Genomic DNA, 57,671 nt, shown 5'->3' with positions numbered 1-57,671 from the left:
AATATGTTTTAAATACATCTAAAGCAAAGTAAAAGTCTGGATCACCATAACTAACAAAAATTGTTTTTAAATTTTTACCTGAATCTAGAATATCCGCAGCAATACGCAATGCTTCAGATTTTGAAAATTGTGCATTGACTAAAATAGCATCTTTATCCCCTTCAATGAGCGTTGAAGTCACACCAAAGTGTTCGGGAGCAGCAATATAATTTTTGATTTTTAGATCTTGTGCCATTGCCATTTGAATACCAAATGCAAGCGTTGTTAAGGCTATTGCTGTTGTTTTTAAAGATTTCATTTTTTGTCGATCTCTATATTTAATAAACATACTTTAAATTACAGATCATGTTCAATAAATACGCTTTTTTAAGATAGACTATTGCATAAATTGCAACAATAAGAATCATTATGGACACATTAAAAGCAATACAAGTTTTTGTATGTATTGAAAAAAATGGCAGTTTAACCAAAGCAGCAGATCAATTGGGTTATTCACGCGCAATGGTTTCTCGATATTTAGAACATTTAGAAAACCACTTTTCAACACGTTTATTTCATCGAAGTACTCGAAATATTTCCTTAACCAGCGCAGGTGAAAAGGCACTTCTATATTGTCAAAATATTTTGCAACAGCAACAACTTCTTAAAGAGCTTTCATTAGAAGAACAATATACAGGTACAATTCGTTTAACCTGTGGCTTATTTATTTTAGAAAATGGTTTATCCGAAGCAATTCAAAAATTCCAGCAATGCTACTCAAATATACAATTTGATATTTTAATTACAGAAGAAACCTTAGATTTAGTAGAATCTCAAATTGATGTTGCTTTTCGAATTACAGCAAAAGTTTCAGATAGTTTAATTGCACGACCTTTACTGCAAATTCATTCTGTCTTGTGTGCTCATCCTGAATATTTACAAGCTTTACCGCAAATTACACACCCAGATCAGCTTATTCAATATCAGTGTATTAGCCATCACAACATGCAAAACACATGGACACTTTCCACACAGCAAAAAGAACCTCAAAACTATCCTATTAATATTGTTGCTCAAAGTAATGACGCGCATGCATTGTATCTAATGTGTCGAAACAAAATGGGCATTGCCATGCTACCGTACGCAATAGTGAAAGAAGATTTAGAAAATAAAACATTAACTTCCCTACTAACGGATTATGAAGCCCCACAAATGATGCTTTCTGCTGTGTATTCCTCTCGTCGACATCTGCCTAAAAAGACACAAGAATTTATTACCTTTGTGATTAATCATCTCAAAAATAGTTAAAATTTAGAAAATTAAAAAATTTAATTATTCATATCGCTTGAATTTTTCTAGCTCGCCCCGATTTCTGTATTAATCATGACATTTAACAAACGCATGGCCGTTCAGTAGGAACAGAGTTCAATCTGACGCCTAAAAAGGACTGTACATGTTTAAGAACCCATTTAAACGGAGTAAATCAATGGCGACTGATCAAAATCAAGAAGCTCAAGAACTTCAACAAGAGCAAGCAGAACAGCAAACTCAAGCTGAAAATGAGCAAGCTGAAGTTTCAGTTGAAGATTTACAAGCTCAAATCACCAACTTAGAAGAAAGCTTAAAACTTGAAAAAGCACGTACTGCAAATGCAGTTTACGAAGCGCAAAAAAGTGTTGAACGTATTCAACGTGAATCTGAAAAGCATAAAGATACTGTGCTTGAGAAATTCGCTAAAGAATTATTAGATTCTGTAGATAACCTAGAACGCGCCATTGCTGCGGCAGGCGAAGAAAAATCTGGTTTATCTGAAGGTGTAGAGCTTACGCTTAAATCACTCCTTACAACTTTAGAAAAGTTTGGTGTTGTGATTGTAGATACAGCTAATGGCTTTAATGCAGACTTCCATCAAGCAGTCGGCATTTCACCTGAAGCAAAAGCAAATGAAATTGGTACTGTACTGCAAAAAGGCTACACCTTAAAAGGTCGTTTATTACGCCCAGCAATGGTATTAGTTGGCGCATAAGACCTAAAAATTCGGGAGTTTTTTTAATTTTTTTTGAAAAAAATACTTGAAAAAAATTGAACGGCTCTCATATCGGATAACAAGCGAAAACATTGTAAAAGAAATTCAGAGGAAACATCCAAATGGCTAAAATCATTGGTATTGACTTAGGTACTACAAACTCTTGCGTAGCAGTACTTGAAGGCGACACAGTTAAAGTAATTGAAAACGCTGAAGGTGCACGCACAACTCCATCTATTATTGCGTATAAAGATGGCGAAATTCTTGTTGGTCAATCTGCTAAACGTCAAGCAGTAACTAACCCTAAAAACACATTATTCGCAATCAAGCGTTTAATTGGTCGTAAGTATCAAGATCAAGCAGTTCAAAAAGATATTGGTCTTGTACCTTACAAAATCATCAAAGCAGACAATGGCGATGCTTGGGTTGATGTAAACGATAAGAAACTTGCTCCACAACAAATCTCTGCTGAAATCTTGAAAAAGATGAAGAAAACAGCTGAAGATTACTTAGGTGAAGCAGTAACTGAAGCAGTTATTACTGTTCCTGCTTACTTCAACGATGCACAACGTCAAGCAACTAAAGATGCGGGTAAAATTGCAGGTTTAGAAGTTAAACGTATCATCAACGAACCAACTGCTGCTGCACTTGCGTTTGGTATGGACAAGAAAGAAGGCGACCGTAAAATCGCTGTATACGATCTTGGTGGTGGTACATTCGACGTATCAATCATTGAAATTGCTGACCTTGATGGCGACCAACAAATTGAAGTGTTATCTACAAACGGTGACACATTCCTTGGTGGTGAAGACTTCGATAACGCATTAATTGAATTCCTTGTAGAAGAATTCAAGAAAGAGCAAAGCGTAAACTTGAAACAAGATCCTCTTGCACTTCAACGTTTAAAAGAAGCGGCTGAAAAAGCGAAAATCGAGCTTTCTTCTTCTAACGCAACTGAAATCAACCTTCCGTACATCACTGCCGATGCGACTGGTCCTAAACACTTAGTGATCAACGTAACACGTGCAAAATTAGAAGGTTTAGTTGCTGATTTAGTTGCTCGTACAATTGAGCCTTGCCGCATTGCCCTTAAAGATGCTGGTCTTTCGACTTCTGACATCTCTGACGTAATTTTGGTTGGTGGTCAATCACGTATGCCAATGGTTCAACAGAAGGTTCAAGAATTCTTCGGTAAAGAACCACGTAAAGACGTGAACCCTGATGAAGCTGTAGCAATGGGTGCTGCGATTCAAGGTGCTGTACTTTCAGGTGACAAAACTGACGTACTTCTTCTTGACGTAACGCCGCTTACTCTTGGTATCGAAACTATGGGTGGCGTGTTAACTGCAATTATTGAGAAAAACACGACGATTCCTGCGAAGAAATCTCAAGTATTCTCAACTGCTGCTGACAACCAACCTGCTGTAGACATTTCTGTGTTCCAAGGTGAACGTAAAATGGCTCAGCAAAACAAATTGTTAGGTAACTTCCAATTAGGCGATATCCCACCTGCTCCACGTGGTGTGCCACAAATTGAAGTATCTTTCGATATCAACGCTGATGGTATCTTGAAAGTATCTGCAAAAGACAAGAGCACTGGTAAAGAGCAATCGATCCAGATTAAAGCAAACTCAGGTTTGTCTGATGCTGAAATCGAAGCGATGATTAAAGATGCTGAAGCGAATGCTGAAGAAGATCGTAAATTCGAAGAATTAGCGAAAGCACGTAACGAAGCTGATGCGCTTGTATCTTCTGCTCAAAAAGCAGTTAAAGATCTTGGCGAGCAAGTAACTGCAGACGAAAAAACTGCAATCGAAACTGCTGTAGCTGAACTTGAAGCTTCTACAAAAGAAAATGATGTAGAAGACATTAAAGCGAAAACTGAAGCGCTTCAAAACATTATCATGCCTATTAGCCAACGTGCTTATGAAGCAGCACAAGGTCAAGGCGGTGCTGAAGGTTTTGATCCAAATGCATTCGGTGGCGAAGCTCAAAAAGCTGATGATGGCGTTGTAGATGCTGAGTTCAAAGAAGTTAAAGACGACAAAAAATAATTTGTCACTTTAATAAAAGACCGCGCGAAAGCGCGGTTTTTTTATTCTCAAATTCATCTAATTAAGCTACATTATTCTTCAAATAACTCTTTGATTTTTAAAATGCGTATTTATGTTCTGATTTTTTTCAGTCTCATTTTTTTCTATTTTATTATTCAAAATAAAAAATACCCTCACGTGATATTAAATAGCCCAATTGATAGAGTTTTACACCCTACAGACTCTCGACTCAGGTATAAGATTTCAGAAATTGATCCTAGATTTAATATTAGTCATGAAAAAGCCATTCAGCTTAGCCAAGAAGCAACTGAAATTTGGAAAAATGGCACAGGAAAAGATTTTTTTGTTTATGATCCTCAGGCAAAACTAACGATAAATTTTCACTACGATGAGCGCCAAGCAGAAAGCACTGCTCGCTCTTCTTCTGAAAAAAATATTGAAGCCAATCAAGCGCAATGGGCAAATAAGAAACAAGAAGTTGAAGCCTTTCGTAAAGATATAGACCGCTACAACACCTTACTCAATGCCAAAAAAATTGAGTACGACAACCAAGTTCAATATTACAACGAACAAATTGCACAGATTAATCAAAATGGTGGTGCTAATGTGGCACAAAGAGAAGCCTTTGCCCAACAAAAACAATATCTTGCACATCAAATGGACATCTTAAAGTTTGAAATTGAAGGGTATAACCAAAAAATTAATGTTCTTAATCAACACGTGAATGAACTCAATCACATGAATCAAAATATCAATCTTTCCATTCAACATTTCAACCAAAGGTTTAAACCCTATTTATTTGATAAAGGAAATTTTGATGGTCGAAATATCAATATTTTTGAGTTTCAATCTGAAGATGATTTACGCTTAACTCTTGCACATGAATTTGGTCATGCCTTGGGTTTAAAACATCATGAAGATCCTAAAGGACTAATGCACCCGATGATGAAAGATCAAGAACAACAAAATTTTAGATTATTACCTGCCGATTTAGCACTTTTTAAATATCGTAATTATGAATAAAAAAAGCCAACACGAATGTTGGCTATAAAGAGGAACTTTAAATTATTTTACTGCTGCTGTAAGCATCACTTCTACCAATACTTGAGGACGTGCTAAATCTGCTTGTAAAGCGGCACGTGCAGGTGCGGCACCTTCAGGCAACCAAGCTTCCCAACACTCATTAAATGCTGTGAAATCTTCAGCAATATTTTTAATCCAAATTTGAGCTGTTAAAATACGGCTTTTATCACTACCCGCTTGTTCCAACAAAGCATCAATTTTCGCTAAAACTTCTAAGGTTTGTTGTTTTGCATCTGCATCTAAAGTTGTTGGAACTTGACCAGAAACATAAACCAAGCCGTTATGAACTACACAACCAGCTAAACGTGCATTTGCACCAATACGTTGAATATCATTACTCATTTTATTTCTCCAAAGATAAACCATCTAAAGCAATTGGCGATTTTGATTGGCTAATTAAACCAGTAATCACCATTGCACTACCCGCTGCTAGCGTGAAACCCAAGCTACCTTGACCAACATTTGACCATAAGTTTGCGTATTTTGTAGCGCCTAAAATTGGTGGACCTTTTGGTGTAGATGGGCGCAAGCCACTCCACTCTTGAGCAATATCTACCCCTGCCAAATCTGGGAATGTTTTTCTCACCGTTTCTTTTAAAGCGTCCATACGCTCTTGACGGATATAAACATCTTGATAGCCAATATCCACCATAGCAGCAATACGCAATTGATCGCCTAATTTTGCATATACAATTTTATTAGCATAATCCGTTACGCTCATATTTGGCACAACGTTGTCATGTTCAGGGAATGGGAGCGTTAAGCTATAACCCTTTAACGGATAAACTGGTACAGAAATTCCAACCATATTAAATAGAGATGTACTGCCATTACCCGCAGCAACCACAAAGTCATCTGCTTCTAAACGACCTTTATTGGTTTCAATTGCCTTAATTTTGTTATTTTCAGCAATAAAATCTACCACCTCATGTTCATATAAACATGAAAAATCTTGGCTTTTCTCTAACTCTTTATATAAAGCCAAACAGAATTTATAGCAGTCGGCTGTTTCATCATCTGGAGTATAAATAGAACCGACTAATTCTGAAGCAATACCTTTTAATGATGGCTCAAGTGCAATGGTTTCATCACGATTTAGTACCTTTTGCACGTCAGGATCTATGCCAGAAGCTGCTTTTTTAAAAGCGTATTCATCACGATGGATCACCATTTTTCCTGATTTTACCCAGCAAAAATCATCAATTTCATCACGCCATTCAGACATGATGTTTTGACTAAAAAGTGATAAACGTAAAATATGATTACCATTGGTAATATTATCTTTTCGATTGCACGCAAGTAAAAATTGAAGTAACCAAGACCACTGAAATGGTGAAGCATTTAATTTAAAATTTAATGGAGAGTGTGCTTTTCCAAGCCATTGAAGCGCTTGAAATGGAACGCCTGCATCAGCCAATGGTGCAACATAGCGGTAACTTAACTGTCCGCCATTTGCAAAACTTGTTTGGCTACCAACCTGATCTTTGGCTTCAATGATTGTAACTTTATGACCAGCTTTAATAAGTGCATAGGCTGTACTTAATCCAACTACACCACCACCAATTACGGCTACATGCTTTTTCATGGTTCCATGCTATATATTCCAAAACGTATCCATTAAAGAAGATCAACTATGCTTTAACAAATGAGTTTTTAGGTAGTGGTCATAACTTTTAGTTAACTGCTGGTGTAATTAATCCAATTTCAGATTTAATCAATTCAATAAAGTCTTCTGTTGCTTTCGTGGTACTTACATTGGCATTTCTAAGAATATAAATAGTGGTATACATACGAGGTTTCATTTCATGAATCATCTCTTTAGGTAATGAATAGGCTGCCGTATAAATATCAGTAATACTGCACCCTATACCTTGCCGCACCAATTCACTTGCCATGTAATAGGTTTGGACATTCACAATACTTTTATTAAATGTTCTATATTGTTTTACCACCTGCATTAATGAATCTGCATCTGGCTGAATCCATCTACTTTCATCAATAGAGTGAATATCTTGACTAGACCTAACAGGATAAGAATCAATATAAACGAGCGGTATTTCTAAAATAGGCGTTGCAATAATGCCATGTTGAGTATGCGGCTGAAATGTTACAGCTATATCAATTTCTCGTTGTAATAATTTTTGTTCTAATGCTTGCGTATGATCTGTTCCGATATTTACAAAAACACCTGGATATTTTTTTAAAAATTGCGCAGTCAACTTTGGTATTAGACTCAACCCCAAACTCGGTAAACAACCCAATGTAATTTGACCTTGTGTATTCTTTGCCAAATTGTTGGTGAGCTTATTTAACTCATTAATTTTTTCATAAATTGGCTTAATTTCTTCATACAAAATGTAAGCTTCTTTGGTGGGTTGTAATTTTCCTTTTACGCGCTTAAATAGTGCAAAACCAAGACGTTGCTCTGCATATTTGAGGAGTTTACTTGCCGCAGGCTGTGATATACATAGCGAAGATGCTGCTTCAGTAAGCGATCCAAAAAGCATCACTGCATAGAACATTTCTAAGTGTCTGAGATTCATGATAGTGCACATAACTTATGGTTATAGGTAATCTATTAGAATTCATTACTTAAAGTCAATAAACCCTTGTAAATTGGCGTCATTTTCAGCAACTAATTAAAGAACCTATTCGTTCAGATATGAACAAATTAATAGTGAATTTAAGATTAGCTTGGTAACTCATCAGTAGTATGTAAACCCATAGATATTAATACGAACCTGAAAAATCTAATTTTAGGTGTATCACCATCTATAACATTTAAAGGGACACAAATGATCGTAAGTACAAACCTCACATTGTTGATGGCTTGCGTCGCATTAGCGCTCGGCATGCTTGCAGTGAAGCACTCAAAATTTTTACGCAACAACCACATCCCCGAAGCTGTTGTAGGTGGATTTATCGTTGCAATCGCCTTATTCTTTGTCCAAAAAACAACAAGCTATACCTTTAAATTTGACACATCATTGCAAAGCCTATTGATGATTACTTTTTTCTCTGCAATTGGTTTAAGCTCAGACTTTACAAAACTAGTCAAAGGTGGAAAACCCTTACTAATTCTAATCTTCGTTGTAACCATACTCATTATTACGCAAAATATTGTGGGTATTACAATGGCTATGCTATTGAACCAAGATCCTTTTATGGGCTTAATTGCAGGTTCTATTACGCTCTCTGGCGGGCATGGTAATGCTGGTGCTTGGGGACCAATTCTAGAGCAAAAATATGGTGTCACTGGTGCTTTAGAGCTAGCAATGGCATGTGCAACATTAGGTCTAGTAATTGGTGGTTTAATGGGTGGACCAATTGCTCGTCATCTTATTAAAAAAGTAAAAGTTCCTAAAACAACTGAAGAACAAAAAAATACGATTGAAAATGCTTTCGAAGCACCAAAAGTTACACGAGAAATTAATACAAAAAATGTTATCGAAACTATTTTCATGCTCATTACTTGTATTGTTGTCGGAAGTTATCTTGGCGATTTACTCAAAGATAGCGCATTCTACTTACCTACTTTTGTATGGTGTTTATTTGTAGGTATCTTTTTACGTAACATCCTTAATCATTTATTCAAAAAAGAAGTGGTTGAACCAACAATTGATGTTCTTGGTAGCACATCTCTTTCTATTTATTTAGCAATTGCACTTATGTCTTTAAACTTCAGTCAATTGGCAAATATGGCAGGACCTGTACTTTTAATCATTATTGTACAAACAATTGTTATGGCTTTATTCGCATGCTTTATTACCTTTAAATTAATGGGTAAAGATTATGATGCTGTTGTTATTAGTGCCGGACATTGTGGTTTTGGTATGGGAGCAACACCTACAGCCATTGCAAATATGCAAACCGTAACAAAAACCTTTGGACCATCACATAAAGCTTTCCTTATTGTACCGATGGTTGGTGGATTTATTATTGATATCTCAAACAGTATTTCAATCAAATTCTTCATTAGTATTATTGAAAAAATCACCTGATTTTTTAGTTCAAATTAAGCATTTTTAATACAAAAGAGCCCTATTTTAATAGGGCTCTTTTTATTCAATAACATTCCTAAAACCGTTCTATTAACACTATTCAAGGCTTTAAATTTATTTTAAAAATAAGAGAAACTAACGATCTTCCCTTGATGAATGCGATTCATGCTATTGTATGGATAGTTTGCTTGGAGGAAAAACTGTGAGTTACTATCATATTATTTTAGAAGTGAATGACCATATCAGTACAATTGAAGAAACACGTGATATTGAACTATTTGATATTATTGACCTTCAGCCATATCTTCATTCAATTTTATTGCCTTATTTCAATAAACAACTTCTTGAATTAGATGATGATAACATCGAATTTAAAGATGTCTTACACCTTGAAATTAAACAAACTCTTATACCAATTAATGACTTAATTGAAGAAGAACAACGCTTACTCCCAAGCGATACTGACGTTACAATTACAGCGTATGAAATTTTCAATAATCGTAATTTAAGCATTGATATCACATCGGCTGTTTTCGACTTATTGGAAGCGGTAAAAATTGATCCGTATGCGACAATTTAACATTGTCATACAATAAAAAAGGTCTGCAAATGCAGACCTTTTTTATATTTCTATTTCATCATATTTTTTGCATTTTCATCACGAATTGCACGCAAAATTAATTGCCCTGCTCTACCTGTTGGGCTTAAACCAAAACGTACTTGCTCCTGACGAATTGCCTGACGCGTTTTATCGCCAATTAAACCATCTACCTCGCCAATAGAATAACCACGGCTAAGTAAATATGCCTGAATTTCACGGCGTTCTCTTCTTGATGTACCAGCATCATCTGTTGGCCAATCTTTTACAAAACCATGAGAGCCTTGAAATCTGTCAGATAAATGTGCAATCGCAAGCGCATAACTCTCAGCGGCGTTATAACTATAAATGGCATCAAAATTTTTAAAGACTAAGAATGTTGGTCCATTTACACCAGCTGGTGACATTAAACCTGCTTGTGAAAGTTCTGTTAAATTACCTTGAATTAAAGGCGTACCATCTGCTCGTACAACACCTCTTTCCACCCAAGAAGATAATGGCTTTTTATTACGACGACCCTCACCAGAAATTGACATTCCTTCTGGAATTTGAACTTCAAAGCCCCATGGCTGCCCTGTTTGCCATCCTCTTTTTTTCAAGAAGTTTGCTGTAGAGGCTAAAGCATCTGCTGTACTTGAAACTAAATCACGTCGACCATCACCATCAAAATCTACTGCAAGTTCTTCATAAGTAGATGGCATAAATTGCGTATGACCAAACGCACCTGCCCATGAGCCTTTTAGTTGATCTTGTGTTAAGTCACCACGTTGGAGAATTCTCATGGCTGCAAAAAACTCACCACGGAAAAAGCTTTGTCTACGTCCTTCACAACTCAAAGTACCTAAAGCCTGCAATAGATCATAATTCCCAGAAATATTGCCATAGTTACTTTCAACACCCCAAACAGCAACAACAGTTTCGGCTGGCACACCATAAGTCGCTGAAACTTTCTTTAATACATCTTGATTCTGGCGAAGTTGTATTTTCCCAAGCTCAACACGTTCAACATCAACCAAACCCGATAAATAATCCCAAATAGGCGTAGAGAATTCTGGCTGATAATTCAATTTATCAATAACGGAATAATCTGGCGTTAAATTTTGCGTATAACGATCAAAGGTAAAACTAGAAACGCCAGAATTGATTGCCTGACTTTTTAACTTTGAAATACAGATTTGAAATGGACTTGGCGTATTAGAAGCCAAAGTATTTTGCCCAGCCGTATTCACTGGAACTGTTTGACCATTAATGATCAATTCAGCCTGAACTTGCGTTGTGAGGAATAAAGCAGAACCAAAAAGAAAAGCAATATTACGCATATTATCCCGATGCATTTTTGAATTTAAATTATGACCTAAACATACCACTAACAAGATGAAAGAACATGAGTAAATCGTAAATTTAAATTCATTTTTCTCCACTTTAAATTCATATTTGAACTTTTAAATTTAAAAATCAGCGCTTTCTTTGTTTTTAAATTCAAAAATAACAATCACTCAATGTTTTTTGAATTTAAAAGTGTGATTCTTAGATATTATTTGAATTTAAATTCGCACTTTTAAATTCAATTCCCTTAAATATAAATTCAAAACAAATAAGTTATCCACAATGCAGGCGCAGCAACACTACCCAAAAGACGATTTTAAAATTCAAAACCAATGTTTAAATTCATTTTTCTGCCTTTTAAATTCAAAGTAAATTATTTTTTAAATTCATTTTCCTCATTTTGAATTCAAAATAGGACATTTGAATTCATTTTATAAAATTTAAATTCATAACTTTGAATTCAAACTCAAAACTTAATGTTTATTTTATAAAACAACTTAAATAAGCATCAAATTTCATTTGCTTTCTTTTTATACACATCACTTTAATGTAATGCTTATTTTTAGATCAATAATCTTCCGATAAATGGCATCCATTTCGAAAGAGGCGCAATCATGCCCGAACTGCACGCATAAAAAAAGCGGTCATTTGCATGACCGCTTTTTTAACATTCAAACTTGAGTTTAAATGCTCATATCTTCGCTAAGTGCGAGAGGATTCGGTAAAATTTTCGCCAACTTACGACATAAAGTCGTAAGTTCAGCGCTATCATTTGGCATTAATGTAATATGCCCAATTTTACGGCCTTCACGCTCAGTTTTATTATACAAGTGAAGATGAGCTCCCTCTAAAGCAAGTACATCTTCGGTTTTTGGATGCTGACCAATAATATTCACCAATACCGTTGGACGAATAATTTCAGTCGAGCCTAAAGGCAAACCTGCAACCGCACGAATGTGATTTTCAAATTGAGAGCAAACCGCACCTTCAATTGACCAATGACCAGAGTTATGTACTCGTGGTGCCATTTCATTGGCATACAGACCTTTGTCCGTCACAAACAATTCAAGCGTTAACACACCTACATAGTTCAAATGATTAAGTAAGCGAGTAATGTAGTCTTGCGCCACAGGCTGTAAATCTGTGCTATTTGGAGCAGGAACAATCGAATGCGACAAAATACCATTATGATGATGGTTCTCAGCCAAAGGCCATGTTTTCACATCACCATTTTGACCACGCACCGCAATAATTGATACTTCACGAGAGAAAGTCACAAAACTTTCGGCAATCAATTCACCTGCTGGACCAAGTTCAGCCCATGCTTGATCAATTTGATCTTCACGGCGTAAAACAAACTGACCTTTACCATCGTAACCGCCACGCGAGGTCTTAAGTACAATTGGTAAGCCAAGCTCAATAACCGCAGACTTTAAACTTTCTACAGAATTAACAGCTTTATATGGTGCAACAGGAATAGACAATTCATCGAACAATGCTTTTTCTGATAAACGATGCTGTGCTATTGCTAAGGCTTTACGTGGAGGATGTATGTCTTTGTTTTGCGTTAAAATATCAACATCTGCCAATGGTGTATTTTCAAATTCAAGGCTAAATACATCTGCACTTGCAATGAATTGTTGTAATCCATTTTCAGCTTTAGTCGAAATGACTTGACCTAAAGCTGCCGAAGGGCAATCTGTACTTGCTTCAAAGAAAGTACATTGAATATTTAAAGGCAATGCTGCCTGTGCCATCATTCGACCAAGTTGACCGCCACCAAAAATACCAATGGTTTTATCCATGATAATAATTCCTTAATTAAGCTTGGCTTTAGATTTGACCAGGAATATTTTTACTTGCCACTTTTTCAGTCTGTGCCGCACGGAAATCTGCAACATTTTTTGCAATTTCAGGGCGTGTAAGACCTAAAATTTGTGCTGCCATAATGGCTGCATTTGTCGCACCCGCAGGACCAATTGCCAGTGTACCAACTGCAATACCTGCTGGCATTTGTACAATTGAAAGCAATGAATCTACGCCATTTAAAATAGATGATTTCACAGGTACACCAAGTACAGGTAAATCTGTTTTTGCCGCACACATACCAGGCAAATGCGCTGCGCCACCTGCACCAGCAATAATGACTTGAATACCACGATCACGTGCTTGTTCAGCATATTCAAATAAACGGTCTGGAGTACGGTGTGCAGAGACAACCTCAGCTTCAAAAGGGACACCAAGCTGCTTAAGCATATTGGCAGTGTGTTCTAGAGTTGCCCAATCCGATTGAGAACCCATGATAATTCCAACGAGAGGAGTGTCTTGTGAAGCGGCCGCATTCATTGCAATGTTTCCAGAGATAAAGTGAGAGAGTTAAATCTCGACTATAGCCAAGCTTTAATAAGAGCCCCATATTATAGACTGATTTTTCGGCTCAATAAAATTTAACGGTCAATGCAAAGCATGATTTTTATTATTTTTTTATTAAAATTACAAAAAATTAAATAAAAATAGGGGCGTAGCAAATTGCTATTTTTTGCTACTGACTACGGAATACAAAATAAACACAACCACACAAGCATAAAGCAGCCCAAATATAGTCAAGCTTAAAGGGTTGTTTGAATAAAAAAATCATAAAAGGTACAAACACTAAAAGCGTTACTACCTCTTGAGTAATTTTCATGTGCCCAACAGTTAAGCCTTGTTGTGCTAATAGTTTTGTTGCGGGAATCATTAAACTATATTCAAATAAAGCAATAAACCAACTCAACAAAATAGCCTGCCATAATGGAGCATCGTGCGGTAAAAATTTTAAATGTCCATACCATGCAAGTGTCATAAAACAATTGGCAAGAATAAGAAGTAATAATGGAATAAACATAAGATCAGCAAACCCGCTCTAGATAAATATAATTTAACTAGTATTGGTCTAAAATATCTAATATTATTTTTACGCTAAAAAAAATAAGACCAACAAATTATTATGAATTTTTTAAAAAAACTGTTCTCTTCAAAAAAACGCAATCCATTCAATGAAGATGCAGCTTTACTCTCTCAACAATTAAAGCAAAACCAAAATGATCTACTTTTTTCTGAAGTACTTCGCTCAATTACACTCGACTATGAATTAATGAGTTTAAAAGAGCTAGATTATTATCTACTTAAAGTCCGCCTTTACTTCCAAATAAAAAATCAAGATGCCAAATCTATGACAGAAAAAGGAATATTAATGAGTGAATTAACGCCGACTATTCTTAGTGTAGGCGCTTATTTAGGTGAAACCTTAAGAAAACAAAATAAAAATTTAAATTGGACTGAAAATACTCAACAACTACATTCTGGAACTACAGTACCTTCGTTTGCTGCTCTTGTTTTAACAAACCAAGTTCATACAATATCTCCTATGCAAGAAATCATTAATTTTATTTGTAATGCACAACAGCCCAACTCGCTCTATCAATATGCAGAAGAAATTTTAAGTCGCTAAAAATTACAAATATTTCTTATTCTAAGTAAATTCTCAACTATCTTTTCAGATATAGCCTTGCTATCGTTGCTTACAAATCGAATAAATCTGACAACACCACATAAAACAACGTGATGTGTCTTAAAAAGAAGTGGAGTTAAACGTATGCATCTGCATATCTTAGGTATCTGTGGCACCTTTATGGGTTCTTTGGCTTTATTAGCACGTGATTTAGGTCACACCGTAACGGGCTCAGATCAAAACGTTTATCCACCTATGTCTACGCAGTTAGAAAATGCAGGCATTAAACTCATGCAAGGCTATGACCGTAGCCATTTACAACCTCATCCTGATTTAGTGATTGTCGGTAATGCCATGAAACGTGGTATTGATGCTGTGGAATATATGTTAAATGAAGGTTTACCGTATATTTCAGGTCCTCAATTCCTTGCAGATCATGTATTGCAAGGCAAGCATGTACTTGGTGTTGCAGGTACACATGGTAAAACCACTACAACGACAATGTTGGCTTGGGTGCTCGATCAAGCAGGTTTAGAGCCAGGTTTCTTAATTGGTGGTGTACCTTTAGGTTTTAGTGAAAGTGCACGTTTAGGTGGTGGTAAATATTTCTGTGTAGAAGCAGATGAATACGATTCTGCATTCTTCGACAAGCGTTCTAAGTTCGTGCATTACCATCCTAAAACAGCCATTTTAAATAACTTAGAATTTGACCATGCCGATATCTTTGATGACTTGGCGGCAATTCAAAAACAATTCCATCATTTAGTTCGTACTATTCCAAATAAAGGTCGCATTATTGCGCCTATTACTGAAACCAATATTGATGAAGTATTGGAACAAGGTTGTTGGACACCTGTTGTCCGTACAAGCTTAGATGCGAATGAAAAATCTGAGCTTTATGCAGAACAACTCTCTGCCGATGGTTCTCACTTTAAAGTTTTACAACACGGCGTTGTAAAAGGCGAAGTGAAGTGGACAATGACAGGGCAACATAGTGTTGCAAATGCTTTAGCGACTATTGCTGCTGCAGAACATGTTGGCGTTTCAATTGAAATTTCATGTGAAGCATTGTCTAATTTTGGTGGTGTGAAACGCCGTATGGAGCTTTTAGGCACTGTACGTGGTATTGAAGTTTATGATGACTTTGCGCATCACCCAACGGCAATTGATACAACACTTGAAGGTGCTCGTAAGCGTTTAGGCGAACGTAAACTTTGGGCTATTATTGAGCCTCGTTCTAATACCATGCGCATGGGCAGTCATAAAGATGGTTTAGCGCATTCTGCTCGTTTGGCGGATGAAGTGATTTGGTACCAACCTGAAGGTTTAGATTGGGACTTACAACCTGTAATTGATGCTTCACCGAATAAAGCTGTAATTGCGCGTACTTTGGATGACATTATTCAAACTGTCGTTAGTCAAGCAGGTGAGGGCGATGCGGTTGTGATTATGTCGAATGGCGGTTTTGGTGGTTTACATCAGAAGTTAATTACAGCGTTAAAAGCTTAATTTATTGTTAAAAAAAGCCCGCGAATGCGGGCTTTTTATTGTTCTAAATAGTCATAGTTAATGTGAATTATAAGCACACTTCTAGTGTTTTTTATGCTCTATGATCAAACAACTAATCTAGGATTGATTAGTCAATGAAATTCCTTCAGATGGTTAAATCTAGGGTGAATATATGGACAATATATCTACAACAATTACAACCCAACCTACTAGCATTTTAGTAGAACAAGAAGTTAGTCACGTAACAAAGAAAAAATCGTTAATTGCGAGTACAGTCGGAAACCTCCTTGAATGGTATGACTGGACTATTTATGCAGTTGCGTCAGTCTACATTGCCACAGCATTGTTTGATAAAACTGATCCTACCTCTGCGCTATTAAATACCTTAGCTGTTTTTGCTGTAGGTTTTATTTCAAGGCCATTAGGTGGATTTGTTTTTGGACCATTAGCAAATAAATTTGGTCGTAAGAATATTATGCTTACGACCATGGTACTTATGGCAATAGCTAGCTTTATGATCGCGCTCATACCCAATTTCTCAAATATTGGATATTGGGCATCATTAATGTTGCTCATCGCACGCTTAATTCAAGGGTTTGCTCATGGCGGTGAAATGGCGACATCCTTTGCCTATATTGCAGAAATTGCACCAAACAACCGCCGTGGTTTATGGGCAAGTAGTTCATATGTAGCAAACGGTGCTGGAACATTACTCGCAACCTTATCTTTTGCAGCATTGAATGTCTTCTTTACTTCAGAAGAAGTATTTGAATGGGCATGGCGAATTCCATTTGTAATGGGTGGGCTACTTGCATTTTTTGCAATTTACTTACGACGTAATATGGTTGAAAGCCATGTTGAATCTGATGCTCAATCTGATGATATCAATTGGAGTACTGGTAAATTCCTACGTACAGGCTTTAGGCTTTTCTTATATGAAGCGGGTTCAACTATTACTTTCTATACATGGGTTGTATGTGTATCTATTTATGCAATTACCTATCAAGGAATGGACCCTAAATCGGCCTTTTTCGTCAGTTGCTGTGCACAGGTCATTTATATTGTTTGTTTACCATTCCAAGGCTTACTTTCAGACTATATAGGGCGTAAAAAAACAACATTAATCACTTATGTGGGCTGTGCTTTAGTGATGTTCCCTCTATGGAATATTATTAGCAATGAACCATGGACTTTATTTGTTGCCCAGACTATTGGTTTAATACTTATTGGTTTCTTAATGTCATGTAAAGCAGCAACGATGTCAGAACAAATACCAACTAAATATCGTACTAAAATGTTGGGATTCTTTATGTCTCTTGCTATTGCATTGTTTGGCGGTACAGCATCTTACATCAACACATGGTTATATTCGACAGATCGTGGCTGGATGTTTAGTGCTTATCTCATCATTATTTGTATAGTCGCATTTTTTGTTGTTATCCGATGGAAAGACAATACAGGCATTCCATTAGACCAAATCAAGTAATACTCCATTAAAAAACTCCCCTAAATGGGGAGTTTTTTTATTTAATATTCCAAGGGTTTAATTGAACCTTTTCAGTCCAAAAATTCATAAAAGTTTTAATACGGGGACTAAGAAATTTACGATTTGGATAAATTAAATAAATAGGCTCTAAATCATGAATTCGATAACCTCTTAAAAGTGGAACAAGTTTGCCATTTTGTATATATTTAGACACATTATAATCGGCCAGTCGAACAATGCCTTGTCCATCCAAAGCCAAATCTCGTAAAAAATCCCCTTGTGAAAATGAAGCCAAGGGTTTTATAGGTAAGCTAAAACGCTCACCTTTATTTTCATATTCCCACAAGTTCCAATCATTAAAATAGCTAAAATGAAAACACCGATGATCTAACAAATCTTTTGGTTCTTTCGGTATACCATATTTAGCTAAATATTCAGGTGATGCACAGGTCACCCATTCACTTGCACCTAAACGCGACGTAACCCGAGAAGAATCGGGAAGTTTTCCTCCATAAATTGCAAGATCTATTCCTTTTTCAAACTCATCGACATATCTAGATTCAATTTTAATGTCGATCTGTAAGTTAGGAAATTTTTCAATAAACTCAGGTAGCCACGGTAAAATTTGATGCCGTGCAAAGGTAGGCATCGTTTTTATTCTTAATATACCACTGACTTGTTCTGGAAAGTTTTCTGCTAAAGCATCGGCTTCTGCCATAGCTGATACAACCTTACGTGCACTTTCTAAATATAATTGTCCTTCTTCAGTTAGCGTTAATTGACGAGTTCCTCTCTGAATTAATCTCACTTTTAAACGACTCTCTAAACGACTGATCATTTTGCTCATAGCAGATGGAGTCATGTCGTGTACACGTGCAGCAGCCGATAAACTTCCATGCTCATATGCCCAAATAAATGCGAGCATTTGTCTATAATTATCCATAATACCGACTCCATTTTTAAGATACTTTTACCGTATTATTAAGAACTTATACAAGTTATTTATAGTCTATATCTTTGCCATATATTCATAGATATTGTGAATCCAAATAGGGTAATCAAGTATTTTTTCTTTGCTACTATGAACTCACAAATTGCAGCACAATAAGGATTTTTAGCAATGAATGTTCAAAATAAAGCAATAGAACAATATGCAGAAGATATGCCATATCAACTACCACAAGTCCCTTACATGCCACAAGAAATTGTGACTCAAGAAGTACTCAGTGAAATGCTTAAAGATGATGATCTTTGGGTTCCAAGTTCAGAAAATGGTTGTGTAAGTTTTAAACCATTACTTCTTAGTGTAAGTGGTGGATATTTCATTAATTTATTACGAGTAAAAAAGAGCGGAATTTTATCGCGTCATCGTCATAATGGTCCTGTTCATGCTTTTGTACTCAAAGGTCGCTGGCATTACTTAGAACATGATTGGGTTGCTGAAGAAAACTCTTTTGCTTTTGAACCACCAGGTGAAGCACACACACTTTATGTTCCTGAAGATGTAGAAGAAATGATTACGTTATTTACCGTTTATGGTGGTTATATTTATGTAGACCCATATGGTAAAGCTGAAGGTTATGAAGATGTATTTACCAAGCTAGAACAAGCACGTGCTCATTATAGAAAACTTGGTATTCCAGATTCTGAATTAGAAAAAATTATTCGCTAATTAAAAGCCCGCGAATGCGGGCTTTTTTCTATTTTAGATCGTTCAAAAGTAATGTTTTAAGAATTAAACCTTCACATCAGCCAAACTTTTATCTCGTCTAAACATCACTTCAACATAAGAACAAGTAGGTAAAATTTTAAGGTTTTTTTCACGTGCAAACTCAACCAAAACATCAAGCAATTGACGCGCAACACCTTGTCCACGCAAAGAATCATCTACCCATGTATGATTTGCAATAATTGTATGTGTACTGCTCCAAACATAAGTAATTTCAGCAATTCTTTCCCCAGTATCATCAACCGCAAAAAACTCACCCAATTGACCATTGTCTATATGTTGAAATTGCATGGCAGATCTCTATAAATTTCTAATTAAATAGTAGCTGTGAATATGTTAACCGAATAGAACGTCACGAATAGAAGAATCTTTATTAAAAACAGATTTTGCAAAAGGGCATAAAGGTAAAATTTTCACCCCCTTATTCCGTGCATATTCCACAGCACGACTCACCAAAAGCACACCCACATTTTGTCCACGTAATTCATCTTCCACATGGGTATGATCAATAATAAACTTATCATCACCTGCCCAAGAATACGTCATTTCAGCCAAATGATGACCTTCTTCACCAATATAAAACTCACCCTTAGAACCATTTTCTTGATGTTTAATTTCTAACACTTTTTTATCCTTCAAATTATTCTTAATTTTTAAAATGCCATGTTTATTTTTTATGTACTGTTAATTTTTATTACTTTAAATATCATTAAGTCACATACCAAATCTATCATGAGAAATAAAACACATAACTTAACTTCACACTAAATTAAGCCTACAATTCACACAAATACTCTTTGCAATTTTTTTATGAAAACGTCCCCCGTAGAAGCAGAATCAACAACCAAACAATGGATTTGTGTGATTACACTTGCTTTCGCTGCTTTTATATTTAATACAACAGAATTTGTGCCTATTGCTCTCTTAAGTGATATTGGTAATAGTTTTGGAATGCCCGCGACAGATGTTGGCATAATGATTACGCTCTATGCATGGGTTGTGGCGCCTATTTCCTTACCTATTATGTTGCTCACAAAAAATATCGAAAGACGATTTTTACTAACTGTTTTATTCATTGTTTTTATTGTAAGTCACGTTTTATCTTATTTTGCATGGAGCTTTACGGTTCTACTCATTAGCCGTATTGGTATTGCATTTGCACATGCATTATTTTGGGCAATTACTGCATCTTTAGCTGTTCGCGTAGCACCTAAAGGCAAAGAGTTTCAAGCATTGGGTTTACTTGCAACAGGCACAGCTTTAGCCATGGTTTTAGGTATTCCTTTTGGTCGTATGATTGGTGAAACATACGGATGGAGAAATACTTTTGGGCTTATTGCCATTTATGCCACCATTGTTTGTATTACATTGGCGAAAACCTTGCCTTTACTACCAAGTGTCAATTCAGGCTCAATCAAAAGTTTATCTAGTTTTGTAAAACGTCCAAGCCTGATGATGGTTTTTGCATTAACTATTATTATTATTACAGCGCAATTTACCGCTTATAGTTATATCGAACCTTTTTCACTTAATATTGCTCAATTCAGTTCTGCACAAACCACAACATTGTTGCTTATTTTTGGTGGTGCAGGCTTCTTTGGTTCTTTCTTATTTGGCAAATTTGGTGCTAGCTATCCAAAACTTGCAATTCCATTAAGTACATTTTGTTTAGCCATTTCAATGCTTCTTCTATTGCCATTATCGACAGGCTTTCTAAGTTTAAGCGCTGTTTGTTTATTTTGGGGCATGGGCATTATTGGATTTAGTCTTGCACTTCAGGCAAAGACTCTTAATTTAGCTTCCGATGCAACCGATGTTGCTATGGCAATTTACTCAGGCTTATACAATGTTGGTATTGGTGGTGGTGCATTATTAGGTGGTCTAGTTAGTACTCATTTAGGACTCAGTTATATTGGTATTATTGGCGGTATTCTTGCGGTTTTAGGAACATTAATCACATTAGTTTTAGTACGCCGTGCAGACTTTATACCAAATAAAATTTAACTGTTTTAATACGTGAGTATTTGCAGATTGATTAAAAATCTGTCATGCTTTGCGCATATTTGGATTTAATCCAAAACAAAATTTAGTTGAACAAGGGGAGTAGCCTCCTCCAAGCGTTAAACACTCTTTTTGAATATTTAACGTGTCAGAATATCGTCATTACACTTTGCAAAAAGTCGGTATCTGAGCATCTTTTTTAAATATAAAGATGTAGGCAAGACCTTGATCATGTTGTTACAGATGTTTTATTTCATCTGGCGACTGGTCAAGGTTTTTTTATGGCTGGTTGTTAGATGTGGAGAATTCCCCCATGGAAACAATCGGCACTTTATGGCTGTATTTAGCATTTTTCGGCATTGTGACCGTCATGCTTATCATCGACTTTTTAGGTTTTAAACAAAAACAAGGTCAAGAAGTTAAAGTTAAAACCGCAGCATACTGGAGTATTGCTTGGGTTACAGTCGCGACTTTATTTGGTGGCGGCTTGTGGTTATATCTAGAACAAACCGCAGGTGCTGCAGTCGCTAACACCAAAGTTATGGAATACTTTGCAGGTTACTTACTTGAAAAATCACTCGCAATTGATAACGTCTTCGTTTGGCTCATGATTTTCGCAGCATTTGCTATTCCACCTGCATTACAACGTAAATTACTGTTATACGGCGTATTAGGTGCAATTGTTCTACGTACTATCTTTATTTTTATTGGTGCTTGGTTTGTTCAAGAATTCTCTTGGATTCTCTACATCTTCGGTGCGTTCTTAGTTTATACAGGCTTCAAGTTCTTAAAAGGTCAAGATGATGACCCGAATATTGAAGATATGGCAATTCTAAAATGGCTACGTAAGCACATGCGTATTACGCCAAAACTTGAAGGTGATAAGTTCTTTGTTCGCCAAAATGGTATGCTTTGGGCAACACCACTTTTTTTAGTGTTAATTTTAGTAGAAGCATCTGACGTTATTTTCGCAGTCGACTCTATTCCTGCTATTTTTGCAGTAACAACCGACCCGTTCATTGTATTAACTGCAAACTTAATGGCAATTTTAGGCTTACGTGCAATGTTCTTCTTGTTGTCTGGTGCAGCATCTAAAATGCATTATTTACCGTACGGCTTAGGACTTATTTTAGTGTTCATTGGCTTCAAAATGTTAATGCTAGATGTCTTCCACATGCCAATTTGGATTTCACTTGGTTTTATTATTATTACGCTTGCTATAACCGCAGTATTGTCTATTCGTCATAGTAAAAAGCATAACGAAACCACTTTATAAAACTAAAGATGTTTCATAAAAGCCTTCCTTTTTAGAGGGCTTTTTTAATGCAGCAGATTTTAACTTTGACCATTTTAATACCTACTATAATTTTTAAATGATGATCCTAATATCTAAATTGGTAAAGATTATGTGATGAATCATGGAAGAGTTTATTTTTTAAGTTACAATCAATCGAAAAAAGTACAACCATAGGTTTCCCATGTCTTCAATTTTATCTTCTACAGCCATTCGTGGTCGTTTTCTCGATATTCAAAATACAGTTTCAAAAGCATCCGATATCGACCAAGCTGTTCGATATATTGAAGATGGCTTACTCATTAGCCATGAAGGAAAAATTTCATGGTTTGGTACTTGGGAAGAAGGGCAATCTCAACTTAAATCAGATACAAAGGTTCAGCATTATCCTGATCAATTAATTGTTCCAGGTTTTATCGACACGCACATTCATTTTCCACAAACAGAAATGATTGGAGCTTATGGCGAACAGCTTTTAGAATGGCTAAATACCTATACATTCCCCACAGAAATTCAGTTTGAAGACAAAGCTTATGCAGACAAAATTGCAAAATTCTTTGTAAACGAACTTCTAAAAAATGGCACAACAACGGCACTAGTTTTTTGTACGGTTCATCCTCAATCTGTAGATGCTTTATTTGAAATTGCAGAACAGCACCAAATGCGTTTAATTGCTGGTAAAGTGATGATGGATCGTCATGCTCCTGAAGCACTTTGTGATACTGTAGAAAGTGCGTACACAGACTCTAAAGCACTTATTGAAAAATGGCATGGCAAAGGTCGTAATTTATATGCGATTACTCCACGTTTTGCACCTACATCTACACCAGAGCAACTCACTGCGGCAGGCAAACTTAAAGCAGAATTCCCTGATGTTTATGTCCATACGCATTTAAGCGAAAACAAAAATGAAATTGCATGGGTAAAAGACTTATTCCCCGAGCAAAAAGGCTACTTAGATGTTTATCATCATTATGGTTTAACAGGTTCACGTTCTGTATTTGCACACTGCGTACATTTGGAAGATGAAGAATGGGACTGCATGCATAAAACCGACTCTGCAATTGCATTTTGCCCAACATCAAACTTGTTCTTAGGAAGTGGTTTATTTCCTTTGAAAAAGACATGGGAAAAACAAGTAAAAGTAGGCTTAGGGACAGATGTAGGGGCAGGGACTTCATTTAACCAATTACAAACGCTGAATGAAGCTTACAAAGTTCAACAACTACAAGGCGATAAACTATCTGCATTTGAAGCGCTTTATCATGCAACAATTGGTGGGGCAAAAGCTTTAGATTTAGATGAAAAGTTAGGTAACTTTAACATTGGAAAAGAAGCCGACTTTGTTGTTTTAGATTTAAAACCAACAGCCATTCAAGCTTTACGTCAAGAACGTGCTAAAGGTATTGATGATGCTTTCTTTGCACTGATGACTATGGGGGATGATCGTAACATTCATAGCACTTATATTTTTGGTCAATTGGCTTATCGCAAAAATAACGCTGAATAATGAATATCTTTCATCTTTTGTCTATTGAATGAAATTTACTAATTGTTCTATTTCATTTGATGAATATTTCACAATTTGAAAAACAATGATTACATTCTAAACAGGCAAAAGGGATGCATCTCAATTACAGATGTATTAAAATTAAGATAATATGAGGTGTTGCTGGTCAACACCTTTTTTATTTTTTTATTTTTTATCTTTAGGTATCTACCCATGACCGTTCAAATGAGCGTAATGATTTCCACAGAAGAAATCCAAGCTAAAGTTAAAGAGCTTGGTGCAATTATTGATGCACACTACGCAAACAGTGACAAAGAATTAGTACTTGTAGGTTTATTACGTGGCTCTGTAATTTTCATGTCAGATTTATGCCGCGCAATAACGAAACCACATGAACTAGATTTTATGACGGTATCAAGTTATGGCGGTGGAACTGTATCTTCAAAAGACGTTAAAATTTTGAAAGATTTAGACGGCGAAATTCGTGGTAAAGACGTTCTTGTTGTTGAAGATATTATCGATTCTGGTAATACATTAAGCAAAGTTTTAGAAATTTTAAGCACCCGTCAGCCTAATTCAATTGAGCTTTGTACCTTAGTTAGCAAACCTTCACGCCGTGAAATTGATTTAGAAGTTAAATTTTTAGGCTTTGAAGTAGAAGACAAATTTATTGTCGGTTATGGCTTAGATTACGATCAAAAATATCGCCATCTTCCATTTATTGGTGAAATTGGTCTTTAAGTAATTTTTAAAAAGTGGCGTAAGCCACTTTTTTTTATTTTTAAATTGTAGTGAACAAAAAAACAACAACACTTTTCCTTAACTTTCTTTTTTCTTTAAGATTTTTATTTAATGATATATCTATACGTTTTTATAATACAAAGATAAATAACAAGGAGATTTACGATGTGGTCACTTATTGTTGCAATTGTTGTTGGTTTTTTTGCAGGTTTAATTGCACGTGCTATTCATCCTGGTAAAGATAAAGCAGGTTTTTTTGTTACAGCTGCACTAGGGATTGCTGGTTCATTACTTGCAACTTATGGCGGACGCTTCTTAGGTTTATATGCTGAAGGTTCAAGTGCAGGATTTATAGCATCTGTTATTGGTGCAATTATTATTCTATTTATTTATAATTTTGTTGCTAAAAAATCTTAATTATTCAAATAAAAAAAGCACCTTTTACAGGTGCTTTTTTCAGCTTTAAACTTTTGCTTACAAACCAAATTCTTTAAATATTTGTTCAATTTGTTCTGCAGGGTAGGCACCTGAAACTTTAAATCCATTTTCAAAAACAATAGTTGGTGTGCCATTAACTCCTAAAGTACGTGCCAATGAAAGGTTACGTTCAACAGGGTTTTCACATGTCTTTTGACTTGTTGGTTCATACCCTTTACCAATTAAATCATCCCAAGCTTGTGCAGGATTTTTTTCACAGAAAATTTTCTTAGATGGTGCAACCGATTGTGGTTTAAATGCTAAAACAAAAATATGAATAGTCACATTATTTAACTTTTTAAACTCAGCTTCTAATTGCTTACAATAAGGGCAGTTTGGATCTGTAAATACCGCAATTTGACGTTTACCATTACCTTTTACAATTTTAATAGCATCATTTAACGGAAGCTTTTTCCAGTCCAAAGAGTTTTGTTGAACCAATAAACTTTTAGTTAAATTTTGCTTATCTTTTAAACGCACCATAGAGCCTGCAACAATATGCTGAGCATCATCGTTTAAATATACAACCTGCCCATTTAAAGAACCGCTATAAATTCCTTTCATTTCTGTTGTTTGAATATTCTGAATATTCACATCTAGTGAATTTTTTGCGAGATTCGTTTTTACCGTATTAATATCTGCAAATGTCATGGTCGACAAAAGGGCCGTTGCCAACATCATATATTTTTTCATTTATTTCAGTTCTCTTTTAAAACCTTTACAAGTGTAACGTGTAATCTTTCCGCTTGTGTTGATTTTTATTAACTCAAAAATTAACCAATCCGTTCCACGTGGAACAAATTATTTTTGATTAATTTCGACAGAAATATGAACAATTTCATCATGAATTGAAAGTTCATTTCGAATATAATCTGCATCAAATTGAGCACTACTTTCTAATGCCAAGATACATGCATATTTTCCATTACCTACTTTCCATACGTGTAAATCTGTAATATTTACAACATAAGGAAGCTCTTGAATAACAACTCGAATTTCTTCAACAACTGGCTCATTCATTTCAGCATCAAGCAAAGTTTTTCCTGTTTCAGACATTAAACCCAAAGCCCATTTTGCAATTAAAATTGCCCCAATTATTCCTAGCACTGCATCTAGAAAATCCCATCCCATATATTTACCAGCACACAAGGCTATAATAGCCAATACAGAAGTCACAGCATCTGCCACCACATGTAAAAATGCAGCTTTTTGATTTAAGTCATGATGGTGATGATCATGGTCGTGAGAATGATTGTGAGGATGGTGCGAATGTCCGTGATCATGCGAGTGATGATGTTCTCCATCATGAAGTAACCAAGCACAAATTAGGTTAATAACTAAACCTAAAATCGCAATCGGAATTGCTTCGTTATAGTGAATTTCAACAGGATTCATTAGCCGAATACATGATTGAACTGCCATAAAAATAGCAACAACTAACAATAAAATTGCGCTGCTATATCCGGCTAAAATTTCAATTTTCCATGTACCAAAACAAAAGCGTTTGTCATTTGCATAATGACGTGCAGCACGATATGCAAAATAAGCCAAACCAAGTGCAAGCATATGCGAACTCATATGCCATCCATCGGCTAACAATGCCATGGAATTAAAAAACCAACCTCCAAATACTTCTAAGATCATCATGACTGCCGTTAGAATAGTAGCAATCAAAATGCGTTTTTGAGCAAGCGGATTTCCCTCATCAAACTGATGAGAATGAATTCGAGATGACTTTAAATTTTGCATAATCATTAGAAATTAATATACTCCCCTATAGTATATTCCCATTTGGAGAATTTGTGTGAGCCATGTACATCAAGATAAGAAAATTTTGAATCGCGTTAAGCGCTTACAAGGTCAGTTAAATGCAGTAGAGCAATCAATGATTCAACCTGAATCAAGCTGCATTGAAGTTCTTCAGCAAGTTGCTGCTATTCGTGGTGCTGTCAATGGTTTAATGAATGAGCTTACTGAAATGCATTTACGTCATCATGTATTACATGATGCTGAACATGTGAATGAAGAGGAGCTTGAAGAGTTTTTTAAGTTATTAAAACGGTATGGTTAATTTTTTAAAATTTATTTTGATCTCTTAATATTTTTGTTTTTAAATTAAACATCTCTTCTTTTTTTACCTCATGTTTTATTTAAAGCATTCGGTACACGCGATTTTAAATATGACTCAATCACAATGGCGACCATTTTTAATGGTTAGCCTTGCCCTTTGTATCGGCACAATTGGTACAGCTTTAGCGAGCCCACTTTATCCAATTTATCAAGAGTTATGGCATTTACTTCCTAGTCATATTACTTATATTTTTGTTGCCTATATGTTTGGATGCTTAGCTACATTGTTGTTTTTAGGGCGTGCTAGCAATAGTTTTGGCTTTTTAAGAACCTTACAAGTCGGTCTATTACTCATTATTTTAGGATTAGCATTATCTAGTGTTGCACCGAGTGCATTATGGTTGTCTTTTGGGCGTTTTATTATTGGTATTGCATCTGGGCTAATTAGTACATCTGCCATGCTAGGCTTAATTTACACTATTCCTGAAAGTCATAAACAACAAGCAGCTCAGCTAAGTTCTGTGATTACCGTTATTGGCTTTGGTTTAGGGCCTTTTATTGGTGGAGTGATTGCCCAATTTTCACAGTTTCCATTATTTACACCCTATATTCCTGTCATTATTTTTGCAATTTTGTGTTTAATTGGCTTATTGTTTATTAAAGTCCCTCATTTCAAAAAACAGACTTTTTCTATCGCACCACATTTAGAAATACCAGAAAAAAAATATAAATCCGCTTTTTTTATTGCTGGACTTACTGCTTTTTGCGCTTTTGCATCATTTAGCCTATTTGCATCACTCGCACCATCTTTTGTCAAAGAAGCAATTCCTTGGCATGGCCCATTCGTCAGTGGGACAGCTATTGCGAGTATTCTTTTGGTTTCGGCATGTGTACAATTTTTTGCGAAAGGTTTAAAACCTGAAAAATCATTAAAACTAGGGTTAAGTATTCTTATTTTAAGTTATGTGCTTCTCGCACTTTGTATGACTCAACATCTCAGCTTTTTATTCTTTGTAAGTGATATTTTAGTTGGTGTTGGGCATGGTTTCGGCTTACTTGGTGCTTTTGGTTTAGTACATACCATGACGCATAGTGAAAATCGTGCGGGGGTTATTTCAACTTATCTGTTTATTGGGTATTGGGGCACCATTTTACCAATTATTGGTACAGGTTATTTGTCGGATCTTTTTGGTTTAGTGGTTGGTGTTTTAGGTTTTTGTATCGTAATAGGTTTGTTATGTTTTAGCTTATTAGCTTGGCAAAGAAAAATTAAAACTACTTAATTTATCTAAATAAAATAAGCCCTCAATTGAGGGCTTATTTTATTATTCAATGAAACTATTTCCCAATACAGAATACAATAAAACAAAATAAAAATATTAAATTCAACAGCTTACCAATAATCTAATAGTTTAGTGACTAATTGGTGACTAAATTTACAATGTTTAAGAATCATTTATACACACGTTAGAAATATATTTTCAGCTATGTTTATTACCCCCAAAATACATCTTTTTACTTCTCTAAATGTTTTAACTTTTCTTTTGATTCAATTGCTTTAGGAAATTGGGCTTTTAGCTCATCAGTAGTTTTTTGAACATCCTCTTTCTTAACTGTTTTTGAAATTTCGTCAATACAGGTTATATCTACAACTTTACATTTTTCAAAATCATTAGATACTTTGCTTAAGCCTAACGTTGAAACAGCATAGGTAAAAACGGCTTGTTTATACTGACTATTTTTCCCAGACAAATCTTTATCTTCAAACTTTAAAGCATCATCAAGTATTTGCTTTTCAAATGTTTTTAAGAAAATACAATCTTCTAAAATAGGACTCCCTGCTATTTCACTATTACCAGTACACAAGAATGTAACTTTATCACCCTTATTTAATTCAGCTACTTTTCCTTGGTCAATTTTATTAAATTTTAATAATGGTGAATTAAAGCCATAGTTAACATTAGTCTTTAAATTAACAACTGGTTTATCATCTATGCCAGCCTCAATTCCACCTATAGCACCAGTGATAAAGAATTGTTTATCTTTATATAAATTATTAGCTCTGATTTCATTTTTATCGTAATCGCTTGTGATTTTTTCGGCTGTGTAAAGAGGATAGTATTCAGTAATTTGAACATTCCCACCATCAGATAATGTTTCAAATTCATCTTTTATAGCAAATTCTAAAAACTCTTTACCTTTTTCAGAAAACAACTCTTCTTTTACTTTCGTATTGTTTATATCTTGTTGACTAGTTGAATTATCTTTACTTTCTTGACCACAGCCAATAAGGAGTAATACACCCATTAAAATTGATGTTTTTTTCATAATCGATTAATTTTAAAACAAAAATACATACTAACCAAATATAAACAGATAATCCATAAACAGTTAATATGTTAGTAACGTGTCCGTAAAATCTTATTAATTTAGTACTTTAATTTTTTTTGCAGAAATCTTAATAATATTCTCTCGTACTGCTCAATTAAATCCTAGATAGTTTTTGGACGACTTAAAGGAAATGATTTTTTCAAACACATATTTTATAAGGGTAACGTAGGTAACAGGGGTAACACCCTTAATATAGTATCATTTCAGACTGTTACCTCACTTTTATTAAATAGGTAACAAAGGAAACAAATAAATTGATTTAATCGAAAATTGTTACCTCTGCTACCTTTAGTATTTAAGTATAGGTAACACACTCTAAGCCTTTATATATAAGCCTGTTACCTCTGTTACCTCTGTTACCTTAATTTAAAGCTCCCCAGCTAAAAATAGATTCTTTCACAGCATAAACTTTGATTGAATTAGCTTTAGATGGGAGTCTCACAGTCTTACCTGTCTTACCTGTGTCATGCTCAAGTAAACCATAAGCTTGTAATGCTTTTGCGACTTTTCGGCTATCATAGCCCTTGCATACTTCCTTTTTAAATTGTTCATTCAGCACATAGAATATCTTTGCACCATTGTCTATTTTCCAATAACCAACACGGTTAATAATTTTCTCGTTGTGGTCAGGGTCGGGGGTAACCGCTTCAAATCGGCTTGATTCATTCGCCTCAAAAAATGCCTTAACATGAGTAATCATTTCTCTATGTTCATAATCACCAACTTGCTCAAAACCATTTAACCACTGATTAAAAACTTTCTTTACAGCATTCAATGCTGTGCCTGTTTTCCATCCTGTGATATTGGCTTGAGTTGCAAGCTCTCCAGCAGTTGCTACAAGCGCAAAATAGTTCGCTACTCGTGTGATATGCCCTTGAGTATTGCTCTCTGTTAAAACCTCTCTATAAGCCTCCAGCAAAGCTCTAGCATCATCCATAATTCGACTTTTATCATGGGTTAGATACTCAAGCCATCGAATGCCAGCCACGCCATAACAATCATTAATACGCTTGTTTAATTCAATCGCTTGCTTTGCTCCATCCTCTGCAAAATCGATACAATCAAAAATACCGTATTCAGATTGGTCTATATCAATATCAGCTAAACGTATTTCTTGCCCAAGCTTAGCTTTTTGACCTTGCTCAAGCATGATTTCTTTCAAACTCTTTTCACCACTTGATAAAAATAATACTTTCCATTTATACGTAGCCTTTGCTGTAATTTGTTTAGTCATGCGACCTTTACCCGAACCATTGGCAAGCATATAAATGATATTGCCTAACTCTTTGGGGTTCGCTATTTCGCCAATTTCATCCAAGACTAAAAAGCTATCATTGTGCATATAAGCTGTATGCTCTATCGCATTACCCGTTGCTTTCCATGTGCGATAAAAATTCTTTGGATTACCCCATACAGAACACGCTAAATTTAAGCCTGTGCTTTTTCCTTTAGATGAACCGCCTTTAAAGTGAAAACCCCCACCTTGTTGGTTAAGAGGGTCAAGCAATTGTCCAGCAAACGCTGTGCATAATGAAAATACTAATAAGCTGTGATTCTCTACTAATGTAGATACAACACTTTGCCACTGTTCTAATGTGCCTTTAGATTGATAGAGATTATCTAAGCCGTGATTTGCTTGATAAACAATGATTTCATTATTTGCACTTGTTCCGAATTTCTTATGAGGCAATACAAATACATTTTCATGCCATCCCACTTTATCTACACATAAAGCACGTTGCTCAGTTGGGTAGTTCATTAGATAGCTTTGAAACAGACCTCTTGAGCGATAATCAGACGCTATTTTCACGCCTTGATAAGATAATGTTTTACGTAAATCAGCGCCATCAGTTTGGAATAACTCCATAGATAAAGCCTGTGTATGCTCTATATCATTATCATCTTTCCATTTGAGTAAAACGCCCCAGTTATTACTCGTGCAATCATGGGTTTTTGCTTCAACCATAATTAAGCTAGATACAAAGCGTTTTTGTGATAGTCCATTTTTATCATTATCAATATAAAAAACACCATCCTTTAAAATGTGAAAATATCCATTTTCCCACTTCATTGGTTTAGCTAAATGACCTTTCTGCAAAGTCAGCTTTTTAGGTGATTTCTTTATGGCTTCATCAAGAACTTTTTTAACATCTCTAGCATCATCATACTGGGATAAATCAACGAAACAGTCATCACCATCTATGATTTGATACTGATTAAGTAAACGTACTTGAGTTGTATTTTCGAGTGTTTGATAAGGCTCTGTTTTAATGTGTTCAGCTCTGACAGGCAAATATAGATACTGATAACCAGCATTTGACAACTGATTAATTACACACTCTATTTGCTTAAAGTCTTTAGGCTTTAATTCAGTTAAATGCTTATTACATAGATGTGGCAATACAACCAAAACAACGGCATAACCTGTTTGTGCAAGTTTGAAAAATTCCCCTAGCGCACGCGCGATTATAACAGGCTTATCTTTCTCTAAATCACCATAATAGGCAAAGCCTTTACTGTGTCCATCAGGAATGATTTTCACTGGTTTTTCATCTTGCAATACAGCACATTGAATAGTTTCTAAATGCTCATCATAGAGAGGAAAAATCAAAGGATTTTCGTACCCGATTCCCTCAACTTCCACATTTGTTTCATCAACATAAATCGAGCAATTAGGGCTACCAAAACGCTCAATAATAGGGTGACGCATAAATGCGCCATCCTGTGGATTTAAGGTCTTACAATTTGCTAAAATATCACTAGGCTTTTCTAAGCTCGGGGCTTTTTGATATGCGTTCATTAGCTCCCCCCCTTTATGCTTTAATTAGGCATTCAATGCCGATTAGAAAAAGAATATAAATCACCCCATAAAACAGCCCTAAAGCTAAATCAAATAGATACTGTTTCATGATTACGCCTCTTTAAGTTCATAACGTGCATGGCTGGCATGATTTAAAAGGTTTTTCACTTTATGCGTCACAATGTCATAACCATCATTGCGTAAACTCTTGATAATTGCGCTTAGGCGATAACACATAAACAAATTGATTGCTTCGGCTTGTGAAAGGGTGTGACCTTGTTTTAAATGATTAAGAATTAAAATCTTTTGTGAATGAATCATGGCTTAACCTCCATCATTGCAATAGAGGCATTACGGTTTGCTATGCGTTCCGCTATCCATAAATCAATCTCAGATTCAAGCCACGCTACACGGCGTTCAGAAAGTACAACAGGTTTGGGAAATCGACCTTTAGCCATTTCTGCATAGATTGATGATGCGCCCATACCAATTTTGATTTGGACTTCCTTACGGCGAATTAAACGCACATTTTGAGCTTGTTGCTCTTTTAACAATGTCATAAGACACCTCATTAAAAGGTTGCCTAGACACAAAACAGAAAGGATTAGAAAGAGATAGAAAGGGCATTGCTGAAATTTAAAGCGCAACTATCTACAACATCCATCCACTAATAATATGGAATATGTTGGAATATAACTCATAAAAATAATTCAATAGTCGTTTGCGCTCAAATCATGAACAATTAACTCAATCGTTTTACATTTCTAAAGTTCCTTTAGGTTTGTACCTATCAGTAGGCGATTACAAAATACTGTGAAGCGTCAACTTCACTCCGAGCCCGATGCGTCAACATCGGGTTTTTTATTACATAAAATAAAGTGTGCCTGTACCGTATCAAGGGTCTAATCAGACTTCACTTGAACAAACTAGAACACTTTGTATGCAACTAAAACAAGTCTAACTTGCCCTTATCATAGAATGCAATTTTTTTTTTAACCTTTATTTGCTTTACTGATATTGAATTTCATCAATAACATGATTACAATGCGCCTCCCTTACAAACAGGCTTACACACTTTTATATTTATTGTTAAAAAACAATATATTAGATTGATAAATCACATCAAAAATAAAATTACTCCATTTTTGCATCATCTTTATTCGTTCCTCTGCATACTCAGCTTTGTTATATGTTGCACGTACACCAAAGGCAGAATGGTTCAAACATTTCTCGATTGCATCACGATTAAAGCCTTGCTCGTTTAAATGGGTGCTTGCCGTTCGCCGTAAATCATGAATTGTAAAATCAGGAATATCAGTTAAAGCCAAAGCCGATTTTTGTGCCGTATTAAACGCATTATGACTAATATGCGTACCACTTTTACGACCTACAAATACATAAGGCTCATCACCAGCAATCGTTTTGAGTTCTTTTAAAATCTCAATAATTTGGTCAGACATATAAACGACCATTTCACGGCTGTGACCTGTTTTGCTATCTGCTTTTGTTTCAGGAATACGCCATATCCGTTGCTCAAAATCTATATGCGACCATTCAGCTCTCAATAGCTCTGATTTTCTTAATAGTGTTAGCAATGAAAGCAGTAAGCCTAATTTTCTAGCTCTATAAATTCTTGAGTTTAAAAGGGTCGTATAAAACTTTCGGATTTCATCTATAGATAAATATCTATCTCTAGGTTTACTTTTGAATACATGCCTTGTTGGAATAGCTAAAACAGGATTAAAAGGAACAATTCCAAGCGTCACAGCATAATCAAACATGCGTTTTAATAAACCTCTGACTTGATTTGCAGAAGCATCATAACCTTGCTCTTTCTTACGCCATATCACACGGCGAATATCATCTGTGGTGATTTTATTTACAGCAATATTCCCTATAAATGGATAAATATCATTATTCAAACATAAAGTCATGTTGTATGTATTTTTACGGTCTTTTGCTATTACGTCTTTCAAATAGCTTTCACCATAATCTTTAAGCAAAACACTTTTTAATCTTCCTATTTTTTTATCTTCTTTTTCTTGTTTAGGTGAAATACCTTTCGCAACTTGCGTAGCTGATTCATCTCTCAACTGTCTAGCATCTTGCAAAGATAAGTCAGGATAGCGACCTAAAACGATTCTTTCCTGTTTACCGTTCAAAGAATAGCGATACCACCAAGACTTCACCCCAGTAGTCGTAATATCTAAAAAAAGCCCATTCGCAATTTTATCTTTTGCTGTGTAACGCTTGTCTTGTGCTTTTAGATTTTTAATTTCTCTATCTGTAGAAAAAACGATAGTTTCAGACCTAGCCATATTTAGTCACCATGCAATAAAATATAGTCACTTCCATCTTGTGACTTACTAGTGACTAATAAAATCATAGCACTAGATGAATATATAGAACATATAGGAACAATAAAAAGGCAACAAAAAAGCACTAAGTTCATAAAACTTAATGCTTTTTAATTTACAAAACAACTTACTGGAACATATTGGAATAATATTGAATTTTGAAATTACTTTCCAATACAGAATGATCCGAAGATTTTTCCAAGTAAATCATCTGCACTAAAATCACCAGTAATTTCACCTAATGCATTTTGAGCTAATCGAAGTGACTCAGCAACCAACTCACCTGCGTTATAAACAACTAGTTGCTCACGTGCTTCAGCAAGATATTCCTGAGTACGCTTCATTGCGTCTAAATGACGAGTTCGAGCAATAAAGGTATCTTCTTCTGGTTGGAAGCCTGCATGCGCTGTAATCGCATCTATGAGCGATTGAACTCCAGTTTCTTCTTTTGCTGAGACCGTTATATGGCGGAAACTCTGAAAATCCGAAATTTCAGCAGTTTTTCCAGTTAAATCACACTTATTACCAATCAACATTAAGCGTTTTGGCTCAATATGATCCGCAAAATACTCTTGAGCAAGTTCAAGCGGGTTGTCACCTTGGCTTAAGTCATAAACAAGCAATAACAAATCAGCTTGTTCAATTTCTTTAATCGCACGACGGATCCCTTCTTTTTCAACAATATCGCCAGTTTCACGTAAACCAGCTGTATCTGTAAGCGTAATTGGTAAACCATTTAGCGTAATTTTCTCGTGTAGAACATCGCGTGTTGTACCCGCAATATCCGTCACAATTGCACGTTCAATACCTGCAAGCGAGTTCAGTAATGAGGATTTACCCGCATTTGGCTTGCCCGCAATAACAACTTGCAAACCTTCACGTAATAACTGACCTTGACGTGCAGATTGCTGTACAGCCGTAACTGAATTTGCCACACCATCTAACAGATTTAAAATTTTACCATCTGCCAAGAAATCAATTTCTTCTTCAGGAAAATCAATGGCAGCTTCAACGTGTAAACGTAAATGGATTAGCTGTTCCAATACTGTATTTACTTTTGTTGAAAATGCGCCTTGTAACGAGCGTACAGCAGAGCGTGCTGCAGCCTGTGAAGTTGCATCAATCAAGTCAGCAATCGCTTCTGCTTGTACTAAATCAAGCTTACCATTTTCAAAGGCACGCATTGAAAACTCACCAGCTTTAGCTGCAATTGCACCTAATTCAAATAAACGTGCAAGTAGGGCATTTTGAATGACAGGACCACCATGTCCTTGCAACTCAACAACATCTTCACCTGTAAAAGAGTTTGGATTTGGGAAGCATATTGCTAAGCCTTCATCCATCACTTCATTATTCGCATCATAAAACTGACGGAATCCTGCATAACGTGCTTTTGGTAATTCTTTTTGTATTAAAGCTTCTGCAATAGCATAAGCCTGAGGACCAGATAGGCGAATCACACCGACACCACCACGACCTGGTGGTGTGGCAATTGCAGCAATAGTGGTTCGGTTTTGCATAAAATTCACCTAAAAATCGAAAACAACAGACAAATAAAAATCCGCCTAAGATTACCATCTTAAGCGGATTTATTCAGCTATTCAGCAAGTCTTACTTTGCTTCGTTCGCTTCTTCACGTTTTACACGGTCTTTTTCAACAGATTTGTTGATTAAACCTTGCTGTAAAATCGTAATACTGTTGTTACAGATCCAGTAAAGTACAAGACCTGCTGGGAAGAACAACATGAATACAGTGAAAATAATTGGCATAAATTTAAATACTTTCGCTTGCATAGGATCTGCAGGCTGAGGATTTAAACTTTGCTGAATGAACATCGTTGCCCCCATTAACAATGGAAGAATGAAATACGGATCCATTGCTGATAAATCCTGAATCCAAAGAATCCAAGGTGCATGGCGTAGTTCAACAGATTCCATCAACACCCAATACAACGCAAGGAAGATTGGCATTTGAAGTAATAATGGTAAACAACCTGAAAGTGGGTTCACTTGTTCACGTTTGTAAAGCGCCATCATTTCTTGAGAGAAACGCATGCGGTCTTCACCAAACTCTTCTTTCATGCGTTGCATTTCTGGTGCAATCACACGCATTTTCGCCATAGAGCGGTAGCTCTTAGACGATAAAGGCCAAAGAATAAGCTTAACAAGAATCGTCAATAGAATAATTGACCAACCCCAGTTTCCAACAATACCGTGGAAGAATTGCAAACCTAAGAATAAAAGTTTAGCAATTGGCCATAACCAACCATAATCAACGGTTTGATTTAACCCAACAGCTAAGTCTTTTAATTCAGATTGAATTTTAGGGCCAGCATAGAATGTCGCATCAACTTCAGCCACTGTACCCTTAGGAACAGTAATTGTTGGTGAAGTAAAACCAATGATATTCATATCATCAGCAGACTTACGAGATTCTAATTTTGCTGTAAATGCTTGACCATCATTTTGCGTTAACTTGATATCACCAGGAATCCAAGCACTTACAAAATAATGTTGAACCATTGCAACCCATGCATCTTTAGCCTCAACACTTAACTTTTCTTCGTTAAAATTAGCGAATTTAAGTTTATTGTAATGCTCTTCAGGTGTACCCCAAGCGCCGCCCAAGAATGTACCTAAAGTAAAAATACCTTGGTCAGACTTGCCTGGATCTTCTGAGTTGTCACGCTTAAGTTGGCCAAACATTTGACCTTGCCAAGGAGCTGCACTGCGGTTAATTACTTTATGGTTAACAACAACTGGGTAATCACCTTCCTTAAATGTGAAAGTCTTGAGGATTTCAACACCATCAGCTGTTTTATATACCATTGGAATAGTTAAAACTTTAACTATTTTTCCATCTTTATCTTTTATTTCTTTAGCATCAGCTAAATTATATGAAGCTTTTTCAAACTCATATACAGGACGACCATTACGGCTGCTATCTGGACCATTAAGACCAATTAAGCCAGATTGTGCGACATAAGTACGTTTTGCATCGCTTTCGAGCATAACGAATGGTTCATCACTGTCTTTATTTTTGTCATGGTTGAGTAATTCAACACGAACAATATCACCACCTTTAGGATTAATCCAAAGATGATAAAGGTCAGTTTTTACTGAAATAAGTTGTTGACTTACAGGTGCTATAGCATCCGAAGTTTGTTGCTGAGTTGCAATATTTGCTTGCGGCATATCAGTTGTTGCTGTAGCCGTTTGACCATTTGGCAAATCAGCAGACACATCTTTTGAAACTGCAACAGCTTCTTGCTGTACTTTAGGTTCCACGTGTCCATAATCTTTTTGCCAAGCCAAAATGAGCAAATATGCGACAACAAACATAGCTCCTAGAATGGCAATCCTGGCCCATTGTTGCATATCAATTACCCCAAGTGGTTAGAGTGATTTTGGTTCATTAAACGATCACGAAAGGGTACAACAACGTGAAGCGTTTGAGAATCTATTTGCTGAAATGAAATAAAACGAATTACCTTTGGAGGGACTGGGTCATAACCCGATCCTCCCCACGGATGACAACGACAAATACGTCTAGTCGCCAGCCACACACCACGCACAGCACCATGTGTATGGACTGCTTCCAATGAATATTGAGAACAAGTGGGAATATAACGACAGCGAGGTCCTAATAAAGGACTAAGCGCAATCTGATAGAAACGTATAAACCAATGCAGTAAACGAACCATTGGCCATCTCTACTTTTGTGGGGATGGAACTATTTTTGAATGCTTTTTGGCAAGGCGTTGCAATTTTTGCCAAGCACTTTGTAATTGCTGATGCAATTCAGCGTTCGAAATTGTATCAATACCTATTTTAGGCATAACAACAATATCTAAATCATCTAATTGCTGTTGATGCAGGCGAAAACTTTCGCGAGCAAGACGTTTTACTCTATTTCTTTCATGTGCACGACGCACTTTCTTTTTAGCAACAACAATACCCAAACGGCTATTAGGCAATTCGGAACGTTTTGCTAAAAATAAGAAATGGGGCTGATGCACTTTAAAAAGCGCACCATCAAACACACCTTTATAATCAGCAGCACAGCGTAATCGAACCTCTGTACTGAAGCTATAAAGTTTTGTTATAACACCCAAGGTAATAATACCTTAACTGATTAAACAGTTAAGCTATGACGACCTTTTGCACGACGGCGAGCTAATACTTGACGACCAGCTTTTGTAGCCATACGAGCACGGAAACCATGAACGCGCTTACGCTTTAATTCAGATGGTTGGAATGTACGTTTCATATTGAAACTCCAAATATGATCTTGCTATGAAGGTTCGCGATTTTAGTGCTCATTGCTTGAGCTGTCAATGAAAAACGCGATTTGTAACAAAAATGATGCCTTTTTTTATTGTAAGACTTTAAATAAAAAATTTAGTCTGAAAAATCAATTCACAATGCAATATACTGATATATCTAAAGTAATAGTAATATCAACACCTTTATCTTCAACTTTATCCACAATAGGTAATTTCTAAATGAATTTATACAGCCATATTTTTGAATTTAAAATTACCCACAAAAAATAGCCCTCATATTAATAAATTCAAATTTATAAATTTAAATTTATTATTATTAGTGTTGATTATTTCTGTGGAAATCCACTTTTTTTCTTTTTTTAACAGTAGTTTACATTGTGGACATATGTGTTTCAATAAAAAGAATACTTTGTGGATAAGTTTGTGATATATTTTATCCACAGGTTATTAATTAATTTATCCACAGGTGATTGAATTTAATTTTTTAGCTTGTTTTGCTTTTTTTTATACAAAATTACTTTAATTTGCCATGACAGATGTGGATAACTTCGTTATCATGGCGACCCGCTTTTGCGGTCTTGAATATTTTTAATACATCATATTATGTAACGAACAGGGGGTTCGCATGCTTTGGACAGACTGCTTAACTCGTTTAAGACAAGAGTTATCGGGTAATGTCTTTACAATGTGGATTCGTCCTTTAATTGCGGAAGAACTAAACGATACATTACGTTTATACGCACCGAATCCGTATTGGACACGTTATATTCAAGAACATCATTTAGAATTGATTTCTATTTTGGCTGAACAATTGTCTGAAGGACGGGTGTGTAAAGTTGAAATTTTAGTTGATTCGCGACCAGGTGCAATTTTATCGGCAAGTGAGCAACCTGCAACAACAACAGCTGCTTTGGAAACTACACCGATAGTTAAATCTAAAAAAGAAAAAGAAGAGTTAAGTCATAAGAATAACCGTAAAAGGTTACTTAATCCTTTATTTACATTTTCTTTATTTGTGGAAGGTCGTTCTAACCAAATGGCAGCGGAAACATGTCGTAAGGTTTTAACTCAACCTGGTGCATCTCAACATAACCCTTTATTTTTATATGGTCCTACAGGGTTAGGTAAAACACACTTAATGCAAGCGGTAGGGAATGCTTTGTTACAAGCAAAACCGAATGCACGTGTGATGTATATGACCGCTGAAAGCTTTGTTCAAGATTTCGTAAAGTCATTACAACAAGGAAAAGTAGAAGAGTTTAAAAAGAACTGTCGTTCTTTAGATTTATTGTTGGTAGATGATATTCATTTACTAGCGGGTAAAGAAGCAAGTCTGGTTGAGTTTTTTTATACGTTTAATGCTTTGTTAGATGAATCTAAACAAATTATTTTGACTTCAGATCGTTATCCAAAAGAATTAACAGAATTAGATCCACGTTTAGTTTCACGTTTCTCTTGGGGATTATCAGTAGGTGTTGAGCCTCCTGATATAGAAACACGTATTGAAATTTTGTTAAAGAAAGCTGAAAGTAACGATGTTGATTTGCCACGAAATTGTGCGTTGTTTATTGCTCAACAAGTTGTTGCAAACGTTCGTGAACTTGAAGGCGCTTTAAATAAAGTGGTTGCGATTTCTCGTTTTAAAGGCACGCCAATTGATTTAGAAGTTGTACGTGAGTCTTTAAAAGATGTGTTGGCTATTCGTGCACGAACCATTAGTACTGAAAATATTCAGCGTGTGGTGAGTGAGTATTTTAGAATTCCGTTAAAAGAAATGGTTGGCCCAAAACGTACACGTATTTATGCAAGACCACGCCAATTGGCAATGGGATTGGCACGTGAACTAACAGGTGATAGCTTCCCAGAAATTGGGATGGCTTTTGGTGGTCGAGATCACAGTACTGTTATGCATGCATGCGAAAAAGTGCAGAACTTACGTGAAGAAGATCCGATCTTTAATGAAGACTACAAAAACTTGCAACGCTTGTTGCAAAGTTGATTAAAACTGTTCAAATTATGTTCTTGCAATGCGGTATTTTCTACCGCATAGTAGATGACTAAAAAATTTATTTATTATTAATCTTCAGTTGTTAGAGGAATGAACCGTGCGTTTGAAAATCGCCAAAGAAAGTCTATTGAATGTTCTATCACATGTTGTTGGAGCGGTAGAGCGTCGCCATACTTTAAACATTCTATCTAATGTGAAAATTCAAGTTACAAATGAATCATTAACGATTACTGGTTCTGATTTAGAAGTAGAACTTGTTGCGAGTATGCCTTTAGCAGAAGGTGCATGTTTGCAAGTTGGTGAAACTACGGTTCCAGCCCGTAAACTGGTTGATATTTGTAAATCTCTACCAGCTGCGGCGTTAATTGACTTTCAAATTACTGAAGATCAACGTTGTATTTTAAAATCAGGAAATAGTCGTTTTGTATTGGGTACTTTACCAGCAGAAGACTATCCGCTTTTAGCTACTGAAAATGCACAAGGTACAGAAGTATCTGTGACTCAGCGTGAATTAAAACGCTTATTTGAAAAAACTGCATTTGCAATGGCAGTTCAAGATGTACGTTTTTATTTGACAGGTACATTGTTAGAAATTGATCAAACACAACTTCGTGCTGTAACAACAGATGGTCACCGTTTAGCACTTTGTGAAACAGGTGCAACATCTACAGCAACACAAGCTGTTCAAGCTATTGTTCCGCGTAAAGCTGTGGGTGAATTACAACGCTTATTAAGTGTTGAAGATGAGCAATTATCTTTGTTAATTGGTCGTGAATTATTGAATGTAACAATTACAATTGCGAGTCGTGATAAAGAGCAAGGTGATATTACAGTTCGTTTCACAACAAAATTGATTGATGGTAAATTCCCTGATTATCGTCGTGTCATTCCACGTGGTGGCGATAAAGTTGTTATGATTGCACATGATGTATTTAAACAATCACTTCAACGTGTTGCTATTTTAAGTAATGAAAAATTACGTGGTGTGTTCTTAAACTTTAATGCAGATTCATTGCAACTGCGTGCGAACAACCCAGAGCAAGACGAAGCTATTGAAGACTTAGCAATTCAATATTCAGATGCCTCTTTAGAAATGTCTTTTAATGCACAATATTTAATTGAAGTATTAAATGTTTTAGATGGCGATGATGTTTCGATTACGATGACAGAAGCAAACCAATCAGTATTGGTGCAAGATCCTGCACAACAAGATCAAACTTATGTTGTTATGCCAATGCGTGTTTAATCTATAGCATTTTATTTAGATTTTATTATGCATATCACGCGTTTAAACATAGAGCGTGTTCGAAACTTAAAAGCGGTTGCACTCCAAGAGTTGCAGCCGTTTAATGTTTTTTATGGGCAAAATGGCTCAGGAAAAACTTCAGTTCTAGAGGCTATACATTTGCTTGCAACTGGACGATCATTTCGAACACATATTCCTAAAAATTATATTCAAAATAATACGCAAGATGCGATTGTTTTTGCACAGTCATTGACTGAAAAAATCGGAATGCAAAAACTTTTGAGTGGAGAGCAGATCATTAAAGTAAATGGTGATCTTATTGCAACTCAAGGACAATTAGCTAAAATTTTACCGTTACAATACATTGAGCCACAAAGTACAGATCTTATTGATTATGGTGCAAAACCAAGAAGACAATTATTAGATTGGATGATGTTCCACGTGGAACCTGAGTTTTATCATGCGTGGCAATATTACTCTCGTGCATTAAAACAAAGAAATAGTTTATTAAAAGCCAATAGACGTTTAACACTTTCAGATTTAGAACCATGGAATGTCATGCTGAGTGAGTATGGTGAAATACTACATAATCAGCGAGTGGGGGTAGTTGAAAAATGGAAACACTATTTTGAGCAAGATTTAAAAGCACTATTGCCAGATTTAAATATAGAGCTTGAGTATGTGGCAGGTTTCCGTGCGGAAACGGGCTTACTCAATGATCTCACCAATTATCATTATAAAGATGTAGAACGGGGTTATACCGAATATGGTCCGCATAAAGCAGATTTACGTTTAAAAACCCCAACAGGCGATGCTGATCATGTATTGTCACGTGGGCAAAAAAAACTATTAGTCATGGCATTAAAGCTATCGCAGATTGCAATGCTACATGATTGCAATAAGGAAACTGTGGTATTATTAGATGATCTGACAGCAGAATTAGATTTAACCGCACAACAACGTTTAATTGAGCGATTGAGCCAACTTGGTAGTCAAGTTTTTATTACCACATTAGACCATAAATCAGTACAAAAGCACTTACATGATTTGTCTATCTCATATCAGTTATTCAATGTTGAAAACGGTACAGTTCAAGTTGTTGTGCAATAATTTTCCAAGTTTGGATAAACCTATTTTTCACTAGGGAGAAACCATGAGTTCAGAAGATCAAGCTGCTTCTCAAACAGAACAAACCACTGAAAAGGCTTATGATTCCTCTAGCATCAAGGTATTACGTGGTCTAGACGCGGTACGTAAGCGTCCAGGTATGTATATTGGTGATACAGATGATGGAACAGGCTTACACCATATGGTGTTTGAAGTCGTAGATAACTCTATCGACGAAGCCTTGGCAGGTCATTGTGATGAAATTTTGGTGACTATTCACGAAGATGAATCTGTAAGTGTTTCAGATAATGGTCGTGGTATTCCTACCGATATTCACCCTGAAGAAGGTGTTTCAGCAGCAGAAGTAATTTTAACAATTTTACATGCTGGTGGTAAATTCGATGATAATAGCTATAAAGTTTCTGGTGGTTTACATGGTGTAGGTGTTTCGGTTGTAAACGCTTTATCTGAAAAATTACTATTGAATATTAGCCGTGCGGGTAAAACTTACGAACAAGAATATCGTCATGGTGACCCTGTTTATAAATTGCGTGAAACAGGTGTAACTGAAACTTCAGGTACAACTGTACGTTTCTACCCGAGTGCAGAAACATTCAGCCAAACAATTTTTAATGTTGATATTTTGGCACGTCGTTTACGCGAGCTTTCATTCTTAAATGCAGGTGTTCGCATTGTTTTACGTGATGAACGTATTAACTTAGAACATGTGTACGACTACGAAGGTGGTTTGTCTGAGTTTGTTAAATATATTAACCAAGGCAAAACGCATTTAAATGATATCTTCCATTTCACAACACAAGCAGAAAACGGCATTGGTGTTGAAGTTGCGTTGCAATGGAATGATACTTATCAAGAAAACGTTCGTTGTTTTACCAACAACATCCCTCAAAAAGATGGTGGTACTCACTTAGCGGGTTTCCGTGCTGCGTTAACTCGTGGTTTAAACAGCTATATGGAAAACGAAAGCTTACTCAAAAAAGAGAAAGTTGCTGTTTCTGGTGATGATGCACGTGAAGGCTTAACCGCGATTGTTTCGGTTAAAGTGCCAGATCCAAAATTCTCTTCACAAACCAAAGAAAAATTGGTTTCAAGTGAAGTGAAAACAGCTGTTGAACAAGCAATGAATAAGTCATTCTCTGAATATCTTTTAGAGAATCCTCAAGCTGCGAAAGCCATTGCTGGAAAAATTATTGATGCTGCACGTGCACGTGATGCTGCGCGTAAAGCACGTGAAATGACTCGTCGTAAAAGTGCATTAGATATTGCAGGTCTTCCAGGTAAATTGGCAGACTGCCAAGAGAAAGATCCAGCTTTATCTGAATTGTACTTAGTCGAAGGTGACTCTGCGGGCGGCTCTGCAAAGCAAGGTCGTAACCGTAAGATGCAAGCAATTTTGCCATTGAAAGGTAAAATTCTTAACGTAGAACGTGCACGTTTTGACAAGATGATTTCATCTCAAGAAGTGGGTACGCTGATTACGGCATTAGGTTGTGGTATTGGTCGTGAAGAATATAATCCTGACAAATTGCGTTATCACAAAATCATTATTATGACCGATGCCGACGTCGATGGTTCGCACATTCGTACGCTACTGTTGACTTTCTTCTTCCGTCAAATGCCTGAGCTTGTGGAACGTGGTCATATTTATATTGCCCAACCACCACTTTATAAGCTGAAAAAAGGTAAGCAAGAACAGTACATCAAAGATAACGATGCGCTAGAAACTTACTTAATTTCAAATGCGATTGATGAGCTTGAATTACATGTGAGTGCAGAAGCGCCTGCAATTCGTGGTGAAGCATTGGCACGTGTAATTGCTGATTATCAAACATCACAAAAGAGCTTACAGCGTTTAACTTTACGTTACCCTGCAAGTTTGCTTGATGGTTTATTGGCAATTGATGCATTTAAACTTGATCAAACTCAAGATGAAGCTTATATCCAACAATGGGGTGAGCAACTTCGTCAACATATCGAAGCGACTCAACCAAGCTTACGTCCAGAATTAACACTTGAAGCATTTGAAAAAGAAAATGCAGATGGTACGAAATACACGACTTATTTCCCACGTATTACCATTTACGTTCATAACTTGCCACATGCATATTTATTAGATGCAGGTTTGTTAGGTTCAGGTGAATATGCGCGTTTATTAAAAAATTCGAAAAGCTGGTTCACATTGCTTGAAGATGGCGCTTATATGCAAAAAGGCGATCGTAAGATTGTTGTATCGAGCTTCCATCAAGTTTGGCAAAATATTCTTCAAGACTCACGTCGTGGCATGATGATTCAGCGCTATAAAGGTCTTGGCGAGATGAACGCTGAACAGCTTTGGGAAACAACAATGGATCCTGAAAACCGTAATATGCTACAAGTTACGGTTCAAGATGCAATTGAAGCAGACCGTATGTTCTCTTGCTTAATGGGTGATGATGTAGAACCACGTCGTGCCTTCATTGAAGAAAATGCATTAAATGCAGATATCGATGCTTAATTGATATTCTGAAATAAAAGCATCCTTCGGGATGCTTTTTTTATGCCAGAATAAAAATAAATTAAAAAATGTACTTTTATAAAATTGACTTATTTAAACAACATAATGATGATGGATGAATGAAAAGAAATCCTGAGTAACAGGAGGAATATAACGTGAACTATTTATTAGAACAAAGTCGTGATGCTTGGACCAATGCTTTTTTTACAGGAAATTATGAGGTACTTGCACAATACGAAGATGAAAATTTCAAAGTGGTTTATGAGCAAGATGGTCGTGTTGAACGTAACTATATGAGATATGATCGTATTGCACATGCTGTACAAAATGGTGTTTGGAAACCGCGGAATCCTGATGTGGAATTTGAGGAATTTGAATACAACTATGATCAAGATCAATGTACGGTTTTAATTGGTTTAGAACACGAAAAAACCATGATTCAAGAAAATTGGATTTTTGATGAGCAATGGAAAATCATTGAATTACGATTTTTAAAAAAGAAGCACGAACAGAGTAAAGCTTAAAAAAACCGCAAAGTATGTAAAAGTACTTTGTGGTTTTTTACGGTATGAAGAACTTAGAATGCTTAATCTTCAAAAGAACTTTCGAGTTCTTCTAACTCCATCATTAACTCAAGAATTAATTCTTCTGCAGTTTCAAGCTTTGCTTTCAACTCAGTTTGCTCATTCATCAGTTTTAATAAATCATCTTTGCGACCTGCTTCGTATAAAGCTGTATCGCCAAGTAAGTTTTCAATTTCGGCTAAACGAGGTTGAATTTTTGCGACAACAGCTTCGTTCTTTTCAATATTTTTACGAATAGGGCGACCTAATTCACGACGACGAGCCGCTTCTTTACGTTGACCTTCTTTATCAAGTTTTGACAATGTTGGTTTGACTTCAACTTGAGACTTAACTGGTGCTGCAGGCTTTTGACCGTTTTTCATCATGTCGATACGTGCTTGACGTAACCAATCTGCATAAGCAGTTAAATCACCATCAAATTCACGGCTTTGTCCGTTATGAACCAAAATCAGTTCATCACACACACTTGCAATAAGTTGGCGTTCATGTGAAACCAAAACGACAGCACCTTGGAAATCTTGCAGTGCCATGGTTAAAGCATGGCGCATGTCTAAATCTAAATGGTTGGTTGGTTCATCTAGAATCAAGACGTTAGGACGTTGCCATACAATTAAAGCCAATGCTAAACGTGCACGTTCACCACCAGAGAAACTTTCACTTGGCGTATCCATACGTTCGCCACTAAAGCCAAAACTTCCTAAGAATGAACGTAAAGATGCTTCACTGATCTTTTTGTCTGCAATACGAGAAAGTTGTAACATTGGACTTGCATTGCCATCTAAAGCATCCATTTGGTGCTGTGCAAAGTAGCCAATGTTCAGTAGTTCAGAGTCTTTACGTGTGCCTTGAATGAGTTTTAAATCACCTACAAGTGATTTAATTAATGTCGATTTACCTGCACCATTCATACCCAATAAACCAATACGGCTTGATGGGGTAATCTGTAAATTTACATTTGTCACAATGAGTTTTTCACCATAACCAATATCAGCATTTTCTAACTGTAATAATGGCGAACTCATTTTTGTTGGTTCACGGAAGCTAAAGGTAAAAGGCGTATCTACATGAGCAGCAGATAATTCTTGCATACGTTCAAGTTGCTTAATACGGCTTTGTGCTTGCTTAGCTTTGGTGGCTTGTGCTTTAAAACGGTCAATATATTTTTGCAAATGTGCACGTGTTTCAAGCTGCTTTTCATACGCTTGTTGTTGTTGAGCTAAGCGTTCACTACGGGTACGTTCAAAGGTTGAATAGTTACCTGTGTAAAGAATAAGTTCTTGATTTTCAATATGTAAAATATGGTCGGTAATGGCATCTAAGAAATCACGGTCATGTGAAATTAGAATGAGTGTACCTTCATAAGCTTTTAGCCAATCTTCAAGCCATAAAATCGCATCTAAGTCTAAATGGTTGGTTGGTTCATCAAGTAATAATAAGTCTGAACGGCTCATGAGCGTACGAGCAAGGTTCAAACGCATACGCCAACCACCAGAAAAGCTTGAAACATCAAGTTGAGATTGATGCTCAAAAAAGCCTAAACCCGCCATCAATTGAGATGCTTTAGATGGCGCAGAATAGCCATTAATTTCATCAAAACGACCATATAAATGGGCAAGCTCATCATCATTTAAGTTTTCAGGATGATCTAATTTGTTTTGAATGTCCCAAAATTCTTCATCGCCAGAAAGAACAAAATCAATTGCTTTCATGTCTAGTGCTTTAATTTCTTGCGCCATATGTGCAACTGTCCATACAGCGGGACGTGTAAGCGAACCACCATCCGATTCCATACCACCAAGCAGCGCAGAAAATAAAGTTGACTTACCAGCACCATTTACGCCCGTTAAGCCAATTTTCCAACCTGGGTGTAGTTGCATGGATGCTTTTTGAAATAAAACACGTCCACTGCGACGTATAGTAAGTTGGTCTAACTGAATCATGGATGAAATTGAACATAAGCGAAAAGATGGCTTATTCTAATGGATGCAGGCAATAAAACAAAAAGAACAATCAATAATTTTAAAAGTTTAGTAATTTCATATTGTTATATTTTAATGTGTGTTGAATAAAAATGTAATTTTATGAATTTCACATGAAAAATATGCACCTTGAAAATTTAAAGGTACAATTCTGATGAAAATAGTCTGAATTAACATTGAATCGTAGATAACTGACCATATATTGTCTATGTTATACTTAAATTATAGTTATAGTCTTTTATAAAAGACCTTTGAATTGTATTGAGGAATCCCACATGACTGCCCAAGCACTTGAGCTCACCGATAGCGCTGCAAATAAAGTACGCCAATTGCGTGACAGTGAAGGGAACCAAGATTTAATGCTACGTGTTTATGTAACGGGTGGCGGTTGTTCTGGCTTCTCTTATGGTTTTAACTTTGCAGAAAGCCAAAATGAAGATGACGCTGAGTTTTTAAATGGCGATGTAAAAATGCTTGTAGACTCTTTAAGTTATCAATATTTAGTAGGGTCTGTTGTAGATTATTTAGAAGGTTTAGAAGGTTCTCGTTTTGTGGTTCAAAACCCAAATGCGACAACAACGTGTGGGTGTGGTTCTTCTTTTTCTATCTAAAATAGATATAAGAATAAAAAGCCCTCTTGTGAGGGCTTTTTTGTATTCGGTCTTTAATTTTTAATTGTATGTATTTTTAAAGAATCAATTTGCTTAGGAATTTTGTTTTTAAGAAACTCCGAGCATAATCTTAAAGCAAGTGTTCTATATTGCCGACTTGGCGTAACAATAAAAACATCTTCTTGAGATAAGAGCCAATCAGGCAAAATATGTATGAATCTCTTTTGTTTTAATAATGCAGTAATTTGAATTTCAGCGACTGCTGCAATACCTAAATTGGATTCTACTGCTGTTAACGCATGTTCAGATGGTGTGACAGTTAAGCGACTGTGAATTTGAACTTGCTTGGTTTGTTGATCTTTTATTAGTGTAATTTTATTTAAATTTCGAGTATGAAAAATTAATCTATGATCTTTTAGTTGCTCTGGTTCAGTGGGGATTCCGTGTTGTTCTACATATTGTGAACTTGCACATAAAATACGTCTTACAGTGCCGACATGTTGAGCATATAAATTAGAGTCAGCTAAATGACCAATACGAATAGCAAGATCGAAACCTTCAGCCACCAAATCAACTTTTTTGTCATTTAAGTCGATATCAATTTCAACCTGTGAATATTGACTAAGAAATTCAGAAATAAGTGGCAAAATCACTAATTTTCCAAAAGTTCCAGATGCTGCAATCCTAATTTTTCCTTTAGGCTCTATTTCTAAATTAGATAAATCATGGGTAATGGTTTCGATTTGCTGAAAGATAGGAGATATTTCTTTGAGAAATAATTTTCCTGCATCAGTAAGTGATGACGCATTGGTATTTCGGTTTAATAATTTAATTTCTAAAATACTTTCAAGGCGTGATAACCGATTTGATAACGTCGATTTTGCAATATCATATCGTTTTGCTGCTGCCGATAAACTACCTGCTTTTGCAATTAATACAAACCAATATAAGTCATCTATGGAGTAGGGCAAGCTGTTCATATTTTCGAACACGACCTTTCATTTTTATTGTCTATGCACATCATTATAGAACAGCTAATTTATGTCAAACGATCAATTGTATTGATTATTTGAACGAAATATTGAGGGTAGAGTAATGACAATGAATTGTGATTTAGAAACTGGAACATGTTCAGTTCCAGAATTAGATGCAGGTGAAACTATTGTAAAGCATACAAAAACAGATTTAGGGCTGATTTATATTGGTGATCCAATGTGTTCATGGTGTTGGGGAGCCTCAAAAACTATTCAACAAGCAAGAACGTATGCTATCGAAAAAGGAATGGATTTTTCGGTTATTACAGGTGGTTTACGTCCTGGGGGTGGAGATGAATGGACGGAAGATTTTAGAAATTTTTTACGTAAAGAATGGAAAAATATTGCGGATGCAACTCAACAACCATTTACTAATAAATTATTAGAGCGTGAGCATTTTAATTATGATACTGAGCCATCGGCTCGAGCAGTTCATATAGCACGAGATTTATGGAGAGACTTAGATTCAAATGATGAACAATTATTGGCATTCTTTTCGGCAATCCAATACAAATTTTATGTAGATGGTGAAGATCCTAACGAACTTGAATTTTATAGAAGCATTTGTGAAAAATTTGCATTGGATTTTGAGATTTTTGCTAAAAAATTTAATTTAGCAGACACAAAAAAAGCAACTTATGAGGAGTTTAAACTTAATCGTAGTTGGGGAGTGAGGGGTTTTCCAAGTTTTGCTATTCGTAAAGGTACAGAAGTGACGGTAATTGGTTCAGGGAATTTATCATTTGAAAGCCTGATCAAGTCCATTAATGAGTCTATAGCACACGATTTCTAGTTAAGTATTTGGTAAATTGAAATGTCATATATTTTACAAGTTGATTTTCCATATCAGGGACCTTGGGGCTCTGATATGGAGCAAGTTATGAAACCATTAGCTGAATCAATTACATTGGAAAAAGGTCTGATTTGGAAGATTTGGACTGAAAACCAAAGTTTAAATGAAGCAGGAGGCATCTATTTATTTGCTAATCCTGTAGATGCTCAGCAATATATTGAAAAACATGAAAAGCGTCTAAATGAAAATGGAATTCATCAAATCCGCTATAAAATATTTCATGTTAATCAACAGCTATCGTATTTAAACCGAGCTCCTTTGTAATAAAAAATTTGGTAATTCAATAAATTAATTTGAATTACCAAATTTTTATATATTCACCTGGTTTATATTGGCAATTAATAATATTTAGGATATTTAATCCTTGCTCGTAACTAAAATTTTTATTGTTTGTTGGTTGAAAAAAATCAATATAATCCAAGCTTAATTTTCCTAAGATAAAGCCACCAATCAATGGTTCATTAATAGAATATATTTTGGGAATAAGAGCCATCATTGATGTGGCAGGGACGCCAATTAAATGTTCCTCTAAATCACCTTCTTGTATGGCATCTTGAGGATAAAACCATAAAGGCGTGCTGATAAACAAGTAAGCATCATCTTTCATTGATGATAAAAGTTCTTTTAATAAAGATTTTGCTGTTTCAACATCTAAGTGTTCAATAATGTCTAACAAACAAATAAGATCGTATGCTTTGAATTGTTCAGAGGGAATATCTTGAGCAAGACCATGCCAAATATTTCGGTAAATTTTATCATTAAATAAAACCTCATTATTACAATTTGGTTCAAAACCATCTACACCGTCTACAGACCAGTGGGATGTGGGTATATAATTTTTAATTAAACGGCCTAGACTGCCATCACCAAAGCCAATATCTAAGACTTGAATAACTTGAGAATTATCATCAAAGATATGTGCAAATAGTTCTTTGGGAGAAGCAGAAGTTCCACGTGGAACTTGTGTTGTTTTTACTAAATTTTGTATGAGCTTGTATTCATTTATAATGTTTTTCATTTTTTGCCTAAATCTTATTATTGGCTCACAAGAGTGAATAGCGTGAGCCTTTAAAAAAATTATACAGCAGTCATTACTCCAAGCATACAATAACCTTTTGCACCTGTCACACTAGGTAAATTCCCACTGAGTTTATTAACAAAACGCATTGCAAGCCATGCAAAGGCTGTTGCTTCAACCCATGTAGGACTTAATCCTAAATCAGCTGTGGTTTGCACAGTCCATTCATGTTTTCTTAAACGCCAGCGAAGTTGCTCAAGCAAATGTGAGTTATATGCACCACCACCACAGACATACACTTCACCTGTTGGCATATCTGAACGATAAATCGCTTTTTTAATGGCACGTGTAGTCAACTTCATTAAAGTTGCTTGGATATTTTCAGGTGTATCTTCAAGTTCATCGTATTCTAAACTGCTACGCCAATCTAAAATTTGCTCATCTAACCATTCCAAATTAAAGTCTTCACGACCTGTACTTTTTGGTGGCTCTTTAGAAAAAAATTCATGTGCTTGTAAACGGTCTAATAAGCTTCGAATTGCATTGCCGTAAGCAGCCCAATTGCCATTTTCATCGTATGGCTGACCTGTATAACGATGACACCATGCATCCATTAAAATATTTGCAGGTCCTGTATCAAAACCATAAATATCTTCAGGGCGATTTGCAGGTAGCATGCTGACATTGGCAATACCACCTAAGTTTAGAATGACACGATGAATACTTTCATGTTGGAATAATGCTTGGTGAAAGGCAGGAACCAACGGTGCACCTTGTCCGCCTGCTGCCATATCACGACGACGAAAATCTGAAATAACAGGAATTTGCGTAATTTCAGTAATAATATTCGGATCGCCAATTTGTAAGGTAAACCCATGTTCAGGTCTGTGGCGGATGGTTTGTCCATGTGAGCCAATGGCTTTAATTTGAGTTTTATCTAAATTATTTTCTTGAATAAGTGTGTTAATGCCATGACCAATCATGGTTGCAAGTGCTACATCTGCTTTTCCCATACGATCAATTTCGTTGTCATCAGGCAAAGTTAGTGCCATTAATTCATCACGTAAATCTGGGTCAAATGGCAATGTGAGGGTGGCATGTAGCTGCAATGGATCAAAAGAAGCAGCAACAATATCGACACCATCCATGCTTGTGCCGGTCATTACCCCAATATAGATCGCTGTCATGATTATTCTTAAGCCTGCAATGTGCTGAAAAAATGTTAGTATATAGCACAAATTGAATAACTGACGTATTTGGGTTTTGTGATGTCAAATTTCCTGCCAGCTGAAGAACAACTCGCCCTCATCCAACGAGGCACTCACGAAATTATTTCTGAAGAGGATCTGTTAAAGAAACTTAAAGAAAATCGTCCTTTAAAAGTGAAGGCGGGTTTCGATCCTACAGCTCCTGACCTTCACTTGGGTCATACTGTACTTATTAATAAGTTAAAAGTATTCCAAGATTTAGGTCATGAAGTATTGTTCTTAATTGGTGACTATACTGCGATGATTGGCGATCCTTCTGGGAAAAGTGCTACGCGTCCGCCGTTATCACGTGAGCAAGTTTTAGAAAATGCAAAGACTTATCAAGAGCAAGTCTTTAAAATTCTTGATCCAAATAAAACAAAAGTTGTTTTTAACTCTGAATGGTTTGCAGAAAAATCTGCTGCAGATTTAATTCAACTTGCATCACAACAGACTGTTGCACGTATGTTAGAGCGTGATGACTTTACAAAGCGTTATAACAATCATCAACCTATCGCAATTCATGAATTCTTGTATCCATTGGTACAAGGTTATGACTCAATTGCTTTGGAAGCAGACGTGGAGCTTGGTGGTACAGACCAAACCTTTAACTTGTTAATGGGTCGTACACTTCAAGGTCGTTATAACCAAGAAGCACAAGTATGTATTACTGTGCCAATTCTTGAAGGTTTAGATGGCGTAAATAAAATGTCTAAATCTTTAGGTAACTATATTGGTGTGTTTGATGCACCAGGTGCAATGTACCAAAAAGTACTTTCAATGCCTGACTCTTTAATTGAACGTTATTTCGATTTATTAAGCTTTAAGTCTGTTGAAGAAATTCAACAATTATTAAAGGAAGTGGCTGAAGGTCGTAATCCACAAGAAGTGAAGAAGATTCTTGCACTTGAATTGGTAGAGCGTTTCCATGGGGTGGAAGCTGCCGAAAATGCACATAAAGGTGCAGGTAATTTAATTACTGAAGGTGAACTACCTGAAGGAACGCCTGAAGTGACAATTTCATTATCTGAATTTGGTGGTGAAGTTTTTATTACGTCTATTTTACGTGAAGCTGGTTTAGTTAAAAACTCTGCACAAGCGAAAGATGCTTTAGGACGTGGTGCTGTAAAAGTTGACTGGAATGGTGTTGATACAACTTATTCAGTAAAAGAAAATGTAACTTTAATTGTCCAAGCGAGTAAAAAAGCGATTGCGAAAGTAACATTTACGGACTAATTAACAGCACTATTGTATTTAAGCTATTGAAAATAAAGCAGACTAAAGGTCTGCTTTATTTTTGTTTATATTTGTATTTTGAATAACTAAATTCAAAAAAACCTTATAAAAAAGACACTTAAATTTACCTATAGGTGTTGATTTTAATGAAAGGGATGTTTAAGCTCTAGATGTCTAGAATTTTTTGTAAAAGAGCATCTAGAGGGTAAATATAAAATATTTTTACATTAAGTTAATCTCTATCCCTTAGAGATAGCTTATTACCAATAACTACAATAACAATGGAATGAATCCTAAACAGATTCAACTATAGGGAGAGATTTTGGGAGAGATCTCTTTCTTTTTTTTATCCAAAATTTATGACTTAACCTCTATTAATAAGCATTTTCTATCTGCAACCAACTTATCTATTCGCGACTATCTTTAAATTTTCAATAATAAAAGCACAAATGCAACTATTTGGGATATTAACTTTATTTATAGAAAAGAAAACTTCTTTAAAGAGGTAAATAAACACCTTCATATAAAGAAAACTAGATAATTTATGATTGCTATATAGAAAAATGTAGAAAAGGACATGAAATTTGAAAATTGAATTAGATATATGGGAAAAGAATGCAGGAAATAATCTGAAAGATGAGAATAAATTTCAAAATAAAATCATTTTTTTCGCTTAAAACGTACAATAAATAGCTAGAAAAACAAAAAAATGCTATTTTTTGCCGAAAAATAATACATGCGTGGAAAATATTGCTAAATAGGGGTTGCAATGATTCTGAAATGCTCTAGAATGCACCCCATACCGACGAGATAGACGGAAACGAACGAAGCGCGAAGCGCTGAGTTGTTAAGTTTATCGAAGTTCAGCTTCTAGCACTGACGAGGTGTTAGAAAGATCATTAAGAGATTATGAAGAACAACTTGTGTGGATTTTTACTGGTTGATCAATCGAAATTATTTTCATTGATTTAATGGTAGAAATTACTCGAAGTTTATTTGAGAAATATTTGTCAGAAAATTGATGAGCCAAGATTGGTACCCTTTAAAGGTACTACTGATTTTAAACTGAAGAGTTTGATCATGGCTCAGATTGAACGCTGGCGGCAGGCTTAACACATGCAAGTCGAGCGGGAATAGGTAGCTTGCTACTGATTTCTAGCGGCGGACGGGTGAGTAATGCTTAGGAATCTGCCTATTAGTGGGGGACAACAGTTGGAAACGGCTGCTAATACCGCATACGCCCTACGGGGGAAAGCAGGGGATCTTCGGACCTTGCGCTAATAGATGAGCCTAAGTCAGATTAGCTAGTTGGTGGGGTAAAGGCCTACCAAGGCGACGATCTGTAGCGGGTCTGAGAGGATGATCCGCCACACTGGGACTGAGACACGGCCCAGACTCCTACGGGAGGCAGCAGTGGGGAATATTGGACAATGGGGGGAACCCTGATCCAGCCATGCCGCGTGTGTGAAGAAGGCCTTTTGGTTGTAAAGCACTTTAAGCGAGGAGGAGGAGCTCTAGATTAATACTCTAGATGCTTGGACGTTACTCGCAGAATAAGCACCGGCTAACTCTGTGCCAGCAGCCGCGGTAATACAGAGGGTGCGAGCGTTAATCGGATTTACTGGGCGTAAAGCGTACGTAGGCGGCTTTTTAAGTCGGATGTGAAATCCCTGAGCTTAACTTAGGAATTGCATTCGATACTGGGAAGCTAGAGTATGGGAGAGGATGGTAGAATTCCAGGTGTAGCGGTGAAATGCGTAGAGATCTGGAGGAATACCGATGGCGAAGGCAGCCATCTGGCCTAATACTGACGCTGAGGTACGAAAGCATGGGGAGCAAACAGGATTAGATACCCTGGTAGTCCATGCCGTAAACGATGTCTACTAGCCGTTGGGGCCTTTGAGGCTTTAGTGGCGCAGCTAACGCGATAAGTAGACCGCCTGGGGAGTACGGTCGCAAGACTAAAACTCAAATGAATTGACGGGGGCCCGCACAAGCGGTGGAGCATGTGGTTTAATTCGATGCAACGCGAAGAACCTTACCTGGTCTTGACATAGTAAGAACTTTCCAGAGATGGATTGGTGCCTTCGGGAGCTTACATACAGGTGCTGCATGGCTGTCGTCAGCTCGTGTCGTGAGATGTTGGGTTAAGTCCCGCAACGAGCGCAACCCTTTTCCTTATTTGCCAGCACTTCGGGTGGGAACTTTAAGGATACTGCCAGTGACAAACTGGAGGAAGGCGGGGACGACGTCAAGTCATCATGGCCCTTACGACCAGGGCTACACACGTGCTACAATGGTCGGTACAAAGGGTTGCTACCTCGCGAGAGGATGCTAATCTCAAAAAGCCGATCGTAGTCCGGATCGCAGTCTGCAACTCGACTGCGTGAAGTCGGAATCGCTAGTAATCGCGGATCAGAATGCCGCGGTGAATACGTTCCCGGGCCTTGTACACACCGCCCGTCACACCATGGGAGTTTGTTGCACCAGAAGTAGGTAGTCTAACCGCAAGGAGGACGCTTACCACGGTGTGGCCGACGACTGGGGTGAAGTCGTAACAAGGTAGCCGTAGGGGAACCTGCGGCTGGATCACCTCCTTAACGAAAGATTGACGATTGGTAAGAATCCACAACAAGTTGTTCTTCATGAAGATGTATCTGAGGGTCTGTAGCTCAGTTGGTTAGAGCACACGCTTGATAAGCGTGGGGTCACAAGTTCAAGTCTTGTCAGACCCACCAAATCTGATTACCTAAGCAATTAGTACAGAACACAGAGACATCGAATCTATATGATAAGCTGGGGACTTAGCTTAGTTGGTAGAGCGCCTGCTTTGCACGCAGGAGGTCAGGAGTTCGACTCTCCTAGTCTCCACCATACATTAAAATAAGTTGCTAGATTATAGAATTTAGTAAAAGAGATCGAAGATCTTGTTTATTAAGTTCTGTGATTTATCACAGCGTCTAGACCTGACGAAGGCTAGATTAATCATTAACAGAATATATTTGAGTTGAAATAATTTGTTCAT

General features: G+C 36.2%; 53 protein-coding genes, 2 tRNA genes and 1 rRNA gene (1 of these 56 running past the window's edge). 29 read left to right on the top strand and 27 right to left on the bottom strand.

Translation table 11 applies throughout. The features are described 5' to 3' along the window. Positions 1–298 carry the 5' portion of an MBL fold metallo-hydrolase gene (locus AC5YDH_RS09900; protein ID WP_496119048.1) on the bottom strand. Its footprint begins 563 nt before the window's first position, so 298 of the gene's 861 nt are visible here — the first part of the coding sequence; its start codon is at positions 296–298; its stop codon lies beyond the left edge, outside the window. A 110-nt stretch (positions 299–408) separates the two neighbouring features. Between AC5YDH_RS09900 and AC5YDH_RS09895 the strand changes: the two genes are divergently transcribed. From AC5YDH_RS09895 to AC5YDH_RS09880, 4 genes are all read left to right on the top strand, one after another. Beyond that, positions 409–1,287, top strand: a complete 879-nt coding sequence (locus tag AC5YDH_RS09895; protein ID WP_496119046.1) for a LysR family transcriptional regulator — start codon at positions 409–411, stop codon at positions 1,285–1,287. A gap of 178 nt (positions 1,288–1,465) precedes the next feature. Further along, a complete protein-coding gene (grpE, locus tag AC5YDH_RS09890; protein ID WP_496119044.1) occupies positions 1,466–2,005 on the top strand; it encodes a nucleotide exchange factor GrpE in 540 nt (179 codons plus the stop codon). Positions 2,006–2,127: 122 nt separating this feature from the next. Next, the gene (gene dnaK / locus AC5YDH_RS09885) at positions 2,128–4,059 is read left to right on the top strand and encodes a molecular chaperone DnaK (RefSeq protein ID WP_496119042.1); all 1,932 of its coding nucleotides are present in this window, start codon (positions 2,128–2,130) and stop codon (positions 4,057–4,059) included. A gap of 177 nt (positions 4,060–4,236) precedes the next feature. Next, on the top strand, positions 4,237–5,082 hold the full coding sequence (locus tag AC5YDH_RS09880) for a matrixin family metalloprotease (RefSeq protein WP_496119038.1): 846 nt from the start codon (positions 4,237–4,239) through the stop codon (positions 5,080–5,082). A gap of 42 nt (positions 5,083–5,124) precedes the next feature. Here AC5YDH_RS09880 and AC5YDH_RS09875 read toward each other — a convergent pair whose 3' ends face one another. The 3 genes from AC5YDH_RS09875 to AC5YDH_RS09865 all read right to left on the bottom strand — a co-directional run bounded on the left by AC5YDH_RS09875 (position 5,125) and on the right by AC5YDH_RS09865 (position 7,685). Further along, positions 5,125–5,484 carry a RidA family protein gene (locus AC5YDH_RS09875; protein ID WP_152875490.1) on the bottom strand — a complete coding sequence of 120 codons (360 nt, stop codon included), beginning with the start codon at positions 5,482–5,484 and terminating at the stop codon, positions 5,125–5,127. 1 nt (position 5,485) lies between these two features. After that, the gene (locus AC5YDH_RS09870; RefSeq protein WP_496119033.1) at positions 5,486–6,727 is read right to left on the bottom strand and encodes a D-amino acid dehydrogenase; all 1,242 of its coding nucleotides are present in this window, start codon (positions 6,725–6,727) and stop codon (positions 5,486–5,488) included. An 88-nt stretch (positions 6,728–6,815) separates the two neighbouring features. Next, on the bottom strand, positions 6,816–7,685 hold the full coding sequence (locus AC5YDH_RS09865) for a LysR family transcriptional regulator (protein ID WP_496119031.1): 870 nt from the start codon (positions 7,683–7,685) through the stop codon (positions 6,816–6,818). Positions 7,686–7,937: 252 nt separating this feature from the next. Here AC5YDH_RS09865 and gltS point away from each other — a divergent pair, with 252 nt between their 5' ends. Further along, entirely contained in the window at positions 7,938–9,143 is a 1,206-nt protein-coding gene (gltS, locus tag AC5YDH_RS09860; RefSeq protein ID WP_496119029.1) for a sodium/glutamate symporter, read from the top strand. Positions 9,144–9,345: 202 nt separating this feature from the next. After that, positions 9,346–9,723 carry a hypothetical protein gene (locus tag AC5YDH_RS09855; protein WP_496119027.1) on the top strand — a complete coding sequence of 126 codons (378 nt, stop codon included), beginning with the start codon at positions 9,346–9,348 and terminating at the stop codon, positions 9,721–9,723. A gap of 50 nt (positions 9,724–9,773) precedes the next feature. Here the strand turns inward: AC5YDH_RS09855 and AC5YDH_RS09850 are convergent, their stop codons facing one another. The 4 genes from AC5YDH_RS09850 to AC5YDH_RS09835 all read right to left on the bottom strand — a co-directional run bounded on the left by AC5YDH_RS09850 (position 9,774) and on the right by AC5YDH_RS09835 (position 13,951). Next, a complete protein-coding gene (locus AC5YDH_RS09850) occupies positions 9,774–11,060 on the bottom strand; it encodes a lytic murein transglycosylase (protein WP_496119025.1) in 1,287 nt (428 codons plus the stop codon). A 690-nt stretch (positions 11,061–11,750) separates the two neighbouring features. Further along, complete coding sequence (locus tag AC5YDH_RS09845) at positions 11,751–12,872, bottom strand: 5-(carboxyamino)imidazole ribonucleotide synthase (protein WP_496119023.1); 1,122 nt, start codon at positions 12,870–12,872, stop codon at positions 11,751–11,753. A 28-nt stretch (positions 12,873–12,900) separates the two neighbouring features. Further along, positions 12,901–13,413 (bottom strand): 5-(carboxyamino)imidazole ribonucleotide mutase, encoded by a 513-nt coding sequence (purE, locus tag AC5YDH_RS09840; RefSeq protein WP_154772987.1) that lies wholly within the window; start codon positions 13,411–13,413, stop codon positions 12,901–12,903. 196 nt (positions 13,414–13,609) lie between these two features. Then, positions 13,610–13,951, bottom strand: coding sequence for a DMT family protein (locus AC5YDH_RS09835; RefSeq protein ID WP_496119021.1), 342 nt, complete (start codon positions 13,949–13,951; stop codon positions 13,610–13,612). A gap of 102 nt (positions 13,952–14,053) precedes the next feature. On the opposite strand from AC5YDH_RS09835, the gene AC5YDH_RS09830 reads away from it, so the two are divergent. The 3 genes from AC5YDH_RS09830 (at position 14,054) to AC5YDH_RS09820 (ending at position 17,552) form a co-directional block, all read left to right on the top strand. Continuing rightward, positions 14,054–14,557 (top strand): hypothetical protein, encoded by a 504-nt coding sequence (locus AC5YDH_RS09830; RefSeq protein WP_496119019.1) that lies wholly within the window; start codon positions 14,054–14,056, stop codon positions 14,555–14,557. Positions 14,558–14,701: 144 nt separating this feature from the next. Then, positions 14,702–16,066: a UDP-N-acetylmuramate:L-alanyl-gamma-D-glutamyl-meso-diaminopimelate ligase gene (mpl, locus tag AC5YDH_RS09825; protein WP_496119017.1), complete on the top strand. Its 1,365-nt coding sequence runs from the start codon at positions 14,702–14,704 to the stop codon at positions 16,064–16,066. Between the two features lie 172 nt (positions 16,067–16,238). Further along, entirely contained in the window at positions 16,239–17,552 is a 1,314-nt protein-coding gene (locus tag AC5YDH_RS09820; RefSeq protein WP_496119015.1) for an MFS transporter, read from the top strand. Positions 17,553–17,589: 37 nt separating this feature from the next. Here AC5YDH_RS09820 and AC5YDH_RS09815 read toward each other — a convergent pair whose 3' ends face one another. Further along, complete coding sequence (locus AC5YDH_RS09815) at positions 17,590–18,495, bottom strand: LysR family transcriptional regulator (protein WP_496119013.1); 906 nt, start codon at positions 18,493–18,495, stop codon at positions 17,590–17,592. A 177-nt stretch (positions 18,496–18,672) separates the two neighbouring features. Between AC5YDH_RS09815 and AC5YDH_RS09810 the strand changes: the two genes are divergently transcribed. Further along, complete coding sequence (locus AC5YDH_RS09810) at positions 18,673–19,224, top strand: 2,4'-dihydroxyacetophenone dioxygenase family protein (RefSeq protein WP_496119011.1); 552 nt, start codon at positions 18,673–18,675, stop codon at positions 19,222–19,224. Between the two features lie 63 nt (positions 19,225–19,287). Here AC5YDH_RS09810 and AC5YDH_RS09805 read toward each other — a convergent pair whose 3' ends face one another. Both AC5YDH_RS09805 and AC5YDH_RS09800 read right to left on the bottom strand, forming a co-directional pair. Beyond that, a complete protein-coding gene (locus tag AC5YDH_RS09805; RefSeq protein ID WP_496119009.1) occupies positions 19,288–19,572 on the bottom strand; it encodes a GNAT family N-acetyltransferase in 285 nt (94 codons plus the stop codon). 45 nt (positions 19,573–19,617) lie between these two features. After that, positions 19,618–19,905, bottom strand: coding sequence for a GNAT family N-acetyltransferase (locus AC5YDH_RS09800; protein ID WP_496119008.1), 288 nt, complete (start codon positions 19,903–19,905; stop codon positions 19,618–19,620). Between the two features lie 186 nt (positions 19,906–20,091). Between AC5YDH_RS09800 and AC5YDH_RS09795 the strand changes: the two genes are divergently transcribed. The 5 genes from AC5YDH_RS09795 to AC5YDH_RS09775 all read left to right on the top strand — a co-directional run bounded on the left by AC5YDH_RS09795 (position 20,092) and on the right by AC5YDH_RS09775 (position 25,244). Then, positions 20,092–21,285 (top strand): sugar transporter, encoded by a 1,194-nt coding sequence (locus AC5YDH_RS09795; RefSeq protein WP_496119006.1) that lies wholly within the window; start codon positions 20,092–20,094, stop codon positions 21,283–21,285. Positions 21,286–21,595: 310 nt separating this feature from the next. Further along, a complete protein-coding gene (locus AC5YDH_RS09790; protein WP_496119004.1) occupies positions 21,596–22,558 on the top strand; it encodes a TerC family protein in 963 nt (320 codons plus the stop codon). A gap of 202 nt (positions 22,559–22,760) precedes the next feature. Beyond that, a complete protein-coding gene (gene guaD / locus AC5YDH_RS09785; RefSeq protein WP_496119002.1) occupies positions 22,761–24,086 on the top strand; it encodes a guanine deaminase in 1,326 nt (441 codons plus the stop codon). Positions 24,087–24,299: 213 nt separating this feature from the next. Further along, on the top strand, positions 24,300–24,827 hold the full coding sequence (hpt, locus tag AC5YDH_RS09780; RefSeq protein ID WP_496119001.1) for a hypoxanthine phosphoribosyltransferase: 528 nt from the start codon (positions 24,300–24,302) through the stop codon (positions 24,825–24,827). A gap of 165 nt (positions 24,828–24,992) precedes the next feature. Continuing rightward, on the top strand, positions 24,993–25,244 hold the full coding sequence (locus AC5YDH_RS09775; RefSeq protein ID WP_496118999.1) for a GlsB/YeaQ/YmgE family stress response membrane protein: 252 nt from the start codon (positions 24,993–24,995) through the stop codon (positions 25,242–25,244). A 57-nt stretch (positions 25,245–25,301) separates the two neighbouring features. Here the strand turns inward: AC5YDH_RS09775 and AC5YDH_RS09770 are convergent, their stop codons facing one another. After that, the gene (locus AC5YDH_RS09770) at positions 25,302–25,997 is read right to left on the bottom strand and encodes a DsbC family protein (protein ID WP_496118997.1); all 696 of its coding nucleotides are present in this window, start codon (positions 25,995–25,997) and stop codon (positions 25,302–25,304) included. A gap of 108 nt (positions 25,998–26,105) precedes the next feature. Beyond that, positions 26,106–27,053 carry a CDF family Co(II)/Ni(II) efflux transporter DmeF gene (gene dmeF / locus AC5YDH_RS09765; protein WP_496119053.1) on the bottom strand — a complete coding sequence of 316 codons (948 nt, stop codon included), beginning with the start codon at positions 27,051–27,053 and terminating at the stop codon, positions 26,106–26,108. Between the two features lie 55 nt (positions 27,054–27,108). Between dmeF and AC5YDH_RS09760 the strand changes: the two genes are divergently transcribed. After that, positions 27,109–27,375 carry a metal/formaldehyde-sensitive transcriptional repressor gene (locus AC5YDH_RS09760; protein ID WP_496118995.1) on the top strand — a complete coding sequence of 89 codons (267 nt, stop codon included), beginning with the start codon at positions 27,109–27,111 and terminating at the stop codon, positions 27,373–27,375. Positions 27,376–27,484: 109 nt separating this feature from the next. Beyond that, on the top strand, positions 27,485–28,657 hold the full coding sequence (locus tag AC5YDH_RS09755; RefSeq protein ID WP_496118993.1) for an MFS transporter: 1,173 nt from the start codon (positions 27,485–27,487) through the stop codon (positions 28,655–28,657). 232 nt (positions 28,658–28,889) lie between these two features. Here AC5YDH_RS09755 and AC5YDH_RS09750 read toward each other — a convergent pair whose 3' ends face one another. From AC5YDH_RS09750 to rpmH, 10 genes are all read right to left on the bottom strand, one after another. Next, entirely contained in the window at positions 28,890–29,702 is an 813-nt protein-coding gene (locus AC5YDH_RS09750; protein ID WP_496118991.1) for an OB-fold protein, read from the bottom strand. A 424-nt stretch (positions 29,703–30,126) separates the two neighbouring features. Beyond that, positions 30,127–32,565 carry a DUF927 domain-containing protein gene (locus AC5YDH_RS09745; RefSeq protein ID WP_496118990.1) on the bottom strand — a complete coding sequence of 813 codons (2,439 nt, stop codon included), beginning with the start codon at positions 32,563–32,565 and terminating at the stop codon, positions 30,127–30,129. Between the two features lie 111 nt (positions 32,566–32,676). After that, positions 32,677–32,886, bottom strand: coding sequence for a helix-turn-helix domain-containing protein (locus AC5YDH_RS09740; RefSeq protein ID WP_496118988.1), 210 nt, complete (start codon positions 32,884–32,886; stop codon positions 32,677–32,679). Beyond that, positions 32,883–33,125, bottom strand: a complete 243-nt coding sequence (locus AC5YDH_RS09735; RefSeq protein WP_496118987.1) for a helix-turn-helix transcriptional regulator — start codon at positions 33,123–33,125, stop codon at positions 32,883–32,885. The genes AC5YDH_RS09740 and AC5YDH_RS09735 overlap by 4 nt, the downstream gene beginning before the upstream one ends. A 507-nt stretch (positions 33,126–33,632) precedes the next feature. Continuing rightward, positions 33,633–34,883 (bottom strand): tyrosine-type recombinase/integrase, encoded by a 1,251-nt coding sequence (locus AC5YDH_RS09730; RefSeq protein WP_496118985.1) that lies wholly within the window; start codon positions 34,881–34,883, stop codon positions 33,633–33,635. 203 nt (positions 34,884–35,086) lie between these two features. After that, positions 35,087–36,442 (bottom strand): tRNA uridine-5-carboxymethylaminomethyl(34) synthesis GTPase MnmE, encoded by a 1,356-nt coding sequence (gene mnmE / locus AC5YDH_RS09725; RefSeq protein WP_496118983.1) that lies wholly within the window; start codon positions 36,440–36,442, stop codon positions 35,087–35,089. 91 nt (positions 36,443–36,533) lie between these two features. Then, positions 36,534–38,300: a membrane protein insertase YidC gene (gene yidC, locus AC5YDH_RS09720; protein ID WP_496118981.1), complete on the bottom strand. Its 1,767-nt coding sequence runs from the start codon at positions 38,298–38,300 to the stop codon at positions 36,534–36,536. A 5-nt stretch (positions 38,301–38,305) separates the two neighbouring features. After that, on the bottom strand, positions 38,306–38,626 hold the full coding sequence (gene yidD / locus AC5YDH_RS09715) for a membrane protein insertion efficiency factor YidD (RefSeq protein ID WP_321090297.1): 321 nt from the start codon (positions 38,624–38,626) through the stop codon (positions 38,306–38,308). 9 nt (positions 38,627–38,635) lie between these two features. Then, positions 38,636–39,028 carry a ribonuclease P protein component gene (rnpA, locus tag AC5YDH_RS09710; protein WP_496119051.1) on the bottom strand — a complete coding sequence of 131 codons (393 nt, stop codon included), beginning with the start codon at positions 39,026–39,028 and terminating at the stop codon, positions 38,636–38,638. A 29-nt stretch (positions 39,029–39,057) separates the two neighbouring features. Continuing rightward, a complete protein-coding gene (gene rpmH, locus AC5YDH_RS09705) occupies positions 39,058–39,192 on the bottom strand; it encodes a 50S ribosomal protein L34 (protein ID WP_000831329.1) in 135 nt (44 codons plus the stop codon). Positions 39,193–39,833: 641 nt separating this feature from the next. Here rpmH and dnaA point away from each other — a divergent pair. The 5 genes from dnaA (at position 39,834) to AC5YDH_RS09680 (ending at position 46,608) form a co-directional block, all read left to right on the top strand. Then, a complete protein-coding gene (gene dnaA, locus AC5YDH_RS09700; protein WP_496118960.1) occupies positions 39,834–41,207 on the top strand; it encodes a chromosomal replication initiator protein DnaA in 1,374 nt (457 codons plus the stop codon). Between the two features lie 106 nt (positions 41,208–41,313). After that, positions 41,314–42,462 (top strand): DNA polymerase III subunit beta, encoded by a 1,149-nt coding sequence (gene dnaN, locus AC5YDH_RS09695; protein ID WP_496118958.1) that lies wholly within the window; start codon positions 41,314–41,316, stop codon positions 42,460–42,462. Between the two features lie 27 nt (positions 42,463–42,489). Then, the gene (gene recF / locus AC5YDH_RS09690) at positions 42,490–43,572 is read left to right on the top strand and encodes a DNA replication/repair protein RecF (protein WP_496118956.1); all 1,083 of its coding nucleotides are present in this window, start codon (positions 42,490–42,492) and stop codon (positions 43,570–43,572) included. A gap of 43 nt (positions 43,573–43,615) precedes the next feature. Further along, positions 43,616–46,084, top strand: a complete 2,469-nt coding sequence (gyrB, locus tag AC5YDH_RS09685) for a DNA topoisomerase (ATP-hydrolyzing) subunit B (protein ID WP_496118954.1) — start codon at positions 43,616–43,618, stop codon at positions 46,082–46,084. A 155-nt stretch (positions 46,085–46,239) separates the two neighbouring features. Continuing rightward, on the top strand, positions 46,240–46,608 hold the full coding sequence (locus AC5YDH_RS09680) for a hypothetical protein (RefSeq protein ID WP_496118952.1): 369 nt from the start codon (positions 46,240–46,242) through the stop codon (positions 46,606–46,608). A gap of 62 nt (positions 46,609–46,670) precedes the next feature. Here AC5YDH_RS09680 and abc-f read toward each other — a convergent pair whose 3' ends face one another. Next, positions 46,671–48,608 (bottom strand): ribosomal protection-like ABC-F family protein, encoded by a 1,938-nt coding sequence (gene abc-f / locus AC5YDH_RS09675; RefSeq protein WP_496118950.1) that lies wholly within the window; start codon positions 48,606–48,608, stop codon positions 46,671–46,673. Between the two features lie 314 nt (positions 48,609–48,922). On the opposite strand from abc-f, the gene erpA reads away from it, so the two are divergent. Further along, positions 48,923–49,258, top strand: coding sequence for an iron-sulfur cluster insertion protein ErpA (gene erpA, locus AC5YDH_RS09670; protein ID WP_496118948.1), 336 nt, complete (start codon positions 48,923–48,925; stop codon positions 49,256–49,258). 53 nt (positions 49,259–49,311) lie between these two features. Here erpA and AC5YDH_RS09665 read toward each other — a convergent pair whose 3' ends face one another. Then, positions 49,312–50,250: a LysR family transcriptional regulator gene (locus AC5YDH_RS09665; protein ID WP_496118945.1), complete on the bottom strand. Its 939-nt coding sequence runs from the start codon at positions 50,248–50,250 to the stop codon at positions 49,312–49,314. 103 nt (positions 50,251–50,353) lie between these two features. Here AC5YDH_RS09665 and AC5YDH_RS09660 point away from each other — a divergent pair, with 103 nt between their 5' ends. Both AC5YDH_RS09660 and AC5YDH_RS09655 read left to right on the top strand, forming a co-directional pair. After that, the gene (locus AC5YDH_RS09660; protein WP_496118943.1) at positions 50,354–51,085 is read left to right on the top strand and encodes a DsbA family protein; all 732 of its coding nucleotides are present in this window, start codon (positions 50,354–50,356) and stop codon (positions 51,083–51,085) included. A 21-nt stretch (positions 51,086–51,106) separates the two neighbouring features. Continuing rightward, the gene (locus AC5YDH_RS09655) at positions 51,107–51,409 is read left to right on the top strand and encodes a monooxygenase (RefSeq protein WP_496118940.1); all 303 of its coding nucleotides are present in this window, start codon (positions 51,107–51,109) and stop codon (positions 51,407–51,409) included. A 34-nt stretch (positions 51,410–51,443) separates the two neighbouring features. Here AC5YDH_RS09655 and AC5YDH_RS09650 read toward each other — a convergent pair whose 3' ends face one another. Both AC5YDH_RS09650 and AC5YDH_RS09645 read right to left on the bottom strand, forming a co-directional pair. Beyond that, positions 51,444–52,163 (bottom strand): methyltransferase domain-containing protein, encoded by a 720-nt coding sequence (locus AC5YDH_RS09650; protein ID WP_496118938.1) that lies wholly within the window; start codon positions 52,161–52,163, stop codon positions 51,444–51,446. Between the two features lie 59 nt (positions 52,164–52,222). Beyond that, positions 52,223–53,350 carry an anhydro-N-acetylmuramic acid kinase gene (locus AC5YDH_RS09645; protein WP_496118936.1) on the bottom strand — a complete coding sequence of 376 codons (1,128 nt, stop codon included), beginning with the start codon at positions 53,348–53,350 and terminating at the stop codon, positions 52,223–52,225. Positions 53,351–53,431: 81 nt separating this feature from the next. Between AC5YDH_RS09645 and tyrS the strand changes: the two genes are divergently transcribed. From tyrS to AC5YDH_RS09625, 4 genes are all read left to right on the top strand, one after another. Next, a complete protein-coding gene (gene tyrS / locus AC5YDH_RS09640) occupies positions 53,432–54,646 on the top strand; it encodes a tyrosine--tRNA ligase (protein ID WP_496118934.1) in 1,215 nt (404 codons plus the stop codon). Positions 54,647–55,708: 1,062 nt separating this feature from the next. Further along, a 16S ribosomal RNA gene (locus tag AC5YDH_RS09635) occupies positions 55,709–57,246 on the top strand. Between the two features lie 61 nt (positions 57,247–57,307). Continuing rightward, positions 57,308–57,384, top strand: a tRNA-Ile gene (locus AC5YDH_RS09630). 60 nt (positions 57,385–57,444) lie between these two features. Further along, a tRNA-Ala gene (locus AC5YDH_RS09625) sits at positions 57,445–57,520 on the top strand. Positions 57,521–57,671: the final 151 nt, after the last annotated feature.

This window comes from Acinetobacter sp. FY683 (assembly GCF_059515885.1).
This window is presented reverse-complemented; position numbering and strand designations above follow the sequence as displayed.

Bases quoted from the DNA above. Each gene is read 5' to 3' on its own strand.
- AC5YDH_RS09895 (WP_496119046.1), top strand. From the start codon at position 409: ATGGACACATTAAAAGCAATACAAGTTTTTGTATGTATTGAAAAAAAT.
- grpE (WP_496119044.1), top strand. From the start codon at position 1,466: ATGGCGACTGATCAAAATCAAGAAGCTCAAGAACTTCAACAAGAGCAA.
- dnaK (WP_496119042.1), top strand. From the start codon at position 2,128: ATGGCTAAAATCATTGGTATTGACTTAGGTACTACAAACTCTTGCGTA.
- AC5YDH_RS09875 (WP_152875490.1), bottom strand. From the start codon at position 5,484: ATGAGTAATGATATTCAACGTATTGGTGCAAATGCACGTTTAGCTGGT.
- AC5YDH_RS09870 (WP_496119033.1), bottom strand. From the start codon at position 6,727: ATGAAAAAGCATGTAGCCGTAATTGGTGGTGGTGTAGTTGGATTAAGT.
- AC5YDH_RS09865 (WP_496119031.1), bottom strand. From the start codon at position 7,685: ATGAATCTCAGACACTTAGAAATGTTCTATGCAGTGATGCTTTTTGGA.
- gltS (WP_496119029.1), top strand. From the start codon at position 7,938: ATGATCGTAAGTACAAACCTCACATTGTTGATGGCTTGCGTCGCATTA.
- AC5YDH_RS09850 (WP_496119025.1), bottom strand. From the start codon at position 11,060: ATGCGTAATATTGCTTTTCTTTTTGGTTCTGCTTTATTCCTCACAACG.
- AC5YDH_RS09845 (WP_496119023.1), bottom strand. From the start codon at position 12,872: ATGGATAAAACCATTGGTATTTTTGGTGGCGGTCAACTTGGTCGAATG.
- purE (WP_154772987.1), bottom strand. From the start codon at position 13,413: ATGAATGCGGCCGCTTCACAAGACACTCCTCTCGTTGGAATTATCATG.
- AC5YDH_RS09835 (WP_496119021.1), bottom strand. From the start codon at position 13,951: ATGTTTATTCCATTATTACTTCTTATTCTTGCCAATTGTTTTATGACA.
- AC5YDH_RS09830 (WP_496119019.1), top strand. From the start codon at position 14,054: ATGAATTTTTTAAAAAAACTGTTCTCTTCAAAAAAACGCAATCCATTC.
- mpl (WP_496119017.1), top strand. From the start codon at position 14,702: ATGCATCTGCATATCTTAGGTATCTGTGGCACCTTTATGGGTTCTTTG.
- AC5YDH_RS09820 (WP_496119015.1), top strand. From the start codon at position 16,239: ATGGACAATATATCTACAACAATTACAACCCAACCTACTAGCATTTTA.
- AC5YDH_RS09815 (WP_496119013.1), bottom strand. From the start codon at position 18,495: ATGGATAATTATAGACAAATGCTCGCATTTATTTGGGCATATGAGCAT.
- AC5YDH_RS09810 (WP_496119011.1), top strand. From the start codon at position 18,673: ATGAATGTTCAAAATAAAGCAATAGAACAATATGCAGAAGATATGCCA.
- AC5YDH_RS09805 (WP_496119009.1), bottom strand. From the start codon at position 19,572: ATGCAATTTCAACATATAGACAATGGTCAATTGGGTGAGTTTTTTGCG.
- AC5YDH_RS09795 (WP_496119006.1), top strand. From the start codon at position 20,092: ATGAAAACGTCCCCCGTAGAAGCAGAATCAACAACCAAACAATGGATT.
- AC5YDH_RS09790 (WP_496119004.1), top strand. From the start codon at position 21,596: ATGGAAACAATCGGCACTTTATGGCTGTATTTAGCATTTTTCGGCATT.
- guaD (WP_496119002.1), top strand. From the start codon at position 22,761: ATGTCTTCAATTTTATCTTCTACAGCCATTCGTGGTCGTTTTCTCGAT.
- hpt (WP_496119001.1), top strand. From the start codon at position 24,300: ATGACCGTTCAAATGAGCGTAATGATTTCCACAGAAGAAATCCAAGCT.
- AC5YDH_RS09775 (WP_496118999.1), top strand. From the start codon at position 24,993: ATGTGGTCACTTATTGTTGCAATTGTTGTTGGTTTTTTTGCAGGTTTA.
- AC5YDH_RS09770 (WP_496118997.1), bottom strand. From the start codon at position 25,997: ATGAAAAAATATATGATGTTGGCAACGGCCCTTTTGTCGACCATGACA.
- dmeF (WP_496119053.1), bottom strand. From the start codon at position 27,053: ATGCAAAATTTAAAGTCATCTCGAATTCATTCTCATCAGTTTGATGAG.
- AC5YDH_RS09755 (WP_496118993.1), top strand. From the start codon at position 27,485: ATGACTCAATCACAATGGCGACCATTTTTAATGGTTAGCCTTGCCCTT.
- AC5YDH_RS09750 (WP_496118991.1), bottom strand. From the start codon at position 29,702: ATGAAAAAAACATCAATTTTAATGGGTGTATTACTCCTTATTGGCTGT.
- AC5YDH_RS09745 (WP_496118990.1), bottom strand. From the start codon at position 32,565: ATGAACGCATATCAAAAAGCCCCGAGCTTAGAAAAGCCTAGTGATATT.
- AC5YDH_RS09740 (WP_496118988.1), bottom strand. From the start codon at position 32,886: ATGATTCATTCACAAAAGATTTTAATTCTTAATCATTTAAAACAAGGT.
- AC5YDH_RS09735 (WP_496118987.1), bottom strand. From the start codon at position 33,125: ATGACATTGTTAAAAGAGCAACAAGCTCAAAATGTGCGTTTAATTCGC.
- AC5YDH_RS09730 (WP_496118985.1), bottom strand. From the start codon at position 34,883: ATGGCTAGGTCTGAAACTATCGTTTTTTCTACAGATAGAGAAATTAAA.
- mnmE (WP_496118983.1), bottom strand. From the start codon at position 36,442: ATGCAAAACCGAACCACTATTGCTGCAATTGCCACACCACCAGGTCGT.
- yidC (WP_496118981.1), bottom strand. From the start codon at position 38,300: ATGCAACAATGGGCCAGGATTGCCATTCTAGGAGCTATGTTTGTTGTC.
- yidD (WP_321090297.1), bottom strand. From the start codon at position 38,626: ATGGTTCGTTTACTGCATTGGTTTATACGTTTCTATCAGATTGCGCTT.
- rpmH (WP_000831329.1), bottom strand. From the start codon at position 39,192: ATGAAACGTACATTCCAACCATCTGAATTAAAGCGTAAGCGCGTTCAT.
- dnaA (WP_496118960.1), top strand. From the start codon at position 39,834: ATGCTTTGGACAGACTGCTTAACTCGTTTAAGACAAGAGTTATCGGGT.
- recF (WP_496118956.1), top strand. From the start codon at position 42,490: ATGCATATCACGCGTTTAAACATAGAGCGTGTTCGAAACTTAAAAGCG.
- gyrB (WP_496118954.1), top strand. From the start codon at position 43,616: ATGAGTTCAGAAGATCAAGCTGCTTCTCAAACAGAACAAACCACTGAA.
- abc-f (WP_496118950.1), bottom strand. From the start codon at position 48,608: ATGATTCAGTTAGACCAACTTACTATACGTCGCAGTGGACGTGTTTTA.
- erpA (WP_496118948.1), top strand. From the start codon at position 48,923: ATGACTGCCCAAGCACTTGAGCTCACCGATAGCGCTGCAAATAAAGTA.
- AC5YDH_RS09660 (WP_496118943.1), top strand. From the start codon at position 50,354: ATGACAATGAATTGTGATTTAGAAACTGGAACATGTTCAGTTCCAGAA.
- AC5YDH_RS09655 (WP_496118940.1), top strand. From the start codon at position 51,107: ATGTCATATATTTTACAAGTTGATTTTCCATATCAGGGACCTTGGGGC.
- AC5YDH_RS09650 (WP_496118938.1), bottom strand. From the start codon at position 52,163: ATGAAAAACATTATAAATGAATACAAGCTCATACAAAATTTAGTAAAA.
- AC5YDH_RS09645 (WP_496118936.1), bottom strand. From the start codon at position 53,350: ATGACAGCGATCTATATTGGGGTAATGACCGGCACAAGCATGGATGGT.
- tyrS (WP_496118934.1), top strand. From the start codon at position 53,432: ATGTCAAATTTCCTGCCAGCTGAAGAACAACTCGCCCTCATCCAACGA.